The sequence below is a fragment of the Campylobacter gastrosuis genome (assembly GCF_030249845.1).
Lineage (GTDB): Bacteria > Campylobacterota > Campylobacteria > Campylobacterales > Campylobacteraceae > Campylobacter_A > Campylobacter_A gastrosuis.
Genome location: NZ_JANURM010000012.1, coordinates 1 through 53,800, shown reverse-complemented (window position 1 = coordinate 53,800; position 53,800 = coordinate 1). Strand labels below are relative to the sequence as shown.

The window sequence follows — 53,800 nt, the reverse complement described above, 5'->3', positions numbered from 1 at the left end:
AAAGCACGAATGAGCTTAAAAAATTTTATGAATTTATAAAAAAAGAGTTTGAAAGTGGCAAAAATACATTTGAAATTCTAAAATCTGTCGCTCAAAACAGAGTGGATAAAATGGCGTGAGCTAAGCTAATTTATTTTGGTGCGAATTTTGCATATCTAGCATATAAAATAATCACAATCTCTGATAAATCAAAAATTTTACCCTACCAAGCCGTGCGATACCTTAAAATTTAAATACGATTTATCTTTATCATAATCTCTTTTTTGCTATAATCACGCATTATTTTAAAGGAATTCTTATGGTCTTATTAAACAAAATCATCCAAGCCAAACGCACCATAAGCGGTTTTGTGGATAAAACTCCGTTTGCGTTTAGCTCAAAATTAAGCACGTTAAGTGGCGCTAAAATTTACCTAAAAGAAGAGAATTTACAGCGAACTGGCGCCTATAAAATCAGGGGTGCTTACAATAAAATCGCAAATTTAAGCGACGATGAGCGAAAAAAGGGCGTCGTGGCTGCAAGTGCGGGCAATCACGCGCAAGGCGTTGCGATTTCGGCTCGTGAGTTTGGCATTAAGGCTGTGATTGTGATGCCTGAATCCACTCCGCTTTTAAAGGTGGCAAACACTCGTGCTTTGGGGGCTGAGATTTTGTTAAAGGGCGATAATTTTGACGAGGCTTACGAATTTGCCCTAAAATACGCAAAAGAGCAGGGTATGAGCTTTATTCATCCATTTAACGATGAGTTTGTTATGGCTGGACAAGGCACGATAGGGCTTGAAATGCTAGATGAGGTCGCCGACCTTGATATCGTCGTTATCCCAGTTGGTGGCGGTGGGTTAGCTAGTGGAATTTCAAGCTGTGTAAAGCAGGTAAATCCAGATGTAAAGGTCATCTGCGTGGGTGCAAAGGGCGCGCCTGCGATGTTTGAGAGCTTTAAGGCAAAAAAGAGCATAAACTCAAAGTCGGTTCGCACGATTGCCGATGGTATCGCTGTTCGCGACGCTAGTGAAACCACCTTGGCAAATATTATTGAGTGCGTTGATGAGTTTGTGCAGGTTGATGATGAGGAGATTGCAAATGCGATTTTGTTCTTGCTTGAAAGCCAAAAAATAGTCGTTGAGGGTGCTGGCGCAGCTGGTGTGGCAGCTCTAATGCACGGCAAAATCAAGCACAAAAAGGACGCAAAAATCGGTATCGTGCTAAGTGGTGGCAACATTGACGTCCAAATGCTCTCAATCATCATTGAAAAAGGCCTAATCAAATCAGCGCGTAAAATGATAATCCAAGTTACGCTAATTGATAAACCAGGCGCGCTTTTAGCCCTTACGGACACGCTAAAAACGGCAAATGCAAACATCGTAAAGATTGATTATGACCGCTTTTCAACCGAGCTTGAATACGGCGACGCCAGTATCATCATCACGCTTGAAACCAAGGGCAAAGACCACCAAGAGCTTGTTGCCACGCTTTTAAACCAAAATGGATTTGAGTTTAAGCAGATTTTTTAAAAATTAATCTTAAATTCACATTTGTGTGTAAAAATGGGTTTTAAAAAAGGATAAATTATGAGTGATTTTTTGATTTTACTACTTGTTATTTTGCTAGTTGCGGCGGTTTTTGTCATTTTTCGCACGAAAAATGAGCTAAATAAACACAAAAAAGAGAGCGAAAATTTCAGCCACGTAAATCAGATAGAACAGCTAAAAAGTATCGGCGAACTCTCGGTTTTTCAGGTGTATAGCAAGGAGATCGTAACCAAAACCGATCACGCTTTTGGCAATTTTGGCAAGGAGTATTTAAGGTGGCTAGTAAGCGAGAAAAAACTCTCAATGATATTTGAGTTTGAGATAAATTTCATCTATGATTTAACGAGCAAAGAGCTTGAAATAACGCAAGTTGCAAACTCAAAATTTCACGTAAAAATGCCGCCTTGCAAGTATAAATTTTCAATTGCCGATATGAAATTTTATGATGAGAAAAACGGCAAATTTATCCCGTTTTTACTACCAGATGCACTAAATAGCTTCTTTGGCTCTGGCTTTCGTGAAGATGATAAAAATCGCTTGATAGCTGAGGCAAAAATGGAGGTTGAAAAGATGAGTTTAAGGCTCATTAAGGAGCTTGAAAGCAAAATTCACAAATCCGCTCGTGATACGCTTGAAGCCATTGCAAAGAGCTTTGGAGCGGATAAAGTCAGCTTTGAGTTTAACGATGACGAGAGCCTAAAAAACACGCAAATTGAGCTAAAAAATATAGCTTAGGTTACTTTTTAGAAACTATTTTTTTGTTTAATTACCTAAATTTATTTTAGGGGGTTAAGATGAAATTTCTATCATTTGTTGCCGTTTTTGCAATGGCTTTAAACGCTTCTAGCGTGGTACTTGATGGCAAAAATATCTTGCCAAAAGATATCATTAGCATATCAAACAACGCAAAGGTGCAAATTAGTGATGAGGCTTTAAATGTAGCTAAAAAATCTCACGAAGTGCTTTTAAACGCCGCAAAGGATGGACAGAAAATTTATGGTTTAACCGTTGGCGTTGGGCTTAATAAAGATAAAAAATTCATTGATGCAAAGGGTGATTTGGACGCAGAAGTCATCAAGGCTTCAACCGCCTTTAACATAGGCTTAATCCACGCACATTGCGGTGGTGTTGGCGAGGATATGCCTATAAAAACAGCTCGTGCGGTCTTAGCCACAAGGCTAAATAATCTTTTAAGCGGTGGGGCTGGTGTTTCGGTTGATGTTATAAATTTATACAAAGAATTCCTAAATCACGACATAATCCCCGCAATACCAAGCTTTGGCTCAATGGGCGAGGCGGATATTACCATTCTTGGGCACGTCGGACTTGCGATGATGGGCGAAGGATATGTCTATTTTAAGGGCAAAAAGATAAAAGCCGATGAAGCCCTAAAACAAGCCGGGCTAAAAAAGCTCACACCTTTTGGCAAGGACAGCCTTAGCATTTTAAGCTCAAACGCCTACTCCGCCGCACTTGCTAGCATTGCCTTAGAGGATTTAAGCCACGCACTTGAAATTTCAAAGCTGATTTTTGCATTAAGTTTAGAGGGCTTTAACGGCAATGTTGCCCCATTTAGCAAAATGGCTACAAATTTACGCCCATTTGCAGATTTTATAGCAACAGCAGATGAATTGCGAGAAATTTTAAAAGATAGCTACCTTTACGATAAAGATGATGAGAGAGCCTTGCAAGACCCGCTTAGTTACAGGGATGCCACTTACTTTTTTGCAGCGTTAAAATCCACTCGCGATACGATTTTAAACCTGCTAAAAATTCAGCTAAACTCATCAGATGATAATCCGGGCATTTCGTTTTTAGATACAAAAAGTGAGAATTTTCAAGAAGCAAAACTCTTTACAAAAGGCGGTGCTGTCGTGCCTACATCAAATTTTGAGCCACTTTTGTGGGTTGTTGAGTTTGAAAAGGCAAGTATCGTTTTAGCACACAACTCAAAGGCGAGTGCGTTAAGGACGATAAAGCTCTCAAACGATGGCTTTACAAGGCTAAGTAGATTTTTAGCCACACCAGATACAATTCACGCATTTGGTGCTATGCAAAAGCCATTTGTCGCACTTGCTGGGCAGAATGAATTTTTAGCAAATCCAGCTTCACTTGATTACACGCCAGTTGCTGGCGAGATTGAAGATGTCGCTACAAATGCGCCTTTTGTCGTGCAAAAATTTCAAAAACAGCTAGATAATTATTACGAAATTTTAGGTATGGAGCTACTTCACGCAGCCCAAGCCATAGATTTGCGTTTGCAAAAAAATCCAAATTTAAAGCTATCAAAAACGACAAAAAAACTTTACGATGATTGCCGAAAAATCGTGAAATTTTTAGACAAAGATAGACCTTTAAGCGATGATTTTAAAAACTCGGCTAAGTTTTTAAAAGAGTATAAATAGGGGCAAAAAATGGCAAGTAGAAGAGAATTCCTAGGCACATTAGCACTAATTGGTGCTTTACCGCTTTGTGCTAGTGAAGTAAAAAAATGGGATGATGAGTGCGATGTTTTGGTTGTTGGCTCTGGTTTTGCAGGTTCAGCAGCTGCTGTTCAGGCGATTGATGAGGGTGTAAAAACGATAATGATTGAGAAAATGCCAGTGCTTGGTGGCAACTCAGCCATAAATGGCGGTGCCTTTGCAGTGGTAAATTCTAGCTTTCAAAAGGAGCGTGGCATAGATGATAGCTACGAGCTTTATGTTAAGGATATTTTAAAGGCTGGACTTGGGCTAAATCAAATGGAGCTTGTTGAAGTGATCGCAAAAAATGGCAACGACGCCTACTAATGGACGCTAAAAAAGGGCGTTTATTACAGGGACGCACTCGGGCAGTTTGGCGGTCATAGCGTGCCTAGAACCATTTGGCCAGAGATTAATTCTGGCGGTAAAATCACAATCCCACTTCAAGAATACGCTATGAAAAATGGCGTATCTGTCCGCACTAGAACTATACTTGATGATTTTGTGCGTGATGAGAGTGGCAGGATAATTGGTGCTGTTGTTAGAGAAAATTACGATTTTGACTTTGATAAAAGCAAAGATGAGAGCGAAAATTTAAGCGGAGAGCGTAAATTTTATAAGGTAAATGGTGGCATTGTAATGGCAACTGGCGGTTTTGCTTATGATATAAAATTCCGACAAGAGCTTGATAAAACGCTAACGCCAGAGCTTGACTGCACAAACCATTACGGAGCGACTGCACAAGCATTAAAGGTAATGATGAAAAACGGCGCAAAGACCACGCATTTAGAGTGGATACAGCTTGGTCCTTGGGGTAGTCCTGATGAAAAGGGCTTTGGCATTGCACCCGTTTTTGCGATACCTGCGTTTAGCTATGGCATTATGGTTGATGCTAGAAGTGGTAAGCGATTTGTAAATGAACTAGCAGACCGCCGTATCCGCTCAGACGCCATTTTTGCCGTTAATAAAAACCCAGACGGCAGCCTAACTCATCCGGTTGTAATCTGCGATAGTATCGGTGCACAAGGCACTACAAAGGCAAATGTAATGCGTGGCGTGCATAAAAATGTGATTAAGGTTTTTGATACGATTAAGGAGCTTGCTAAATTTTATAATATCCCTTACGAGCCACTACAAAAAAGCGTTGATGACTACACGAGCTACGCACGAAGTGGCAAGGATTTAGAGTTTAACAAGCCGTTTTTTAAAATCAAAGGTGTCGTGCCGGATTTAACAAAACCACCATTTTACGCTTGGCGTGCTATCCCAAAGGTTCATCACACAATGGGTGGGGTTAAGATTGATGTTAATGCCAGAGTTTATGATTTAAACGATAATCCTATAATTGGGCTATTTGCGGCGGGCGAGGCTGTTGGTGGGCCTCACGGCGCTAGTAGATTAGGGAGTTGCGCGATACCTGATTGTTTGGTTTTTGGCAGGATTGCTGGTAAAAACGCTGCAAATTTAGCCAAAAAGGAGACAAAATGTTAAGAAATTTTATCATTTTAATGCTTTTTGTTTTAGCAATAAACGCAAACGAAGCGGATAAATTCTCAAAGAAAAACTATCCATTTATAGCCCACGAGAAATTTCACTTTGATTGCAAAAACTGCCACAAGCAAGATGAGCCAAAAGACTATAAACCGCTAAGCACAAACGAGTGCCTAAGCTGTCATAAAAGCTATGAAAAATTAGCACAGCAAAGCGGTCATCTAGGCTATGATGATAATATCCACGCAAGTCCTCACTACCCAAAAATGGACTGCAATCTTTGTCACAACACGCATAAAAAATCGCAAAATTACTGCGTAATGTGCCACTCGCAAGACTCAATGAAAAATTTATTTGTGCCATAAAGGAGATGAAATGAAAAAAATTTTACTTATCTTAGTCGTTTTCTTTGCCCTATTTTTTGGCACAAATGCGTTAATTCACGCAACAAGCGATGATAAATTCTGCACGTCTTGCCACGAGTGGATGGATACATTTGTAAGTACCTATCACAAGGACACGCACGGCGGAGCAAATAAAAACGGCGTAAAAGCAAGCTGTGTTAGTTGCCACCTGCCACACGATAGCTATATCAAATATGTTTTTACAAAGGCAAAAAATGGCGTTAGCGAAGTGGCTGTAATGCTTAGCTCTAACGCAAAAGATGCAAACTGGCAAGAAAACAGAAAAAATCGTGAAAATTTCGTCTATGATAGCGGATGTTTAAGCTGTCATCAAACAATCCTAGATGTAAATCAAACAAATAAAAACATAGATGATATGCACGCACTTTACGTGAAATTTAAAGATGATAAAACACAAAAGCTAAGCTGTGTCAGCTGCCATAAAAATGTCGGCCACAACGAACTTGGCAAGGTGCTTTATGAGATTAAAAACCCACCAGTTGGCAACTGGTAGCTAAAATGGCAAATGCAGGTCTTTAACGTTATGTTTTAGGCTTCATTTGCTTTTTTGACTAGACTATAACAAATTTTAAGCTATAATTTTTCAAAAAGTAGAAAAATGGTAGAAAATTTACAAAAAAATCGCACGTTTTTGCTCTTTTCTTTGATATTTTTAACCCTAATGCTAATTAACTACGCAATAAATCGCTCGTTTGTAAAAAACGCACTCATAAACGAACAGCTTTTAATGCTTAAAAATTCAAGCGACAAGGTGCAAAAATGGATAGAAAGCAAAAAATTAAGCCTAAATGCAGTAAGCGAATTAATCTTAAATTATAATCCAAAAGATGATGAAATTTTAATCAAAGATATTTTAACAAAGAGCGAAAATATCGCTGGTTTTAAGAGCGTTTATGCTGGTTATGAAAGTGGGATTATCATTTCAAGCAAGGAGTTTAAACGCCCAAAAAACTACCTGCCAAAAGAGCGTCCTTGGTATGAAAACACCATAAAAAACGGCGGGTTTTATATCACAAAACCTTACGTTGATAAGGGTTTAAACGTGCTTGTAATTTCAATTTGTAAAAGCGTTAAAAACGGCGTTTTATGCGGAATTTTATCCCTTGATGAGGTTAAAATTGAGCTAGAAAATAACAATCTATTTTTAGCAGACGATAGCGGTTTAAACGCACAAAATCCGCTTGAAACAGATGATGAAATTTTAAGCTTTAAACGGCTTGAAAACTCGCACCTAATCTTAGTCGCAAAGACCATAAAAAAGGACATTTACGCCAAAATCAACGAACAATTTATCATAAATTTTGCAATCTATCTTTTAAGCATAATTTTATTCTTAATCCTTGCATATTTTTACAACAAAAAAATCAACAAACAAAAAGCCGAGTTTGAAAAGGTAAAGCAAGAGTATGAAATTTTGCTATTTTCATCATCAAAAATGGCAGAGCTTGGGGCGATGATAGCGGCTATTTCGCACCAGTGGATACAGCCCTTAAACTCGCTTAGCATATTTTTAGGCAACTTAGTTCAGTTTAAAAAACTAGGACGCCTTAGCGATGAAATTTTTTATGAAAACACAAAAAGATCGCTTGAAAATATTGACTATATGGCAAATGTTATGCAGATGTTTAAGGAGTTTTACAAAAGCAAAAGTGAGCCAGAAATTTTTAACGTAAAACAGGCGATTTTAGATACGATTTTTATACTTTTTGCAAAAGATTATGACTTAAAAATTAAAATTTGCGTCAAAAAAGGCACAGACACAAACTGCCTAAATTACATAAACGAATTTAAGCAGATTATTGCTTGTTTAATCTCAAATTCAAAAGACGCCCTAGCCTTAAAAAAGAACGCAAAAATCGTCATTAGCATAAGTGAGCGTGATGATAAAATGGTAGTTAGCGTGATTGATAACGGCGTTGGCATTACAAACGAAGCTAAAATTTTCACGCCATTTTTTAGCGCTAAAAATAGCAGCGGACTTGGACTTTATATCTCAAAACTCATTGCAAATAAAAAGCTAAATGGCAATTTAATCCTTAAAAATTTACAAAATCCTACAATTTTTTCATTGGAGTTTTTAAAAGATGTTAGACATTAATGTTTTAAAAAAGCTTGAAAATATCTCGGTCTTAGTCGTTGAAGATGACGAAAACACAAGGGTGGCTATCGCCCAGTCGCTAAAATTTTACTGCAAGAAATTAGTTACAGCAAGTGATGGTTTAAGCGGATTTGATGAGTATTTTAAAGATGACTTTGATATCGTAATAACCGACATAAACCTGCCAAATTTAAACGGACTTAGTATGCTTGATGAGATAAAAAAGATAGCCCCACACCTAATCTCAATCGTGATAACTTCATATGACACAAACGAAAATATCCTAGCGTCAATTAAGCTTGGAGCGTATCACTATCTTAGAAAACCAATTAAAATAGAGGATTTACAAACCACGATTATTATGGCGACAAAGCACCTTTTTGATGAAAAAATCCGCTTTAAAAACGGCTATGAATACGACTTTAAAGAGAGAATTTTGTATAAAAATGCTAACATTATCCCCCTTACAAAAATTGAAGCAAGGCTGTTTTATCTCTTAGTTAGCAACCTTGATAAGGTGATAAATTATGAGATGATAGAGAGCTACGTTTGGGGGAGTAAGAGTATGAGTAGTGAGGCGTTAAGAATGATAGTAAATAAAATCAGGCTAAAAACCGACAGGGCAATTATTGAAAATTTCTCTGGTGTTGGCTATAAAATCACAAAGGGATAAAATGCTTTTTGAAAAATTAGTAAAACAAAATGAAAATTTATGGCTAGATTACGTTAATCACGAGTTTGTAAAGCAACTAGAAAGTGGCACACTTGGGCGTGAAAATTTCATCTTTTACCTAAAACAAGACTACATTTATCTAATAAACTACGCCAAAGCCTACGCAAGATTAGCCATAAACGCCAAAACGCCAGCCGAGCTTAGATTTGCACTAAAATGCCAAAACGAGCTAATACAAGGCGAGCTTTTGCTTCATCAAAGCATATTAGAGCTTGGCATTGACACGGCAAAATTTAGCGCATTTGATGAAAGCGTCGTAAATATCGCTTATAGCCGTTATTTAATGAGCGTTGGCGAGAGTGGCGATTTTCTTGATATGCTTGTAGCTCTATCAGCTTGCGCGGTGGGATACGCCGTGATTGGTAAAAATATTAGGCGTAATTTAGGGCAAATCCCAGCAAATCACCCGTATAAAGAGTGGATTGATACCTATTCAAGTAGCGAGTTTTTAAAAGAAGCCGATGAGTTTGTGGCGTTTTTAAACAGCTATGAAAACGTCGTAAATGAGCCAAAATTTCAAAGATTAAGCGAAATTTTTGCAAACGTTACACGGCTTGAAATTTGCTTTTGGCAGCACGGACTTAAAATGGAGCTACAATGATAGATAAAATTTGTGAGATTTTAGACGTAAAATTCCCAAAAAATGGTAAATTTCAGTGCGATTTTGACTGGTTTTATTTTTACAGGATTAGTAAAAAGACCGAGTTTAGCCACACATTTTACGAGCCGTCATTTTGCGTGATTTTAAAAGGGCAAAAGGTGGTTGAGATTAAGGGCGAGATGTTAAGTTATGATTGCAACCGCTATTTAATCGCACCAATGCATTTAAGCGCAAGGGTGGCAATCACGCAAAGCCCCTACGCGTCGCTTAAAATCGCATTTAGCGTTGATGAAATTTTGGGTCTTATTAAAGAGATCGGCGTTAGCGATTTTAAGGATACAAAGGATTTGGGGCTGTTTCTTGGCGACATTGATGATGTTTTGCTTGATGCGATTTTTAGGCTTGTAAGCATTGAAAACGGCGATAAATTTAGAGCAAATTTAATCAAAAAAGAGATTTTATACCTGCTTTTAAGTGGTGCTGGGGGCGATTTTTTACGCTCATACACGCAAAGCGGGAGCGTAAAAAACGTGATTTTAAGGGCGATAAACGAGATAAAAGCAAACTACAAAGACCGCATAAATATGGACGATTTGGCGCGAAAGCTTGGCATTTCAATCTCATCTTTTTACTCAAATTTCAAAGATGTCGCTGGGGTTAGCCCACTTGCATTTACCAAGCGTTTAAGACTTGAAGAGGCTAAAAATATCCTTTTAAACAGCGATTTTGACGCTCACAGCGTGGCTTTAATGGTAGGCTATGAAAGTCCAACGCAGTTTAGCCGTGAATACGCCAAAATGTATGGCTTACCGCCCATAGCTCACACGAAATTTCTAAAATCGCAAGGGTTTTAGGCGTAAATCACCTTGTAATGCTCGCTTTTTGGCGCGTTTGACTCTGGCGTTTCATCGCTTTTGCCAAGCACGATAGAGCAAAGTGGCGAGTAGTCATCTGGAATTTTTGCTAGTTTTTTAAGCTCTGGCTCATTTAAAAGCGTAACTACGACCGAGTTTATCAAGCACGAGCTAAGCCCAAGCGAAGTCGCGCGAAGTTGCATATTTTGCATAATTGACCCAGCCGCCCAGTAGGTGTTTGCGTGGATGTTTGCCAGTGTAGCCCCAACGCACTCTGGTGGCACGCTCGTGGCTAGTTTGCCTGAGATTATGATATAAACTGGCGCGTCATAAAGCGTGGTTTTAGCACTCATACCCATATTTTCAAGCAAGGGCGCAAATCTTTTTAAAGCCGCTTCATCAAGCGTTTTAAACAAATTTTTATCCGTAATCACGCTAAAAATGGCGTCTTTTGTGGTAAAGACGGCTGGGGCTAAAAACCCAGCCTCCAAAACCGCCTCTATCTGCTCTTTGTTTGGCGTTTCATCGTTAAATTTACGCACACATCTTCGTTTTTGCATAGCTTCTAAAATTTGCATTTTTTCTCCTTATTTTAATAAACTTTGAATGCACTCTTTGATTTTAGCAAAGTCGGCTGTCGGCTCAAAACGAGCGACAACTTCGCCGTTTTTATCCACTAAAAATTTCGTGAAATTCCATTTTACGCCGTCGCCTTCTAAAATTTCAGGGAAGTTGTTTTTTAACACTTCTGTTAGCTTTTGGCTTAACTGATGAGCATCATCAAAGCCCTTAAAGCCTTGCTTTGAAGTTAGAAATTTAAAAAGCTCGTGAGCGCTTTCTCCTCTAACGTCGCCCTTTTTAAATAGCTCAAATGTAACGCCAAAATTTAGCTGACAATTTTTTGCTATCATCTCATCATCGTCTGGCTCTTGATTTGCAAAGTTATCGCTAGGAAAGCCAAGCACACAAAGCCCTTTGTCCTTAAACTCTTTATTTAAGGATTCAAGCTCTGTGTATTGGTCGGTAAATCCGCACTTGCTAGCCGTGTTTGCAATAAGCATTACCTTGCCCTGATACTCGCTTAAAGACTTGGTTTTGCCGCCGTTTGTGGTTACGTTTATGTCGTAAATTTTCATAATTTCTCCTTTGATTTAAAAGCGAAATTATAAAATTAAAATGTGTTTTTAATGTGTCCTTTTTAAAGATACGATGACTTTTAAGCCGTTTTTGGCATTTGTGATTTTTATCTCACCGCCTAAAAGCTCTAAAATTCGCTTTACGATTGATAGTCCAAGTCCGTTACCCTTTGTTTTGTGAGACTCTTCGCATTGATAGAATTTATCAAAAACCCTACCGATTTTACTCTCATCAATCCCGCCTCCGTTATCTTTTATGAAGACTAAAATTTCATCATTAAGGCTAGTTAAATAGATAAAAATTTTGCCTTTTGAGTATTTTAGGGCGTTATCTATGAGATTTAGCCAGACTTGCATAAGTAGTAATGCATTGGTATTTAGGCTTATTTGCGTTAATTTTAGCGTGATTTTGTGAGCGCTGTATTTTTGCATTAAAAGCGACACGGCTTTTCTTATCTGCTCATCAAGCCTAATTTTGTCGTTTTTGCTGATTATGTTTTGATTTTCAAGGCGAGAGAGCATTAGCATATTTTCGCAAAGCTCGTTTAGAGCGTGAGTTTGAGCGTGTATGAGATTTAGAAATTTTTGGCTATCTTTTGGATTTTCAAGCAAAATTTCGCAATACCCGCTTATTATGCTAAGTGGCGTTTTTAGCTCGTGAGATACGTTTGAGATGAAGTCTTTTTGCATAAAATTCATATTTTCAAGCTCGTAAGCCATTTTATTTATGCTAAACGCAAGCTCGTCAAGCTCGTGAAGGTATAAAAAATCTCCGCTAAATTTATCTCGTTTTCTCTCTACTCTCACACTAAAATCGCCGTTTGCTATCTTTGCGGTGGCGTCTTTGAAATTTGTAACGTATCTTAAAAAATGCGCCGAGATGAAGTAAAACAAAATCCCGCCAAAAATCATAACCAAAATACAAACCATTAAAATGCCAAAACTAAGGCTAAAATCGCTCCCAAACGCCCAAAACACCGATATTACAATGAGCGATAAAACCACACTAATAAGGCAAAACGTGCCAATAAATGCAAGGGCGGTGTAGGATTTTAGGCTGATTAGATAGCGTTTCATAAAATTTTAGCCTTGTAGCCTAGCGTTCTTATCGTTACTATCTCAAAGTCATCGGCGTGTTTGACTTTGGCTCTGATTTTTTTGATGTGAGTATCTACCACTCGCTCGTCGCTTTGGCTATCAAAGCCCCAAATTTCTTGCATTATCTCAAAGCGAGTAAAAATCTTGCCCTCGTTTTTAAGCAGTAAAAACAGCGTATAAAACTCCTTTGGCGTTAGCGTAACCTCGCTATTTTGTATGCTTAGCCTTAAATTATCATAATCAAGTTTGGTGCTTTTTAGCGTGATTTGCCTTGAATTTGCGATTTTTGCGCGTCTAAGCAGGGCGTTTATGCGTAAAATCATCTCTTTAAAGTTAAGCGGCTTACTCATATAATCATCAGCACCGCTTAAAAAACCAGTCTGCATATCGCTAAATTCGCTCTTTGCCGTTATCATTAGTATCGGCAGATTCTCATCAATCATCTTTACCTGTTTTGCCAAATCGTGTCCGTTAATACCGGGCATCATAATGTCGGTAATTAAGAGATTTATGCGTTTTGTTTGTAAAATTTCAATCGCCTCTTGCGCGTTAAACACGCCTTTTGCGTTAAATCCCTCGTTTTTTAGCTTTAAGCAAATTAGCTCGTTTAAGCTCTCATCATCTTCTGCGACTAAAATCATCTTTTAAAGTCCAGTCCGCCCTTGTTTTTAAGATAAACTAGCGAAATTTTTGTTTCGTTTTTATCGGTTATTAAATCGCCCATTTTGCCAAGCAAACTGCCATTTTTGCTAATCTCAAACACCAGCCACCTGTTTGGCTCGTTCGCTAAGGTTGCGGCGTAAATTAGCTCTGCGTCGCTATTTTTAAGCTCGGTTAGAAATTTAGAGCTATCTTTTAGGCTAAAAGTCGTTAAAAACGCCTTGGTTTGCTCATCTAAAACGACCTTTTTATCGCTTAAAAACTGCGTATTTAGGGCGATTTTCTTTTTGTGAGCGGTTAGGATTTTTGGCGAAGCGTCAATAAAATTTTTATACTGCTTTGAGGCTAGGTGCGTTTTGTAAGATGCTTCATCGGCGTAAATTTCAAACATATAAGCAAACTCATCGCTTTTAGCTAGACACATACTAAGAGTGCCTAATTCAGTGCTAACCGAGGCGTTTATGTTATCATTTGCGATTTTATCAAACAGCATTTCATCGCTAACCCCAAGCTCAAAAACATTAAAAATAGGCTGTGCATAAAGTGAAGTCATAACCGCTAAACCTAGTAAAAATTTTCTCATTTTACTGCACTTTTTACAAAATCATCGCTAATCATCTTTGGGCTAAACTCCCTAATCTCATACGTGGCTAAGTCCGGATAATAGCTATCTTGCTTTAAAATTTCATCAAGCTCTTCACGGCTGTTTGTAACCGCAAAAATCACACCGCTAGGCTTGTTCGTGTCGGTGTAAGGTCCAAGCATTAGGAATTTTTTCTCATCAAAAAACCGCTTAAACCACGATGAGTGTTCGCTAAAAAGCTCATCGTGTCGCTCCTTTGAAATGCCGTCTTTTACGCTTATATTAATGATATACATTTACGCTCCTTTTATTGCGTTTGCTAGATTGTTAGCGTGATTTTTAGCCGCCTCTTTTTGCCTGTTTAGCTCGGTTTCATCGGCGTTTATGTAGCTTATGCCAGTAAGAAATAGCGGGACTTTTAGCTCTAATTTACACAAACTCGCAAGGCTTTCAAACGGCGCTATTAGTTCAGATAGCGAGTGCTTCATTAACCCATTTTGGCTGTAAAGTTCGCTGGGCGCGCCAGTCGTGATTGAGATGATTAGCTTTTTACCGCCGATTTTTGCATTAGAGCCGTGAGCAAATCCGTGCAAAAAGACCTCATCAAGCCACTTTTTCATAAGACTTGGCATACTATACCAGTAAAACGGCATTTGCCACACCATTATATCGGCGTCTAAAATCGCCTCTTGCTCGGCTTTTATATCAAACTCGCCGTTTTTGTGTAGCTCATCAAGTTTTCTAATCTTTGCGTTTGGCAAAATTTTAGAGATATTATCTAAAATAGTAGCGTTTGCGACCGAGTTTTTAAGGTCTGGATGACCTGAAATAATGAGAACATTTTTCATCTTTTATCCCTTTAAAGCAAAATTTTCACAAGATTTTAGCATAATTTTTAAATTTGTAGAATTAGGCAAGGATTTTGGAGAATCAGGCTACCGCAAATTTTTAAAAGCGGTTAAAATTACAGCACGAAATTTATAAAAGGATACAAAATGAATAAGACACGTAGAGATTTTGTAAAAAACTCAGCGATTTTAGGCGCTACGCTTTCTACTTTTGGAGTGAGTGCAGTTTTTGGAGCGAGTGATAAAAATGGCGGTTTTGACCCAAAAAACGCAAACGTTAAGTGCAAGGGCTGGGCTGCCTTTGATAGTAGCGGGGTTTTTAAGCCGTGGGAGTTTGAACGCCGTCCTGTTGGCGATGATGATATTTTAATTGACATTAAATACGCAAGTATTTGCCATAGCGATATTCACACGATTAAGGGCGACTGGGGAGAGCAGATTTATCCGCAAATACCAGGACACGAGATAGTTGGGCTTGTTAGTCAAGTTGGCAAAAATGTTAAAAATTTCAAGGTCGGCGATAGGGTCGGCGTTGGTTGTATGGTGGATAATAAAAATATCGCGCTTTTACAAAAAGACGCTACCACCGGCGGACTTGGCGAGCAGTATTCAAACGATACGATTTTTACATACGGATTTAGCGATAAAAGAGAGTCAACAGGCATAACTCAGGGCGGATACAGCGATAAAATTGTCATTAACGCTCACTTTGCCGTGCATATCCCACAAAATTTAGACTTCAAGCTAGCCGCTCCGCTTTTGTGTGCTGGGGTTACGACGTTTAGTCCGCTAATGAAGTATAAAATCAAAAAGGGCGATAAGGTCGGCGTTAGCGGTATTGGCGGACTTGGACATATGGCTGTTAAACTTGCCGTTAAAATGGGGGCAGAAGTTACTGCATTTACCACGAGCGAGAGTAAAAAGGCTGATATTTTAAGCTGGGGCGCAAAAGAGGTCGTGGTCGTAAGTGAGCCAAGCAGGGATTTAGCGAGATTTAAAGGAGTACTTGATTATCACATTAGCACGATACCAGTGCAGTTTGACGTCGCTCCTTATGTTAGTAGCGTTAAGCCGTTTGGGACTTTTACGCTAGTTGGTATGGGCGAAAATTTTAGCATTACTCAAAGCAACCTAGCGCTTTCAGCAAGTAGGGTAAATTTTACCAGCTCGTTAATTGGCGATATGAAAGAGACGCAAGATGTAATAAACTTTTGTGCGGATAATAAAATTTATCCAAACGTTGAGATTATAAACGCAAGTGATATCACAAACGCCTATAAAAAGGTGCAAAATAAAGAGGCGAGATACCGCTATGTGATTGATAGCGCAAGTATTTAGTAAAGGATTTTTATGAGAAATTTAGGCAGTTTAAAAGTAAGTCCGCTTGGGCTTGGGTGTATGGGTATGAGCTTTGGCTATGGTAAGCCAAAAGATGAAAATGAGATGATAAATCTAATCCATAAGGCTTATGATTTAGGCATTAATTTTTTTTGACACGGCTGAGGTTTATGGACCTTTTATCAATGAAATTTTAGTCGGCAAAGCTGTAAAGAGTTTTAGATCGGCGAAGATAAGTGGGGCGCTGGACTAAATACTCACGGCGAACATATCGCAATCACTGGCATAAAAGATAATAAAAGCGTAACTTGGCTTGAAAAGCTAAGCGACGCTGAGTATGAAAATTTTATAAAAAAGGCGAATTTATAATGTTTCGCATAATTTTTGCGTTGATTTTGGTGCTAAATTTAAAGGCAGATGAGATGAAAATCGTATTTATAACGCAAAGTGGCAAGGTTTTAGCCACGCTAAATGATAGCAGGGTAGCAAGGGATTTTTACTCTCTTTTGCCATTAAAAATTGAGCTTAAAGACTACGCTGGGGCTGAAAAATACGCTAGGTTAGTAAGACCGCTTGAAGTAGCCAGCGAGCCAAGCACGGACGGCAAAATGGGCGATATTTCGTATTTTGCGCCGTGGGGGAATTTTGTGATTTATTACAAAAATCAGCCGTTTTATGAGGGCATTATCCGCTTGGGCAGATTTGATGGCGATTTTAGCGCGGTCATAAACTCAAAAAATGTAGAGATAAAGGCAGTAAAATGATAAAATTTAACGGCGTAATTAAGCCAAACACGGAGCTTTTTAGTCAAGAACTGGCTAAAACAAACATAGAAATTTTTAAATTTGTAGAATTAGGCAAGGATTTTGTAGAATCAGGCTACCGCCTTTTGTGTAAAAATGGTTACAATTAAGCATAAATTTTAGGGGATAAGATGAATGCAAACGACACGATTTTAGTCTATTTCTCAGCGACAAATCGCACTAAAAATGTAGCAAATATCATCGCACAAAAGCTTGGCGTAAAAAGCGTGAGTTTAGAGCCAAAAGAGCCTTACACGGCGGCGGATTTGGATTATAACAACCCCAAAGCAAGGGTTTATGTAGAGCTTCAAACTCGCCCAAATGTAGCGCTTAAAAACGCTGTCCTTAGCGACTGGCAGAGCTATAAAAACGTGATAATTGGCTATCCGATTTGGTGGTATGATTACGCTTGGGCGATGAATGAGTTTTTAACCAGCAACGATTTTACTGGCAAAAATATCGCCGTTTTTGCTACTTCGGCTAGTTCTGGACTTGGCGCTAGCGCTGAAAATCTAGCCAAAAAGGCAAAAGGTGCAAAGCTAATTGCCAAAAAGGGCTTTGAGATGATAAATGAAAAGCAAATTTACACTTGGCTTGATAGTGTAAAAGAGTAAAATATTAAAAATAAAAAGTTAAAATCACAAATTTTAAAAGGATAAATATGAGAAATTTTAGTTTTGTTAATCCGACAAGGATTGAGTTTGGCAGGGGCAAGGAGCATAAAATTGGCGATTTTATGAGCGAATTTGGTGTTAAAAAGACGATTTTGCTTTATGGCAGCGAGCGTATTAAAAACAGCGGACTTTACGATATCGTCGTTAATAATTTAAAGCAAAACGGCATTGAGTTTGTCGCGCTTGGCGGTATTAAATCAAACCCAGTTTTAAGCAAGGTAAAAGAAGCCATAAATTTAGCACGTGAGTTTGGTGCTGATAGCGTTTTAGCCGTTGGCGGCGGCTCTGTTTTAGATAGCGCAAAAGCCGTTGCGGCAGGGGTTTGCTACGAGGGCGACGTGTGGGATTTATTTACTGGCAAAAAGCCAGTTAGGGCGCTTAAAATTTTTGATATCATCACGCTTGCCGCAACTGGTAGCGAGATGAATAACGGTGCTGTCGTTACAAATGAAGCGACCTTGCAAAAATACTCAATTAGCGGTAAGTGCCTGTATCCAGCCGTTTCTGTTATCAACCCAGAGCTTCAAGCAAGCGTGAGCCGTGATTATTTGGTCTATTCAGCCGCTGATATCATCGCTCACAGCATTGAGGGCTATTTTACGGCGACTTATCACCCTGAGCTTGTTAGAATGCAGATTGAAGCAAACATCAAAATCGTGATGAAAACGACTGAAATTTTGCTAGAAAATCCAAATGATTATGACGCTAGGGCGGAGTTTGCTTGGGCTGCGACTATGGCGTTAAATGGCTTTACATATCTTGGCGTGGAGGGATTTGGCTATCCAAATCATATGCTTGAACACGCGATGAGCGCGATCACTGACTGCGCTCACGGAGCTGGGCTAAGCGTGGTGATACCGGCTTGGAGCAAGTGGTATAAGGATAAAAACCCGGACGCCTTTAAGCGTTTTGCACGTGAAATTTTTGGGCTAAATTCAGCTGATGAGGGCATAAATGCGCTTAAAGCGTGGTTTGATAAGGTAGGCACTCCAACTAGCCTAAAACAGCTAGATATTGATGATGAAATTTTAGCTAAAATCATTGATAACGCCGTAATGACCGCAAAAGCGTGGGGTATGGATAAGCTTTATACAAAAGAAAATATCGCTGAAATTTTCGCCCTTGCAAAATAAATTTTTAATGCTGGTTTTATCAGCGCTAATGGCGTTCGCCTCGGTGTCGGTGGATATTTATCTGCCCGCACTGCCAGTTATCTCAAAGGATTTAGGCGGCGACGCTGAGCTTAGTATCACTGGATTTTTGATTGGATTTAGCCTAGCACAGCTATTTTGGGGTCCAGTAAGCGATAAAATCGGCCGCAAAAAGCCACTAATCATTGGCGTTAGTCTTTTTATCATCGGCTCATTTTTTTGTGCGCTATCTACTAGCATTTATGAAATGCTCTTTTGGCGCGTGTTTCAGGCATTTGGAGCTTCTACGGCTCCGATGATTGCTCGTGCTATGATTAGGGATATGTTTGATAAGACAAGGGCGGCTGGGACGCTCTCGACGCTAGTTGTGATTATGGCTGTTGCTCCCATTATCGCGCCATTTATTGGCTCGTTTATTGCTCGGATTTCATCGTGGCATTTTATATTTTACCTGCTTAGCATTTTTGGAGTTTTTGTGCTTTTAGCCCTATTTTTCGTGCCTGAAACGCTAAAACAAAGAAGCGATGAGAGCTTGATTAGAGCCTTTAAAAACTACAAAATTTTACTTTTTAACGCCCATTTTATGCGTTATGCATCGGCTTTGATGTTTTACTACACCGCAATTTACACCTTTATCACGGCTTCGGCGTTTGTTTATATTGAGTATTTTGGCGTTAAAACGCAAGATTACGGCTACTTTTTTAGCGTAAATATCATTGGCGTTATGGCACTTAGCTTTTTTAATAGGAATTTGGTTAAAAAATTTAGCCTTGATACGCTTTTAAAACTAGCGATTTTTGTTTCACTAATCAGTGCTATTTTGCTATTTTTATTTGAAATTTCAGGGCTTTTAAGCCTTTATTTAATGGCAGTTTTTATCTTTTTCGTATTTAGCTCAAACGGCATAATCGCCACCACCGCAACCGCCGCCGCGCTTGATAGGGTCGCTTCAAATATGGTTGGCTCAGCATCAGCACTTGTCGGTGCTATGCAGTATGGTAGCGGGATTTTAGCTTCAATTTTATACGCATTTTTAAAAGACGGCACACCATTTATAATGTGCGCGATGATTGCATTTTTTACATTTTTAAGTGCCTTTGCGATTTTTGTAAGGATAAAATTTCTAAACTAACTAAAATTTTACTGCTCACTACCGCCAATTGATTGTTTGCTTTATTTACAATAAAAAGGATTTACAAATGTCATCTATTTTTGATACACTTGGAGTCAATAATGATTTATTTAATCCAAAGCTAATAAAAAACAAGAAGCCATACTTAGTGACACGGACAATATGGCAATATCACTTTATGCAAAGCGATTGAGTGTGGAAGATACAAAAAGCTTTTCAAAATAGACTATTAAATATTATAAATGTCATTTATAAATTTAATACTATGCTTTTTATGGATATTGCTGTGTGAAAGACTAGAATATAAAAACATAGCAACTTATCTTATGCTTGACATTAGAGTAAATGACACAAAAGAGGTTTTTTGGAATTTATATAAAAGATAGCAAAAAAATTCTATTTATTTCTTGGATATTTTAATAAAATTAAAAATCGTGAAGAAAATAATATACTTATCATCTACACCGACAATCTAAGTGTCTATAAATCGCTATTTTTAGCCATTAATAAATGGAATAATTCTAATGTCGCCATTATATACACTAACTTATCTGATAATCTTATCTGCTTGGTTTGCTTGGCGACCATTTAAAGTGGTCTTTGATAATAATTTTATCATTTGAGCTTTCAAATTTGATGATTAAAATTTTACTCTGTTTTTTTGAAATTTGATATTTTACTTTGTGGTATCATCAGTAAATTTTTAATTTATCTTGCCATCTTTTAGCAATTTTGCCTTTGCATAAATCAACAAATTTAACTAACCCAATGAAACTTTGGGCGTAACATTTAAACTAAATTTGTCTAAAAAAATAAAATCTTTTGTATCAGACTTTAATACCTTTTAAATATGGCTTATTTTTTAAATTTACAAACCAAGCTTCTTTTGATTTTATGAATTTTATAATAATTTATAAATTTCTATAAAGAGTTAAATTTGTTTAATTGTGCAATAAATCACTAAAAATTTATCAAACATTTATTTTTAATTAACTTTACTTTTATAAAATCGTGCGAATTTTGCATAAAAGGATATAAAATGAGAAAATTTTTATTTACTGGATTTGTTTTAGCAAGTGCTTTGTTTGCGGCTGTAAATATCAACACAGCTACAAAAGAGGAGCTAATGAGTGTTAAGGGTATTGGCGAAACGAAGGCAAATGCAATAATTGAATATCGTAAAACAAACGAATTTAAAAGCCTTGATGAGCTAAAAAACGTAAAAGGCATCGGCAATGCAAATTTTGAAAAAATCAAAAATGAACTTTCAATAAGTGGTAAAACCGAAATAAAAACCGCTACAAAAAAGGCAAAAAAAGCCGATAAAAATGCTACGAAATAATGCAAGAATTTTTAAAAGATGAGGGTTGGCGTGAGATTTTAAAAGATGAGCTTAAAAGCCCTTATTTTGCAAATATAACTAAAATTTTACAAAACGAAACAGCTACGATTTATCCACCAAAAGAGCTGATTTTTCACGCATTTAATCTAACGCCGTTTGATAACGTAAAGGTCGTGATTTTAGGGCAAGATCCATATCATCAGCCAAATCAAGCAATGGGGCTTAGTTTTTCTGTGCCAAAGGGCGAAAAAATCCCGCCAAGTTTGGCAAATATTTTTAAAGAATTACACAACGATTTAGGCATAAAACCCCCGAAATTTGGGGATTTAAGCGAGTGGGCAAGGCAGGGCGTGTTTTTACTAAACGCAACGCTTAGCGTGCAAAAAGCCAAGCCAAATTCTCACGCAAAAATCGGCTGGCAAATTTTTAGCGATGCGGTCACAAAAGTCCTTGATAAAAGGCGTGAAAATCTCGTTTTTATGCTCTGGGGCAACTACGCAAAGGCAAAATCGCCACTCATTGACGCAAAAAAGCACCTAATCCTAAGTGCCGCTCACCCTAGCCCGCTAGCACGTGGGGCGTTTTTTGGCTGTTCGCACTTCTCTTTGGCAAACAAATATTTAACAAAACACGGCAAAACCCCAATTATTTGGGATTTAGCTTAAAATTTTAAAGGCGTTGGGTTTTTAAAACCTGCATTATCGCCATAAAATCGCTGTCTTTTCGGTGAGTTGAGATGATTTGCACAATTTTTAAAAGGCTATTTGTAATGCCCTTTACGATGTCGGTGTCATTCATCAGCGAGGTTGCCATTTTGTTTGAAATTTTCTTCTCGTGAAGCAAAATATCTGGCGCAAACTGAATGGCATCATACTCCTTATAAAGCTGTCTAATCTCCTTAATCGCCACATTATCGTCAATCTCAAAGACCCGAATTTGCTCAATTATACGAAGCAAATGCAAAATTTTCGTGCGAAGCTTGTCATATTCTGCCCTGATATACTCGTTTGATGAGCTCATAAATTTATAGATATTTGGCTGGACATTTTTGACATCTTTTAGCGTTTCAGCTAGAAGCAAGGCGGCACGGCGAATATCCATAAACTTCACCATGTCCTCCTTTTTTGCGTTGGCACTTGCGTTGATTAGGTAGTTTATGATTTGGCTGTAAATTTCTTTAAAGCGGTTGTTGTAAATCTCATCAAAATCTATCTCAATTGGCGTTTTTCGCATTTTAATAATCTCATCTGATGGCATATCAAGCGTTATGTCGTTTTTGCTAATGCTGATTGATTTTGCGATGATTGAAGCGGTGTTTGCGTAAAGATGAGCCATCTCTTTTGTAAGCACGACAAAGGCGGAGTCGCTAAATTGAAGCGATTCTTCATCAAGAAATTTTGCCGTTATTACTTTTGAGCGAACCTGCTTTGATTTTACAAATTTATCCAAAAAAATCACGACGCTATTTGTTAGCGGATAAAACACGCCAACGCCAATTATGTTAAAAATCGTGTGAAACAGAGCTAGTTTCATTGAGTAATCATCAGTCCTAATGTGTAAAAAATGTGCTACAAAATCGGTAAATGGGACAATAAATTTTATAAACAAAAGTGTGAGAATTGCCGAAACTACGTTAAATAAAACGTGTCCAAACATCAGCTTTTTGCCGTCTATATTTGCATTTATTGAGCCAATAACAGCGACCACGGTGCTACCGACATTTGAGCCAATAGCGATAGCAACGGCGTTTTCGTAGCTCATCTGCCCCACGCTTAGAGCCGTTATCGTTAGTGTCAGCGTCGCCGTTGAGCTTTGCATTAAAATCGTAACCACAATGCCAACAAGCGTGTAAAGCAAAAGTCCGCTAACGCCGTCCATAGCGTATTTTGCAAGGTCAATCGTATCTTTTATATCATCAAATCCGGACTTCATATAGTGAATTCCAAGAAACAAAAGCCCAATGCTAAATACGAAATAACCGCAACTTTTAATGCCCTTTTGTTTATTAAAAAACATAATTACGCCAATAATCACAAGTGGCATAGCGTAGTAGATGATTTGCGTTTTAAGTCCGATGCCAGCGACTAGCCAAGCGGTTGAAACCGTGCCGATATTTGCACCATAAATAATGGCAAGTCCAGCACCAAGCGTGATAAGTCCAGCACTTAAAAACGAAATGGCAATGACACTAACTAGACCGCTGGAATTCATAATAAAAGTGGTGATAAGCCCAAATAAAAAGCTCTTAAACCTGCTACTTGTCGCCTTTTTAAGAAAGCTCTCAATGCCAGAAAAGCCCGAAAAACTCAGCTCCAAAACCGAAATGCCATACAAAAATATGCAAATTCCAAAAGCGATAATCATAAAGCTCTCGCTAATAAACATAAGTATGCAAATCGCCAGCAAAAACGCCCCGAGCAACGCCACGCTCTTGTGTTTTTTAAACTCTTGTATGTAGTTCAATGTTCGCTCTTTTGTTAAAATTTAGCCCACATTATAGCAAAGTTTGTTTAAAATTAATTTTGTAAGTGTTTAAATAAAAATTATTTGTTTAAATGAGTCATTTTTTCGTTTAAAAAATCGCAGACACTTTGGCTAAAATCAACACCATTCTTACTAGCTATAACAGCCAACCACCAAACGCACTCGCCGATTTTATGGGCTAAATCGCCCTCATCATCGCTAGACCAACGCTCTTGTTTGCTCATCACATACCTACCAACTAGCGACGCATCTGTTAAAAACCCCAAAACATCCTCTTGTGGCGACCACTTTTTGGCGTGGTATAAAATTTCTAATTCGTGATAAAGCTCTCTAATTTTTAGCGATTTGTCGCTAACTTCATCTAATGTCATCTTTATCCTTTTATCTAAAATTCGCACAAATTATAGCAAATTTTGGGGTGTTACATTTTTTGTGTTTTGTAATTTTGTTTAAAATTTTAAAAACGCTAGAACATAAAAAATAAAAACTAGCGGATGCCGACTTTTAATCGGCAGGTGTTCGCATATTAAGGGATTTGTTGTTTTAGAAGAATTAAACCTGCAAAAGCACAGCAGCGAAAGAGCGTCGCCATTGGGAGCAAACGAAAATCAAAACAATGTTACGACATTATTTTGATTGTTTGCGAGTTATGGCAAATGGATAAGTGCGACCCTACTTCGCTTTTGCTCGTTTTAAAAGCCAAACGCAAAATAAGCCCCCTTCTCCCTTAAAGAAAAACAAGCGACACTTTTTAAATTTCAAGCAAAGTTCTACTTCAAACCACAAAAATTCTCAAAAAACAGCATAATTTTTAGATTAAAATTTCAAAAATATAAAACGTAAAAAGCCGACTTATCGGCAGTTAAAACCTGCAAAAACACAGCAACGATAGAGAATTATCGCTTTTGGTAAATGGCGAAAATTTTGTGAAAAATACAAATTTCAAAAAACACTAGAACGCAACAAGACCAAAACTAGCGAACGCCGACTTTTAATCGGCAGGTGTTCGCACGATAGAGCGTTGTCGGGGTTGTGGGTTGTTAAGGGAGAAGGGGGTGACTTCGCAATTCAAGCCCCCTTCTCCCTTAAAGAAAAACAAGCGACAGCCTGAATAAAATGCGAAGTTCTACTGCAAACCAAGCCAAAATTTACTTTTTTAAGCAATAAAATTTTATTTGCGAGTTATAGCAAAAGCGACCATATTTCGCTCGTGCCAAAAATCAAACAAAATACAAAATCCCAAAACCACATAAATTTTTAAAAAATCAAAACTAAAAATGCAAGCAGGTTAATTTTCACGTTTTTATTTTTTAAAAATTAATGAATATTTAATAAAAATAAAATAAGCACAAGAATCACAAGCACAAAAATAAGCTTTGAAATTTGTGCTAACCTGTAATGCCTTAAAGCCTTTTTAAACAGCAAATTATCAACGCTAAGAGCCCTTAAAGTGGCGTTTATTTCATCGTTTGTGCTGTTTTTATCGCATAAAATAATGAGCGAACAGCCCTGTTTTTTCATAAAATTTGGGTCTAAAAACGCTACAAATTTATCCCCAGCACGCCTGATTTCTTGCTTTCTACGGCACATAATGCCGTGAGCGTTAATGGTGCTAATTATCTCGTGTATGGCGTTTTGCTCGTCATCGCCATTTAAAATTTGAGCATTTTTAGCAGTTATGCTCGTGCCATCTCTTTTTTTAAAAGTTGCTAAAATCATTGTAAAACCTTGTGTTTTATTGCTGTTTTAAAAACATTTACACCATTATATTTCAAAAAAAAAAAAAAACAACTTAAAGTTAATGAAAAGTATAAAATTAGTTAAAATTTTATCTTGTAGGTTATGATTTTGCAAATTTATAGATTAAAATTTAGTAGCGATTTATTGATTTTATTAAAACTTGGTTTAAAAACTATTATAGTTTTTAAACCGCTAACTTTAAAATTTCAAAACACAAAATCACTTTAAAATTCTAGGCAGTGTTATGCCCTCTTGTGCTTGATATTTGCCCTTTTTGTCGGCGTAAGTCACTTCACACGGCTCATCGCCTTGTAAAAACAACACCTGCGCTATACCCTCGTTTGCGTAAATTTTAGCTGGAAGTGGAGTTGTATTTGAAATCTCAATCGTGATATGCCCCTTAAATCCCGGCTCAAACGGCGTTACATTTACGATTATACCGCACCTTGCATAAGTGCTTTTGCCAAGACAAATGGCTAAAACGTCATCTGGCATATTAAAATACTCAATCGTCCTAGCTAACGCAAACGAATTTGGTGGCACGATACAGACATCGCCCTTAAAATCCACGACATTTTTCTCATCAAAATTCTTTGGATCAACCACGGTGCCACCGATATTTGTAAAAATTTTAAACTCATCGCCCACGCGAATATCATACCCATAGCTACTAACGCCATAGCTTACAACGCCCCTGCCGACCTGCTCTTCTGCAAAAGGCACGATCATATCGGCTTCTAGGCTCATTTTTCTTATCCATTTATCGCTTTTTAGTCCCATTTTTATCCTTTTAAAATTTTCATAACAATATCAAATTTTAGCTTTATATTTGATATTTTTTGCTAAAATCACTAGTTTAAATCACGCATAGGAGTTTGTATGAAAAAAGAAGATATAAAGCAGTTAATAGAGCTTTTTGAAACAAAAGATATAAATAGAATCCGCATAAAAGAGGGCGATTTTGAGTTAGAGCTTGAAAAATATGCCGATTGTTGTGATGTCCCAGCCCCTACCCCAGCCCCAGTAGCCACACCAGCCCCAGCCCCACAAGCTATAAATGTTCAGGTTGTTAATGAAAAACCAGCCACAACAGCTAAAAATACGCTAAATTCGCCAATGGTTGGCACATTTTACTCAGCTCCAAGCCCGGGCGCTGCTTCGTTTGTAAAAGTCGGTCAAAAGGTTAGAAAGGGCGAGGTTATCGGCATTATTGAAGCGATGAAGATAATGAATGACATTGAGGCTGAGTTTGACTGCCAAATTAGCGAAATTTTAGTCGCTGACGGACAGCCAGTTGAGTTTGGTATGGCGTTGTTTGCTGTGGAGAAAATTTAATGGAAATTAAAAGAATATTAATCGCAAACAGGGGCGAGATCGCGCTTCGTGCTTTGCGGACGATAAAGGAGATGGGCAAAGAGGCGATAGTTGTCTATTCAACAGCCGATAGGGACGCACTTTACGTAAAATACGCCGACGCTGCCATTTGCATTGGCAATCCTCGTTCAAGTGATAGCTACCTAAACATACCAGCGATCATCTCGGCGGCTGAAATTAGCGAAGCAGACGCGATTTTCCCAGGATACGGCTTTTTAAGTGAGAATCAAAATTTTGTTGAAATCTGCTCTCATCACAAGATAAAATTCATTGGCCCAAGTGTTGAGGCAATGGCGATAATGAGCGATAAAAGCAAGGCAAAGCAGGTAATGCAAAGAGCTGGTGTGCCAGTAATCCCGGGCTCTGACGGCGCTATAAAAGATATAAAATTTGCAAAAGAGCTTGCAAAACAGATAGGCTATCCAGTTATTTTAAAAGCAGCCGCTGGTGGTGGTGGTCGCGGTATGCGTGTGGTTGAGCGTGAAGAGGATTTAGAAAAGGCGTTTTGGTCGGCTGAGAGCGAGGCTGTTACGGCATTTGGCGACGGGACAATGTATATGGAGAAGTATATTTTAAATCCACGCCACATTGAAGTTCAAGTCATCGGCGATAGCCACGGCAACGTCTTGCACGTTGGAGAGCGCGACTGCTCAATGCAACGCCGCCACCAAAAGCTAATAGAAGAAAGTCCAGCGATTTTGCTTGATGAAAACACGAGAAAACGCCTACACGAAACAGCCGTAAAAGCGGCAAAAGCGATAGGTTACGAGGGCGCTGGGACGTTTGAGTTTTTAGTGGATAAGCACCTAAATTTTTACTTTATTGAGATGAACACACGCCTTCAAGTAGAGCATTGTGTTAGCGAAATGGTAAGCGGACTTGATTTAATTGAGCTAATGATACGCGTAGCACAGGGCGAAAAGCTACCTAGTCAGGAGAGCATAAAGCTTCACGGACACGCCATAGAGTGCCGTATCACAGCCGAGGATCCAAACAGCTTCGTGCCAAATCCGGGCGAGATAACAAAATACGTCTGTCCGGGCGGGCGAAACGTGAGAATGGATAGCCACGTTTATCAAGGCTACAGCGTCCCGCCGTTTTATGATAGTATGATAGGCAAACTCATCGTTTGGGACGAAACACGCGAAAAAGCCATACACAAAATGCGTGTCGCGCTAGAACAGCTAGTAATCGGCGGTATCAAAACCACGCGCGATTTTCACATACAGATGATGAAAAACAAAGACTTCATCTCAAACAACTACGATACAAACTATCTATCAAAACACTGATTTTAGGGGCTTTTGCCCCTTTTTATTTTATATAACTAAAAATAAATTTATACTCTTTTAGCTTTCTTTCTTGCTCGTTTAAAAAACTTTCAATATTGCTTTTATCTACTATCACACCAAAATCTTTTGGCTCTTGACTAAAATTTTTTGTTAGCTTTTTAGCTACAATTTGACTTACACTTGGCATAAAATGACTTACCTCTTTATAATTTTGCGGTCTTAAATCGGTAGTTACGCTATTTATATCCATAAAAGCATAAACTTCGCCAAAAATTTCAACCAAACTCCTAAACCACTCTTTATAACGCTCAAACTGATTAGCCTTTATCATCTCAGTAACAAAAAGCTCAGCTGCAATGGGTGGCGTATAAACTATAAATTTTGAAGTTTTATTCTCATTTTTAAGAGATTTTAACAGATTAAAATACTCATCGTTAAAATTCCAACGCTTAGTAAAATCTAAAAAATAGCCCTCAATATTGGATTTATTATACTCCTTAAACAGCTCATCACTTTGCTCTACTGCAAATTTATTTAGCTCTCTATCATAAAAATCAGTATTTTTAATAGGCAATACAGAGTTAAACGCATTTTTTATACTAAGAAGCATTTGAAGTTTATAAATTTTATCCTTTACGTTTTTTAGCACCTGTGTTGGGTCATCATACGCAAACTTCCCTTGATTAAAAGCTGAGCGAAAGTCGGCATTTAAAACTATAAATTTTGGCGTCCCATTTAGCTCTTTAAAAAAGTCAATATATGGCTTATATTCACTTGCGTCCATACCAGAAAGACAATAATTAAAAATTTTCATACCGCTAAAAAAGTCTGACTGCATATATAAGCATCTGCTAGTCCCTATTAAAACAGCATCGTATTTTTTAGTGTGATTTAGCAAAAAATTACTCTTTTGCACTCTTTCGTTAAAAACTTTTGTCTTTTCGTTAAAGCGATTTTTATTTGTTGTTAAAAACAGCATATCTATCGTAAAATTCAGACAAAACACACGAAGAACAAAGATAAAACCAACGCATAAAAATATAAAAATCCATCTTTTAAATTTCATATCTGCTCCTAAAAATTAAAATATAAAAACTCACTAGCGCCACTAAAACTGCAAATGGCAACAAAAAACAAAATCGCACAAAAAATAGCGGTTTTATAACTCATACTAAAACTAAGTGTTTTTTCGTTTGAATTTCTCATAAAAACGCAGATAAAAAGCAAAAATGAAAAAGTTGGAATAATAAAAATAAGTTCATTTGATATAACATTTAGATTTGAAAACACATTGCCAAATTTTATGCCAAATTCACCCAAAAATGATAAAAATCGCTCTAATTTTCTAGGCAAATTTATACCATTTAATCCGCACATACCTCCTAAAATATTAAGTGCATTTTCAAAACTAGAAGCCCTAAAAAAGACCCAAGTAACATTTATAAATACAAAAGTAATAGCCCAAGCAGTAAATTTATGAAGTTTGTATCCAAGCCTTTGCCAAAGTCTATGAACAACAATGGCAATTCCGTGTAAAGCACCCCAAATTACAAAAGTCCAAGCAGCACCGTGCCAAATGCCACCCAGCAAGAAAGTTAAGAATAAATTAGCGAGTGTCCGCCCCCCCCCCCCCCGCACGATTTCCGCCAAGCGGAATATAAACATAATCACGCAAAAATCTACTAAGCGTCATATGCCACCTACGCCAAAAATCTTGAATATTTGTAGCCTTGTATGGCGAGTTGAAATTTTGTGGTAAAAGTATGTTAAACATAAGCCCAAGACCTATTGCCATATCGGCATATCCACTAAAATCAAAATAAAGCTCAAATGTATAAGATAAAGCAGTAAGCCACGCCTCAAAGAAATTTAAAGCCAATGTGCTAGAAAATCCAGCATTTGCCCAAACCGCCAAACTATCAGCAATTACGACTTTTTTAAAAAGTCCAATTGAAAATATAAAAATTCCAGCCGCAACATTAAAATAATCTATCTTATAATTTTTCTTATCTGCAAACTGAGGTATCATCTCTTTGTGATGAACAATCGGTCCAGCTATGAGCTGTGGGAAAAACGTAACAAAAAGTGCGTAATTTAGCACGTTTTGCTCTTTTATCTCGCCCTTATAGCTATCTACTAAAAATGCAATTTGCTGAAAGGTAAAAAATGAAATCGCAAGTGGCAAAACTAAATTTAAAGGGCTAATATTTGCGCTAAACACGAAGTTAAAATTCTCAATAAAAAAGTCAGAATACTTAAAATATCCAAGCATTGCAATATTTGACATAATGCCAAAAATGAGCAACGATTTTTTATTTTTAACGGCATTAAATTTCAAACTAACTGCGTAATTAAACGCCATTGAACCTAAAATCAAAGGCAGATAAAGCACGTTAAAAACACTATAAAACACAAGCGAACAGCCAACCAAAAAACACTTTGAAAGCACGTGTTTGCCAAATTTATTTAGCAAAAAATAGCCAAAAAATGCAACTGGCAAAAATAAAAATATAAATTCGTATGAGTTAAATAGCATATTTATACCTTAAATTAAAATTTCACTACTTCGTGGGCTGATTTGTAAATTTTGATGAGTGATAAACTCGCCTTTTAGGTATTTCTCACGTCCAGCACGCGCTATCATCGCTGCATTATCAGCACAAAAGCTAAGCGGTGCTAAGAGCAGTTTTGAGCCGTGTTTATCGCAAAGTGTGCTAATTTGCGAGCGTAAATTTAGATTTGCACTCGCACCGCCAACAACGCCAAAATTTGCAAATTTTCGCTCATCAAAAATGCGTTTTAGCTTATCCATAATGTGTGCACAAGCTGCGTTTTCAAAGGCGTAACAAATATCAGCCACATCATCATCGCTAAAATCGCCAAGCCCTTCTACGACAAGCCTAACGGCGTTTTTAAGCCCAGAAAAGCTATATTCAAGCCTTTTATCGCCAAGAAGTGGGATTGGCAGTTTAAAGCGGTCTTTACGTTTTGATTTTAGGGCGAACTCCTGCACCACAGCACCGCCCGGATAGCCTAAATTTAGCATTTTAGCGACCTTATCAAAGCTCTCGCCAAAGCTATCATCGCTCGTTTTTGCCAAAATTTTCACGCTCTTATCGTTTGAAATTTCAAGCACCATTGTATGTCCGCCAGAAACTAGCAAAACCCCAAGTGGCAAGGTAATCTCGCTATCTAAAAATAGCGAATAAATATGCCCAGCTAGGTGATTTACAGCGATTAACGGCACATTTAAAGCCACGCTTAAACTCTTAGCCATTGCCACACCGCCGACCAAACTCACGCTAAGTCCGGGCTCATTTGTTACAGCAACTGCTCTAATCTCCCCAAAATACGGCTTAACTTCATTTAAAAGCTCTGGCAGAGCCTTTGTGTGAAGCCTAGCTGCAAGCTCTGGCACCACACCGCCAAAGCTAGAATGCTCTGCATCTTGCGAGATTTTTTTGTGATAGATTAGCCTTAAATTTTTAATATCATAAAGTGCTACCGAGCTATCATCACAGCTACTTTCAATGGCTAAAATCATAAAAATTCAACCAAAAACATACCTGCAAATTTATTGCTTGGCGTCTCGTAAAGCTCAACCCTGTAAATTTTGCCAGATTTATCCACCGAGTAGCGACTCATCATATTTTTTTTGTAGATATTCTCCTCGCTCTCATCAAGCCCAGAGCCGTATCCGATGACATTTGCTCTTATGCCGTTTTTTCGCTCAATGTTAAAAAAGTGTTTAACCTGAATTTTATCGCCACTTTTGATTTTTATCTGTCTGCCATCAACAAAAACATTGATAAAATCAACCTGTTTTGCGTAGTCAAAGTATTGTGGCACCAGCCTTGTAACAAAGCGGTTGCCGTATTGCACCTTATAGCCGTTGCTGTCTTTTATCACGGCTACAAGCGGATTTGATGAGCTATAAAGTGGCTGGCTGCCCTTTTTTAGCGGTATGTAGTTTAGATTTGGCCTCATATCCATTAAATTTAGCACAAACATATCATCAAAAAAGCTAAGTCGTATCTCTTTTTCTATCGCTTTTTTTACATTTTTGACGTTTAGCTCAAAGGGGCGAGTAAATTTAATGCCGACAATTCGCATATACTCCTCAATCGCCACCAGATGATAAAATGTCCGCTCCTCGGCGTTTAAATTTTTACTAGCTTCGTTTGCAAATGCCGATTTATTTTGCGTTACAGCATAGTAAGTTAGCGATTTTAACATCTCTAAATCGCCCTCGGCAGTCTTTGTGTTTTTTACGTGATAAGTGTGTGAGCTGTTTAAAATTTTCGTATTTAGCGTGTCTTTGATTTTACTTGCAATGCCGATTAAATCCGGATATTTCGCGCCTTCAAGCCTAGCTTGGTCAATTATGCAGGTGCTACCCCATTTTTTGGGATTTATGTCGGCATTTACGTATGTATCGCTGTAAAATCCGCTACCATCGTGTAAATTTAGCACCAAAGATACATTTTTATCACTGATGATTTTTTTGATATTTATCACGGCTTTATAATCTGGGTCGTTTACATCAACGTGTGCGAATTTGCGGTTCATATCGCCCTTTGTGCCGCGCGCTCTTTGGATTATGCTTGGAAAATTTAAGTTTGGCACGACCCAAAGGCTACCTTGCGTGATATTATAATCAGTAGCCACGATACTAGCGGCTAAAAATCCGCCCGGCTCATCGCCTTGAATACCGCCTATTAAAAGCATTGTGTTATCGCTTGGTGTGCCCTTTTTGATAAAGGCAAAATCAAGGTTATTTGCGTTTAAACTCGCAATAAAAATCATAAAAAAAGCTACAAAAAATCTCAAATTTCTCTCCATAAATTTTAATATCCGTCGTAATGTTTGACATCTGGCAGGGCTAAATTTAGCACAATGCCAACAATAGCACCAAGTCCGATGCCTGAAAATCTAACAAATTCTAAATCAATAATCATACCGCCGATCGCAAAGACAAAGATTAACGCAACAATAATCATATTTTTTGGATTTGCCATATCAACTTCGTGTTTAACTAGCATTTGCATACCGACACTTGCGATAATGCCAAATAAAAGTAGCATAATCCCACCAATAACTGGCGCTGGTATCGTGCCTAAAAATGCGCCAAGCTTACCGATAAACGCAAGCACGATAGCGGTTATTGCTGTCCAAGTCATAATGGCTGGGTTGTAAGCCTTTGTGATACTAACCGCACCAGTAACCTCTGAATAAGTCGTGTTTGGCGGGCCACCAAAAAGCCCAGCAAGGCTTGTCGCCACGCCGTCGCCAAGAAGTGTGCTTTTAAGCCCCGGATTTTTTAAGAAATTCTCTTTTGTAACGTTTGAGATAGTTAGCATATCGCCGATATGCTCAATTGCTGGGGCAATGGCGATTGGTATCATAAATAAAATCGCAGCCATTTCAAATTTTGGTGCTACAAAATTTGGCAAGGCAAACCACTGGGCGTTATAAACACCGCTAAAATCCACCATACCCATAAAAAATGCCAAAACATAACCGCAAAAAATTCCAAATAAAATCGGTATTAACCTAAAAATTCCACGCCCAATCATCATCACAATAATGGTGCAAATTAGCGACACAAACGCCACTATCATCGCCTCTGTTTGCGTGTAGGCTTCGCTGCCCTTGCCCATTGCCATATTTACAGCAGCTGGGGATAAGATAAGTCCAATTGTCATAATCACTGGGCCAACGACCACTGGTGGGAGCAGTTTATGCAAAAATCCTTCGCCTTTTAGCCTGATTAAAAAGCTTAAAGCCACATAAAAAAGTCCAGCTGCCACGACCCCGCCCATAGTCGCTGCCACGCCCCACTGAGAGATTGAAAACTGCAAAGGTGCGATAAATGCAAACGAACTTGCTAAGAATATCGGAGGGACGTTTTTGCGAGTGATTATCTGAAAAGCAAGTGTGCCAAGCCCTGCTGTAAATAGAGCCACACTTGGGTCAAGTCCCGTTAAAATCGGCACTAAAACCAAAGCACCAAAGGCTACGAATAAAAATTGAACGCCTACAAGGCTATCTTTTAGGCTAAATTTATAGCCCTCATATTTTTGCACAAAGTCCCCTTATAATTTTAATAGTTTTTTTGCGAAATTTCTAGCCTCAACATCGGCTAAAAATAGCTCATCTGTGTTTGAAATTTTAATATCCCTAAATCGCTTAAACGCCGATAGCACCGCCTTTGAAATATCTAAAAACGCACACTCATTTTTTAAAAACGCAAAGACAGCGACCTCATTTACAGCGTTTATTATCACGCCTAAATCCGGGCTGTTTAAAAGCTCATCTTTGATTGAAAAAATCGGATATTTTTTTAAATTTATGGGATAAAATTTTAGCGGTTTTAAGCTAAGTAAATCCACGCTAGGCAAAACCTCATCAACCCTATCAAGCACGGCGTGAGCGATAGCTAGACGCATATTTGTCCCACAAATGTGAGCCGTAGTTGAGCCGTCAATAAACTCAATTAGAGCGTGAATCATAGAGCTTGGCTCAATGACCGCTTCAATATTGCTAACCCCATAAAGCCAGTAAGCTTCAAGCACCTCAAAAAGCTTATTTGCCATACTTGCACTATCAATCGTGATTTTACTGCCCATTTGCCAGTTTGGGTGTTTTAGGGCATCGCTTGGCGTGGCGTATTTTAGGGCTTTTAGCGGGGTTTTATAAAACGCACCGCCACTTGCTGTGATGATTAGTTTTTTAATTTTTGGGCTTTTTTTAAGCAAAAAATTTAGCCCAAAATGCTCGCTGTCAATGGCTAAAATTTTGCTCGTATCAAGAAATTTACCGCCAACAACAAGACTCTCTTTGTTTGCCAAAGCAAGGGTTTTGCCAAGCTTTTGAGCTAAAAAACTAGGCTTTAATCCAGCAAATCCAACCAGAGAATTTACGACCTTTTTAGACTTTGTAAGCGTTAGCATTTCAAGCAGTCCGTCCTCGCCGACAAAGACGCGCTCGTGCTTTACATCTTTTTTTAAATTTTTATCGCCGATACAGACAAATTTTGGGCGAAATTTTGCAATTTGCTCGTTTAAAAGCGAAATATTTGAAGCACAGCTTAACGCCTCAATATCTAAATTTTGCTTACTACAAAGCCCAAGCGTGTTTGTGCCAATTGATCCAGTTGAGCCTAATATTACCACGACATCGCCCAAAGTAGAGCTGGTGCGCCAAATAAATATCCATCAATCCTATCAAGCATACCGCCGTGTCCGGGCAGTAAATTCCCGCTGTCTTTTACATCTGCTTTTCGCTTTAAATAGCTCTCAAAAAGGTCGCCCCAAACGCCAAAAGCACAGATTAAAAAGCTAGTAATTACAACGTGAAAAATGCCGTCAATTATGTAATATCCGCACATTGAGCCAATTATCGTCCCTAAAAAAAGTCCGCCTAAAACGCCCTCTTTTGTCTTGTTTGGCGAGCTTTTTGAAAATGGGATTTTGCCATATTTTTTACCAACAAAATAAGCACCACTATCGCTTGCAACAACGGCTAAAATAAGCCAAACAAGGTAAGCTAAACCATACTCAGAATACACAGCCCAAATCATAAAAACAGGCACGGCTGGGTAGATAAATGGCAAGATGATGTTTAAATTTTCAGCCCTAACGTGAGCTAAAAACGAAACGATGATTAAAATGGCTAAAATAGCGATATAAACGGGATTTGTAAAAAATGCAAGCGAGTAAAACGCAAGTGCGATAAATGCTAAATTTTTACGATTTTCAAGCCCGTAAAGTGCGGCTGCTTCGTTAAATGCAAGAAATAAAACCACGCCAAGAATAAAGAAATTTAAAACGTAGCTGTTGATTAAAAATATAACTAAAATGGCTAGAAACATTGCGACGCCGGTAATGATACGTGTTTTCATAAAGCCCTCCATTAGATGAATTTTGCGATTTTAGCTAAAATTAGCTTATATTTGCCAAAAAATGGGCTAAATTTTAATGTCTAAATGATAAACCTCATCAACGTTTTGCTCATTTTGCTCATCATTTATCTGTTCATTTTGCTCATCATTTTTGGCATTTTTTTGCTCATTTTGCTCGTTTTTGTGCTTTTCGTGCTGGTGTTCTGGGTCTATTTTATAGGTCTCCTCAGCAGGTCTAAGCTCGGCAATTTCGTCTTTTATCTCTGTTGCCATTTGAAGTGCCATTGAGTTTTGCAAATCAAATCTAGCCTGATTATTTGCGTGAGTTTGTGAAACCACTGGTGCGTTTTGGTTTATGAAATTTACATTTGAAATAGGCGATATTGACATAACTCCCCCTTAAAATTTGTTAAGTATTATCGTCTTAAAATTAATATAATTTACATTTGCGCCGTTTATTATCTTTACATTTTCACGTTTTGTGTAGTCTATCTCGTATCTGCCCTGATTTACGTTGCTAAAATTTAGGCAGATTTTAGCGGCAAATTCTAAAATTTCATCATCAATTTTACTCTTATTTGTCTTTACGATTACGTGTGGGCTTGGCAAGTCCTTTAAATGAAACCAAATATCATCTTTTTTTGAATTTTTTAAGAGCCAAACATTGCCCTGTTCGTTTCTACCGATTGAAATTTTAAACTCTTTTATGTAGAAATTTTTAACATTCTGATTTTCTAAACCCTCACGCCTTTTTTGCTTTATTTTTGGGCTTAAAATTTCAAGCTCATTTGTGCTTTTTGCGTTTAATAAAAGTCTTTTTAAACTCTCATAAAAGCCGATTTTTTGGGCTAAATTCTCACGCTCAATGTTTATGTTATTTGCCTTTTGGGTTAGCTTTTTTGCCCTGTTAAAAAAGCCATTTGCGCAGTTTTTTGGCGTATCATCAAGGCTAAAATTTACAGCCTTATTTTCAAAATCAAAAAGGGTGAAATTTCGCTCAAATTCATTTAAATTGCTTAAATTTGCAAGTAAAATGCTTGCCTTTTGGCGTAAAATTTCGCTCTGTTTTCTTAGCTCATCTTCGTTTTTAAGGGCGTTAAAATTTTCGTTTAAAATCTCTAATTTTTTCTCAACCGATGCTAATTTTATCGCCTTTAAATTTGCTAAATTTTGAGCGTTTAAAATCTCAAACTCAGCCTTAAAAAACTCATCAAAATTTACAATCTCATCAACTTGTTTTTCTCTTATTTCAAACTCGCCAAGTGGCTTTAAAATTTCGCCAACTTGCACCTTTCTATCGTTAGTCGTGTGGCGAAGTGCTTCTAAAATCACGCCGTTTTCATCGGTGATTATTGCGTTTGTAAAGCGACCTGTAAATTCTAAAAAAAGCGTGGTTTTTACGCTTTTATAAGAGCCATTTAAAACACAATCAAAACGCAAAATTCTATTATTTTTAAGGCATTCACACGAGATTAAATTTGCGTTATTTAGGCGTTTTTTGCAGATATTATCAAACGGGGCGTTATACTCTTTTATCGCCTTAAAATCGTCAAATTTGTAAATTTTTGAGCCAGATTTTGCAAGGTCAAAAAAGAGCATTCGCCTATCAAAACAGATACAAAGTAGCATATCATTTAGCCGTTTTATGCTCGTGATTTTTTTAAAATTATTAAGGTAAGAAGCTATCTGTTTTAGGTGCTGATATTTCATAAGTCCCCCATTTTTTATCGCAATTATAGCAAAATTTTAAGGCTAAAATTTTGATAAATATAATCAATTATTTTAGCTGTATTTTATAAAATTTACAATACAATTACGATATTTTTTACAAAAGGTTTATGATGAAAAATAGAGTATTTTTTAGTTTTGTTGCGATTAGCTATGTGCTTTGCAATAGCGTATTTGCCGATGATATCAAGCTTGATGACGTTGAGGTTACACAGAGTTTTGATGATGGTTACAGAGCCGTTAGCAGTGATATTTCAAAGACTAGGACGCCGATTTTAGAGATACCGCAAACGATAAATGTTATCACTAATCAACAGATAAAAGATAAAAAACCAGAGAGCCTTGCTGAGAGCCTAGCAAATGTCAGTGGTGTAAGTTACGCAAATTCAGTTGGTGGAATTTTTGACTCAGTTCTTAAACGTGGTTTTGGCGGAAATAGAGATGGCTCAATTATGCGAAACGGCGTATCCGCAGGAGTTTTGCATAACTTTAACGCAACAGCACAAAGCGTAGAAGTGTTAAAAGGTCCAGCTAGTGTGCTTTATGGGATACAAGAACCTGGCGGAGTTATTAATATAACAACAAAAAAACCACTTTATGATTTTACTAACGAGTTATGGGCTGGATTTGGAAATCATAAATACTACAATGCTGGATTTGATTTTACAGGACCAATTTCAGATAGTGGCTTTGCATATCGCTTTATTTTTGATAACTCTTATAAGAAACATTGGCGTGAATTTGGTAAATATAAAAATTTTACAATCGCTCCAAGCATATCTTATCGTGGTGATGATTATCGCTTGGATTTAGCCTATACTCACACAAAATACACAGACCCGGTTGATAGGGGAATGTATCTATCTACAACAAATGGACAAATTTTGCCAATTGATAAAAAAATAAGACTTGATGAGCATTTTAATGAAACCAACGGCAAAGTTGATACATTTGATGTAGGATTTGAAAAACAAATAGGTCAAAACTGGCTTTTAAAGGCAAACTACGCATTTTCACGCTCAATGTATGACTACGGACAAATGCGTGTTATGAATGTAGATTTAACTACCGGCATTGCTGGAAGGCGTAATGAATTTTACTCAGATTTTGAACACCGCACACACGCTGGGAGTATAAATTTAAACGGAATAGTTGAAACTGGACCAATTAGCCACAATTTAATTATGGGTATTGATATAAGAGATAATTTAAGACGTCGTCCAAAAAATGCACGTGAAACCGGCACTCAATTTAATATAAATATATACAATCCAATCTATGGACAAGTTGGCATTGCAACACAACAAGGCAACGCAACATATAGCCAATATGAAAAAATTCGCACTATTGGCACATATTTACAAGATAATATGAACTTAACAGATGAGTTAATTTTTGTATCTGGTTTAAGATATGAATATTACGACCAATATGGTGGTAGGGGTCAAACAGATTTTAAAGTAGCAACAGACCAGCACGATGGAAAGCTACTTTATAATTTAGGACTTGTTTATCTTTTAACACCTGAATGGTCAGTTTATACAAGCTACTCTCAAAGCTTTAACCCACAAAGCTCAATCTCAGCCGAAGTAAGCTCATCTTTACCGCCAGAAGAAGGGGAGTCAGTTGAGCTAGGCACAAAATTTCAAAACAATAACATAACCGCAACAGCTGCAATATTTAACATTGATAAGAAAAATGTAAGTTACAGCACAACAATAAACGGCGTTAGCACACTGCTAATTGCAGGCAAACAACGCTCTCGTGGCTTTGAATTTGATTTAAGTGGGCGAGTAACAAACGGATTAAACGTTGGTTCAAGCTATACATACACAAAAGCAACCACAAAAGAGGATATAGATACACCTTGGCGTGCAGGCAAACAACTTGAAGCTACACCAAAGCATCAAGCATCACTCTTTGCAAATTACGACTTTTCGCACATTGGCTTAAAGGGATTTAGAGTTGGCGGTGGAGCTAGATACTTTGGGTCATGGCAAACTTATAATATGAACGGCAAAACAGGCACAATTGGCACACCATACAAGCTACCACACGCAGTAACCTATGATGCATTCATAAGCTATACGACTAAAATTTCAGGTTATGAAACAAATTTTGCCCTTAATGTTAAAAACCTAACCGATAAATTATACTTCACAACAGCAGCCTCAGGCACACAAGCTGAAAACGTAATACCAGTAATCCCGGGCTACGCACGCCAAATTATGCTAACAGCGTCTGTGAAATTTTAATTTTGGGGCAAACGCCCCATTTTAATGTATAATTTTGCAATGAAAATTTATAAAAATCTAATCATCGGTGGCGGTGCTAGCGGACTATTTTTAGCGACACTTTTAGATAAAAATGAGACGATTATCTTAGAGAAAAACTCAAAATTTGGAGCAAAAATCCTAGCAAGTGGTGGCGGTAGGTGCAACATAACAAACCAAAACATAAGCACGAAAAACTACTTAGGCGATGAGAATTTCGTGCGTGAAATTTTAGGCGTTTTAAGCTATGAAGAGGTGCTAAGAAATTTTAAAAATTTAGATTTTAGCAAAGAAAAAGACGCCCAGTTTTACTGCAAAAATGGCTCAAAGGCTGTTTTAAACGAGATTTTGCGTAAGGTAAAGTGCGAATTTAGGCTAAACTGCGAAGTAAAAACCGCACAAAAAGAGGGCGATTTGTTTAAAATTAGCACAAATTTAGGCGAATTTTTTGCTAGAAATTTAATCGTCGCAAGTGGCGGACTAAGCTATAAAGCACTTGGTGCAAGTGGCGTTGGCTACGAGATAGCAAGGCATTTTTCACACGATATCGCCACGCCTAGCCCTGCACTTGTCGGATTTAGCGTGCAAAAAGACGAGTTTTGGTTTAAAAACATAAGTGGCGTTTCAATAAACTGCAAAATCAAGGTCGCTGGGCGTGAATTTTGCGGCAATGTGCTTTTTACGCACAGGGGCATTTCAGGTCCAGCCGTGCTAAACGCATCGCTTTTTTGGCAAAAAGGTAAAATTTCAATCAACTTCGCGCCACATTTAAAGGCTAAAAATTTCACAAACACAAAAAAGCAAGTTAGCACGATTCTTGGGCTACCTAAGAGCTTTTGCAGGGAATTTTTAACGGCACTAAATCTAGCTGATAAGCCATTTGATGAGTTTAATGGCGATGAAAAAGAGCGATTTTTAAGGGTGTTTGATTATGAATTTGCCCCAGCTGGGAATTTTGGCTTTGAGAAGGCTGAGATTACAAAAGGCGGAGTAAAGACCGATAAAATCGGCACGAACTGCCAAAGCAAAATCGTGCCAAATCTATTTTTTATCGGCGAAGTTTTAGATGTCAGCGGTATGCTTGGCGGATATAATATCCACTTTGCCTTTGCTAGTGCAAAGTCCGCATTTTTGGGCTTACGCAACGTCCTTGTGTCCGTTTAAAAAGTAAGCCAAATCAGCCTTAGCGTCGCCACTAATTAGCCTAACGCCAAAATTTTCTACCAAGAAATTTACTATCTCTTCGTTAAAGAATTTAGGCAGAGTTGGTCCGACATTGATGTTTTTAACGCCAAGGCTAAACAGCGCAAGTAAGATAATCACAGCCTTTTGCTCCATCCACATTAGCACGATTGAAACTGGCAGGTCGTTAATGGCAATGCCAGTGGCTTCGCTTAGAGCAAGTGCGATTTTAACGGCGCCGTTAGAATCATTACACTGACCTAAATCAATATATCGTGGCAAATTTGTGCCAGGCACCACGCCAAAGTCAATGTCGTTAAAGCGAAATTTTCCACAGCTTGATGTTAAAATCACGCAGTCTTGCGGTAAATTTTCTGCTAACTCTCTGTAATACTCACGGCCTTTACCCGGCGCGTCGCAACCTGCTATGACAAAAAATCGGCGAATTTTGCCAGAGTTTATGGCGTCTAAAATTTGTGGGGCTAGTGTTAAAATCGTCTTATAATGTCCGCCAGTAGTTAGGCTTAAATCGCTATGCATACTCACATCGCCACAAGCTAACGCACACTCAATTAACGGCGTAAAATCATCATTTTCTATCATCGTTACGCCCTCAGTTCCTGCTATTTGATAGCCAAAAAGGCGGTCTTTATACTCACAGCTATTTCTAAGTGGCACAATGCAGTTTGTGCTCATTAAAATCGCTCCTTTAAATTCGTTAAAAAGCTTAGTTTGATCAAACCACGCCTTGCCGACATTGCCCTTTAAGTGGCTGTATTTTCTAAGCTCTGGATAGCCGTGAGCTGGGAGCATTTCTGAGTGCGTGTAGATATTTATGCCCTTGCCCTCGGTTTGCTCTAATAGCATTTTTAGGGCTTTTAGGTTGTGTCCGCTAACTAAAATCGCCCTGCCCTCAACCTTGTTTTGGCTCACTTTTACAGGGGTTGGCACACCAAAGGTTTTTGTGTGAGCTTCGCTTAAAATATCCATTACCTTAACACCAGCAGAGCCGACAGCTAGGAGCTGTTTTATGTGTTCGTTGAAGTTAAAATTTGAGTTTGTAAGCGTAAAATAAAGCGTATCAGCTATAACTCTATCAACCTCGCTCGTATCAGCGCCAAGCTCGTGTGCGTGGTGGCGATATGCGCTTAGACCTTTAAGTCCAAAGACCATCGTATCTTGAAGCCTTGCTAGTGTATCATCTTTACCGCAAGTGCCTTTGCTTTGCCCGTGAGCACCACAGCCGTCAGGCGCGCTCATCTCGCATTGATGACAAAACATCTTTAAATTTTCACTCATTTTTTCTCCTTGTTTAAAAATTTTCTCGCATTTTAGGCAAAATTTTTAGCCACGCCATTGACTAAAATCAACTGCTAAATGGAATAAATCTTGCTTAAAAGGCAAAATTTCAAAGGATAAAAATGAGCGATAAAAGCTATCTTTTTAGGCTTGACCCAGCAGCAAGCGCGGCTTATAATATGTATAAGGCTTCAAATAAAAATGGCGGTAGTTTTGAGGATTTTTTGCTTAAATACGACACAAATAAGGCAAATAAGGGCGATTTTAGTAGCATTTTAGGAGATAGCGAAAACGGCAAGATGATAAATGAGCTTTTGCGTTCAAGCTCGGTTAGCCCAGACGCCCTTTCAAACGCAATCTCTGAGCTAAAAGATGAAAAAGATGATTTATTAAGTGAAATTTTTAAGCAAAATCAAAACAGCTACGATTTATTAAACGCAAGGGCAAACGAAGCCGTGCAAAATGCGATAAACTCGGCAAATCTCACAAAAGAGCAAAAGCAAATTTTAGCTAAAAAATACGACGAGCTAACAAAAGGCTAGAACTATTTTCTAGCCTTTTTAACCGCATCTAAAAGTAGCTCAAATCCGCCTTTTGATGACTTCTCAACGCTTTGTAAATAACTTACGCCGTTTGAGTAATTTAGACCATTTTGACTAAAAATTTCTATGGCTTTATTTAACCCAGAATGCACATTTTCGTGCTCTCTTGCGATATCATTTAGTGCCTTTGTGTCGTTTGAGAGCAGTTTTGTTACGACCTGCGAAAACCACTTGCCAAATCGGCACGAATTGTGATCCATAATGTTTGCGTTAGTGCCGTAAAATGCCGCTTTGTAGGCTTCTAGCTTTAAATTTATGTGATCAATTTTGCCGTTGCTAACGCTAACTTCGTTTGTTACGTTTAAGGTTTTATTTACGATTTGATTTGTATTTTTATCCACGTTTGAGATGTTTTTGCTAAATTCATCTAGCGTTTGCATTACATTTGCCGAGAGCGTGGCGAAATTTTGGCTAATCTCGCTCATTGTCGTTGAGTTTTGTTTTAGCCCACTGATATTTACCTCCACCTCTTGTGTCGCCTTTTGTGTCCGCTCAGCTAGCTTTCTAACCTCATCAGCGACAACTGCAAAGCCCCTGCCGTGCTCACCAGCTCTGGCTGCTTCAATGGCAGCATTTAGCGCAAGTAGGTTTGTTTGGTCTGAAATATCTTTGATTAAATTTATAATCTCAGCGATAGACGCCACGCTTGAATTTAGCGACTGGGCGTCATTTTCTAGTGCAGTGCTGGTTTGTGATATGCTTTGTATCTGTGTTACGACGTCTGAGATTTGGCTATTTAGCGTGTGCGTGAGCGTTGATGTCGCTTTATTTATGCCGTTTATATCATCTAGCATTATTAAATTCTCCTCCATTGTGCCTTGGAGAAAATTTAAGCCGTCCTGATAGCTATCAAGCAGAAGTTTAGTAACCGCTTCTTTGTCCTTTTTGTGCGGATCTTCGCTCGTTTTTTTAGCGTTTTCTAGTGCTTCATTTTGGCTTTTTAGGGCTAAATTTTCATCTTTTAAACGGCTAATCTCCTGCTTTAAAATTTCTAGCTCTTTTGAGTTTGTTTTGTTTGAAAAAAACACTTTGCGTCCTTTGATTTTAGATTTTTGCCCAAATTTTAGCACAAAAACCGATAAACTAATGCTTTTTTTAATTTTTTTTACATATAATCAACAGATTTTAAATTCATAGGATATTTATGCTCTTAGAAAAACCGATTTTTTACTATAAATTAGTGTTACAAAAATACTCAAATAGCTACTTAGCCGAAGATAATTCACAAGTTATCATCGGCATTGACTGCGATTACATTGACGCAAATTCATCTGATTTAGATGATTTAAAGCGATATTTTAAAACAAACAAAAACGATTTAGCCCCATTTTCAGGGCTTTTTGGCGTTTTTGCTTACGAGGGCGTTAGCTATTTTGAAAAAATTGATGAGATAAAAAACGAACAATACAAATTCCCAAAATTTATTTATGCAAACGCCAAAGCCTACCTACATTTTGATAAAATGAGTAAAATTTACACATTTTACGGCGATGAAAAAAGCTACTATGATTTTTTAAAAGATGAAAATTTTAAAGATGAAAAAGATAGAAATTTTAGCTTTAAAATCCTTTCAAATTTAGATGAGCAAAAAGAGCATTTTAAACAAATAGTAGCTGTTGCAAAGGAGTATATCGCGCGTGGCGATATATTTCAAGTGGTGCTTTCAGAGCAGTTAAAAATCTCTACAAATTTAGACAGCTTATCATTTTATACTGAGCTTTCAAGGCTAAATCCAAGTCCATATATGTTTCATTTTGTTACACCTTATGGCGATGTCGTGGGTAGCTCACCAGAGCTTGTTTTTGAGATGAAAAACTCACAAATTTTTGTCGCACCAATAGCTGGCACACGCCCTCGTGGAGCTGACGCAAATGCCGATGAAGCCCTAAAAAACGAGCTTTTAAATGATATTAAAGAGCTAGCCGAGCATAAAATGCTAATTGACCTAGCAAGAAACGATATCGGCAAGGTTTCAAGGCCAAAAAGCGTGGTGGTAAAAGATGCAATGCACGTGCAATTTTACGAGAGCGTAATGCATATTGTAAGCAATGTTTATGGGATTAAACGTGATGAATTAGACGGATTTGACGTGCTTTCATCAATATTCCCAGCTGGCACACTTAGTGGCACACCAAAGATAAGAGCAATGCAAATTATTAGCGAACTTGAAACCTTTAAACGAAATATTTATGGCGGTGGGCTTGGCTTTTTGCACTTTAACGGAGATGTCCAAATGGCAATCCTAATCCGCTCGGCGATTTTTGTTACAAATGGTAACACAAACGACGTCTTCGTGCAGTCTGGTGCCGGTATAGTTTATGATAGCAACGAAGAGAGCGAATACAGCGAAATCTGCCACAAAAGAGCAAGTGTGATAAGGGCGATTGAGAATTTATGTCTAGGAGCAAAGGCGTGAAAAAGGCTATTTGCATAATGAGCGGTGGTATGGATAGCACGCTTTGTGCGACTTTGGCGATTAAGCAAGGCTATGAAGTCGTGGGGCTTCATTTTGACTATGACCAACGCACGATGAGCCGAGAAAAACGTGCTTTTAACGAAGTTTGCGATTTTTTAAATATCAAAAATCGCATAAGTTTAAATGTAAATTTTATCGCACAAATCGGCGCAAATGCACTGACCGATTTTAGCCTAAACGTCCCAAAAGATGGGCTAAAAGATGAGGTGCCAATCACCTACGTGCCGTTTAGAAACGGCATTTTTATCTCAATCGCTGCTGCACTTGCTGAAAAAGAGGGTGCAAACGCCCTATTTATCGGTGTCGTAGAAGATGATAGCTCGGGCTATCCAGACTGCAAAAGCGACTTTATCAAAGCGATAGAAAACGCCGTAAATTTAGGCACAAAAGATACAACAAAAATCGCAATAAAAATGCCACTTGTGGGGCTAAGCAAGGCTCAAATCGTAAAAAATTCCATTGAAAATGGCTCACCGCTACAACTTACGTGGAGTTGCTATGAGAGCGAAGAAAAGGCGTGCGGGCTGTGCGATAGTTGCAGATTAAGGCTAAAAGGCTTTAAAGAGGCTGGTGCTGTGGATTTGATTGAATATAAAAACTAATTTTTATTTTTAATGTAATGCTTGTTTTAAGAAAAACCCAAAAAATATCAATCCAGCACAACTTTCTAAATAATCACTAAATCAGACGCAAAAATAGCTGTAAAGTGAAGTTGCTTGTTATGTTATTAAATTCGTTTATTCTAAAATCAAAATTTGGCGATCTTGAGACGGATGTTTGTTTTAGGCACTTCTTAAATTTGTTTATGCTAAAATTTTATCTATATCGCTATCATCGCCACCATTGTTTTAGGCACTTCTTAAATTTGTTTATGCTAAAATTTAGAGCGTTTAAAAACTCATCAAGCGTTAGTTTTAGGCACTTCTTAGCTAAAATTGGAGCTAGACAATGAATAGAGTAACACTAGTTTTAGGCACTTCTTAAATTTGTTTATGCTAAAATCTTAGAGGCGTATTTATTTTTGGCATACCTGTTTTAGGCACTTCTTAAATTTGTTTATGCTAAAATTTTCTTTGGGATCGGAGAGAACTGCGTCATGTTTTAGGGACTTCTTAAATTTGTTTATGCTAAAATCAACATCTCGTGTGAGATGTCCGATTAAAAGTTTTAGGCACTTCTTAAATTTGTTTATGCTAAAATGGAGTAAAGAATGAAAAAATCAGGCATAAGGTTTTAGGCACTTCTTAAATTTGTTTATGCTAAAATTATCCTTTTGTCCGTTAAACGCACGTGAAAGTTTTAGGCACTTCTTAAATTTGTTTATGCTAAAATAAAATCGTAATCTTTAAAATTCGCACTCTCGTTTTAGGCACTTCTTAAATTTGTTTATGCTAAAATTGAGCGGTATATCTTAATCCACGCAGGAAAGTTTTAGGCACTTCTTAAATTTGTTTATGCTAAAATTCCGCCAAGCTATTAACAAACAAAGCATCAGTTTTAGGCACTTCTTAAATTTGTTTATGCTAAAATACCCTGATACATTTGGCGCTCAAACTCACTGTTTTAGGCACTTCTTAAATTTGTTTATGCTAAAATGCAAAATCGGACAACAAGCAACTGAACAAAGTTTTAGGCACTTCTTAAATTTGTTTATGCTAAAATACTTTTGGTGCTATTGCAGGCTCAAAAACAGTTTTAGGCACTTCTTAAATTTGTTTATGCTAAAATTGAATGTGAGGAACTCCATCCTTTTTATGTGTTTTAGGCACTTCTTAAATTTGTTTATGCTAAAATAGACCCTTAGCAAATGCCTATAAATTAAGCATTTAATGAGTATTTTTATGGTAAAATACTCATTAGAAAAACAAATTTAAGAAGTGCCTAAAATAAGCAGTTTTCGGTCTGCGTAGGGTTACAATCCCAAAAAACCGAGCTTAATGCAAATTTGTCTGTCTTAGCACACAAATTTGCATTAATTTAAAAATCATTCAAACACCTAAAATAGCGTAAGCTGTGTTGGTTTTGATTTAATCATCTGCTCATCATCCTTACCAAGCAAGGTTATCATATTATCAAACTGCTTTTCTGTAACGATAATGGCTCTAATATTACCACTTGGTGGCAAGATCCCCCTTAGCCTTTCTACGTGAGTTTTAGCACTTGTAATGCCACGCACAATACGCATATATACAGAAAACTGCACCATAAAAAATCCACGTTTTATGAGCTGTTTTCTAAACATATTTGCCTTTTTTACCTGCTCTTTTGTCTTTACTGGTATATCAAACATCACTAATATTCGCATAAACTGCTCCATTAAGCAAACTCCGGCAAATCCAAGCTATTTTCGCCATTTAGCAGTGCTTGTTTGTAGCTTTGCACACATAGTCTTGACGCCATAGGCAGAGTGTAGTTTTTAGAGTTAATTCTTACCTTTGTTTCTAAAATGCTGATTAAATTTTGTTTATCTTTACTGCTTAAAAATATATCCTTCTCATCACTAATCATAGATTTTACAATCCTGTCGCCATAGATACGAAATGGCTCCATTAAATCATCTGCTAGGTTAAATGAATTATAAACATTATCGTGCCAGATACCAAAATTTGGCAATAATCCACTGCTTACAATATCTCTAATCAAACACGCCCTAATCACGCCATAAACGTAATTTAAGGCGGAGTTTGTAAAGCATAAGTCATCTCTACTGAAATTTTTACCAAACAACGCCTTAAAGTAAATCATAGCAGCGTTTGCTTCGCAATTTTGAGTGTCATTTAGCCTTACTCGCTTTTGTAAGGCAGTTAAATTTTCAGCTGTTTTTGTATCAAATGTGCTTATAAATTTAGCCTGATTTGAAATTTTAGACTTTATGATTTTTTGCCATAAGATTGACTTTAAAGCGTCACTTTGATTAGCTTGAAATTTTATGATTTTATTAGTTTCAAAGTGTGTTAAAAATGGGGTAAAAATGCCGTTTATGATGTGGCTATCATCGCAGGTTAAAAGTATGATTTTTGTGCTTGCTAGTTTGCTAAGCAAAGCTTGACTAATCGTAATACAGGGGTTTTCTAAAATGATATAGGCTATATCACTTAGCGGCAAACAAACATCACTAAACCCATCTCTTTTAATGCAAAAATTTGAGTTTTTAAGCGATAGTTTTGCTGGGTTTGAGATAAGAATACTTCTAAAACTCTCATCAAACATCACTATACTTTTTAGATGTTTTTAGTCTTGCATTCTGCCTTTCTTCAAACCTAAACTCGCTTATTTTACCCAAAGGCGAAACGATTAGCTTTTCAAATTTTAGCAGGTTTTGTATGCCAACGCCTTTTTTGCTGGCTTCGTAAATATCGCTCTGTTTTGTTTTGTAAAAGAGTTTTTCATCGTCATTTAAATTATCTGTTTTTAAATCGTGCTTTTCTACTTTAATTGAGGCAGTAGATATATCAAAGCCCCTATAATAGCAAACCACGCCATCTTGCATATTTTTTTGTTTGATTTTTATTAAATCATTTTTAAAAAGAGAGAATTTAAACTCGTAATTTTCATCCATTAAAATCCACTCCTTGATATTACCTTTCTTATCCTTACCGGACACACAAGCCCTATTTGGTAAAACACCAAGTGCAAAGTCCATAGTATAAATAGGCACTCCGTAAAATTTCTTGCTATTTTTATGCATAAAAATATCTACCCTTGGCATTTCGCCATTATCTGCAAACCCCTGATTTATCTGCCTTATCTTGCCAAATTTAATGGCTCTTTCTAAACCTTTTTCATCTCCGTATTTAGCGTCCTTTAATATCTCATCTTTGCTTCTTATCGTCTCTTCGTGTAGTTCGCCAGTTACCTTTTTAACAGGCGATTTGCTAATAAAAATCTTATTATCTTTTATGAAATTTTCAATATCTTTTTTAAAATTAGCAAATGGTCTAAATTTTGCCTTTATTTGTTCTTTATTTATCTCATTGGCGTAATGTTTTGAGCTGCTTATCTCTTTTGTTTTTATAAAATCACTAAATGCCTTGACGATTCTAGGTGAGCAAGCACTAATGATACTAGCATCAATAAAGTGATGAATGTGGTTGGTTCTATCTTTATTGCCAAGTCCCCAGTAGTGCCTAAGCGTAGATGTCAGTGAGCCATTTACACATAAAATATGCTCTGTTTTATCATCATCAAATTTTAAAAAATTTAGATAATCCTTGGTGTAGTTTTTAACTAGCTTAGCGATATATCTTGTATCGTTTAAATTTCTTTGGATAAACTCACTCTCTTTTACATCAGCAAAGTCGGTTCTTGTTAGCTTTGTAAATTTAGCTTCATTTTTGGTGTTCTTTTTTAGCTGTTTTGCTCTTTGGGTTATGGCATCCCAAAGCTCTTTATTGCTACCAAAGGCTTCATAGGGCGTTTTATTTGCCTTTTCTTGATTGTGTTTTGTAAAGACTAAGACCTTGTTGCTTTGGCTATCATCAAAGCTTCTTGAATATGGCAATATATGATCAATCTCTACTAAATTCTCCTTTATATCATTTATAGAAATTTTTTTACCACTATAAATGCAGAACTCATCTTGTTCTTTCCATAATTTTATCTTTAAGATGTTTTGATCGGTTTTAAAATCTAATCCTATATCCTTGCAAATTTTTAACGCCTCTTCGTTTTTCTTTCTGTTGTTTTCTTGCTGTTTTTCTATCTTTTTTCTATCGCTAAAACTTCTATTTATATCTCTTGCTAGCTCAATGTGAATTTTATGCACCTTGCCGTGCTTTTTGATAATCTCATTTAGCACCTTTCTATATTCTTTAACCGCTCTTAGCACCACTGGGTTATTTACGTCATTTGCATAAGTCGTGCTAATAAAAGGCACTAAAAGGTCGCTTTTTTACGGGGTCGCCCACTCTTTTAAATTAGCCAAAGCACAAGCCTCATCATATCTAAATCCATCTTTCATAAGCGGTAAAATCTCTTTAATCACCTTAAAGCTTAGCTCAATAAAGCCACTATATTTTAAATCTAGCATACGATATAAAATTTCATCGCTAAACTCAAATCCGCTCTCATTTAGTCTTGTTTTTAGGCTATTTTTATCCTTTGAGAGTGTCATACAAAGAGCAATTTTATCAAACTCATCACTGCTAAAATCACTGCCAATTAATTTTTTTAATTGCACAAATTCATTTAGACTTATAAATTTGGTGTTTTCTGGTTTTTGGATTTTAAATTTGATGTTTTCATCAAGATTTATGATTTTACGAAATTTAGCATAGGTTAGCTCTTTAACCTTCATTGCTTCATCTATGGTGTTTATTACGATCTCTTTTATATTAAAATTTAAGCTCAAATTTTCGTTACAAAGCGCCTTTAACTCATTAATAATCCTACTAACAGCTATAAATTCTAGTGAGCTAAGGGCTGATTTTGGGGCTCTTTTTTCATCTTTAAAAATTTTACAATTTGCAACCTTATCGCTAAAATCTTTAAGTGGGCGTCTAAAAAATGTCGTTTTTAAGATTTCATCTTTAAAATTTGTAGAAAACTTAAAGCCAAGCCTCTCTTGTGTTTTAAGAATTAGTGCTAATTCATCTCTTGTCATCGTTTGTGAGAGAGAGTTTTTGTAGCTACCTTGCTTGTTTCTTACGCTCTCATAAAAGCCCTTTTTTATCTCTTTATTAAAATACTGCTTAAATAGCATCTCAGCACCGCTACGATAGTTTTTTATATTGGTTTCGTTATTGCTAATTGCTGTTAGATATTCACTTTTATCGCCACTCTTTTGTATATCTTTGTTGCTTATTGTATAAGCATAACCCCTATGCTTTGCTATGTGTAAAATCACACGCATAAGCTCATCTACGCTAAGCTTTTCATCTAGGGCTTTGACCCTAAGCTCCCACGGGCTTTTGTTGTGTTTAGATGTTTGATAGATTGGTGCTAGATTATTATCTTTTGATAAAAATAGATTTTTATCTTTTTTAAACTCATTACAAAGTAGCTCTTTTATGGCATTAATTCTAACTTTTCTCCTATTTATTTGTCTTCTTTTAGATCTTGCAATCCTTCTTGGTGCGGCTAGACTTGTGCCTTTTTCTTTATTTTCTGCTGCGTTAAAAATTCTAACTCCGCCGTCTATTAACCTATAATCGCTATCTTGTTCGCAAACACACCAGCCAATACTACCTATGCCAACATCAAAAGCCGCTACTCTCATAATATACCTTTGCTATTTTTTTGATGGTAACAAAAACAAATCGTTTAATAAAGGTTTTTTATCTGTTTATAATTGAAAAAATGTGATTTGTTACGGATTGAAACAAATTTGATTTGTAAGGCTTAGAAATTTTTGTTAAAAATAGAGTTTTTTAATATTAGTTAAATGCGAAATTTTAAAATTCTATTTATAGAATATCATAAATTTAGAGATTAGAATGATACTAAAAAGATTGTAAAAAATTAAATTTAAAAATGAAGTAATCCCTGAGATTAGACAAATCGTAAAAGAGACAACGGAGCAAGAAGCAAAAGAATATTTGAATTTTAATCCGATAGATAGTAAAAACAATGGGGCGTATAGCCAACACGCTATGAACCGCCCCAACGATGATATTATAAAAATAGATAACTTAAAAACTAATAAGGAAATAACGCAAGATAGGTTATTAAAAGAGATAGACCAAACGAAGCTAAATAACGAACAAAAGGCGGTTTTTGATGTTTTTACAGGCAAAAAAGACAGCGTTATTTTACAAGGTAAGGATTTAAGCGACCTTTACGCCTTAGAGAGTGGGAGCCGTAACGCTGGAGCAATAAAAATAATAGTAAAACACGCTGGGGAGAGTAAAACTGGTGGGCTAAGCAATGATGAGCTTTTAAATTTAATGGAGGTTGTCAGAAAAGGCAAAATAAAAGATGATAGCTTTAAGCAATTTGAAAATCGCATAAGATACGCATATGAGCTAAACGGAGAGATAAATTTGCGTTTAGTGGTAGATGAATACAACGACGGAAAAAAGATTTTTGATTATTACAGCGACAGAAATTTTATTGACTACAAGAAAAAAGAGAGCGACAGGTCGGCGCGCCTTAGCCGACACTCTGATACTAGTCAGACAATGGCTACCGCAAAAGCGGGGTCTGTCGTTGATGATGAAATTATACCACAAACCACAACAAAAGAGCTAAGCGATGATGAAAATTTAAAAGAACAGCTCCTTTATAACATTAAAAACGATTACGATTTAGAGCGGTTTTTAAGCGATAGAGAGGGCATTTTAGCCAAAGACGCAAGATACGGCAGAAATAGAATAAGCGACGCCCAGATTAGAAGCTTTAACAACGGCGACGGCTGGGAGCGTGAGTTTATCCCAGCTGGATATGAGAAAAACTACAAAGCCGATTTTTTAACCACCCAAAAAGACGTCGCACAAATAAAAAAAGGCACGGCGAGTTTAGAGCAACTACAAAGGCTAAAAGATGATTTAGAAGCTAGCGAATATTTAGGCTATGATTACAAGCTTTTTAATCCTTTTGATGATGAAGTAACGCAAAATTTAGCCAAAGCAGCAGATGAAGCGATACCGAAAAAAGGGCGAGATATGCCGATAACTCAAAATAACGATGAAATCATACCGCAAGAGATAATAAAAAACATAGCGAGCAACCACGATATAGCCTTAAAGCTAGACCCAAAAGCCGATATTATAAATGCGGTAAAAGACTTTTCTAAGCCGATAAAAACGCCACTTTTTGAAAGTAAAATTTCGCTTGATAAAATGCTTAATCACTTATCGCAAAAAAGCGATTTTGATAAACGCATAGAGTATTTAAACCTAGTAAAACCAACACTTGAAAATCCGCTTTTTATCACAAAAGAGAACGAGAGATACCGCTTTGTAAAAACTTTTATGGATAGCAAGGATAAAATTTTAAAATTTCTTAGCGTAATTGAGAATGAAAACGGCGAGTTTATAGGCATAACAGCGACACCGATAAAAAATACGGATTTAAAAAACCTGCTAAAAGGGGATATAGTTTGGGGTGGGGACACGCTCGCTAACCTAAACGCCCCACAAACAGCCAAAGGGTTAGTCGCTGATGAGAGTATTATACCACAAACCGCAACAAAAGAGCTAAGCGATGATGAAAATTTAAAAAATTGGCATAAAGACAGCCACGAGATAACAAAGAACAAAGACGGCACGCCAAAGGTGTTTTATCACGGAAGCTCGGCGAAAAATATAACCGAATTTAAAGATGAATTTGACAAGAGCGGTTATGGGTTTTGGTTTGCGGATAAAGAATATGCTAAAAATCACAGCACAGGCGGTTTTTATGAAGTATATTTAAATATCAAAAAGCCACTAGATTTACGTGAGAAAAATGCGAATTATCCTTTTGAGATTGAAAATGAGATACTCAAAAGGGGACTAGGGCTAGAACCATATCAAAAAAATACAAGACAGACAAAAGAATTTCTCAAACAAA

General features: G+C 37.3%; 49 protein-coding genes, 5 pseudogenes and 1 CRISPR repeat array. Of the genes and pseudogenes, 27 read left to right on the top strand and 27 right to left on the bottom strand.

The window, feature by feature from the left end; genetic code table 11:
* Positions 1-298: 298 nt before the first annotated feature.
* From ilvA to NYG85_RS08620, 10 genes and pseudogenes are all read left to right on the top strand, one after another.
* The gene (gene ilvA, locus NYG85_RS08665; protein WP_284938097.1) at positions 299-1,510 is read left to right on the top strand and encodes a threonine ammonia-lyase; all 1,212 of its coding nucleotides are present in this window, start codon (positions 299-301) and stop codon (positions 1,508-1,510) included.
* Between the two features lie 57 nt (positions 1,511-1,567).
* The gene (locus NYG85_RS08660) at positions 1,568-2,263 is read left to right on the top strand and encodes a DUF4230 domain-containing protein (protein WP_284938096.1); all 696 of its coding nucleotides are present in this window, start codon (positions 1,568-1,570) and stop codon (positions 2,261-2,263) included.
* A 59-nt stretch (positions 2,264-2,322) separates the two neighbouring features.
* Complete coding sequence (locus NYG85_RS08655) at positions 2,323-3,933, top strand: HAL/PAL/TAL family ammonia-lyase (protein ID WP_284938095.1); 1,611 nt, start codon at positions 2,323-2,325, stop codon at positions 3,931-3,933.
* 9 nt (positions 3,934-3,942) lie between these two features.
* A pseudogene (locus tag NYG85_RS08650) lies at positions 3,943-5,481 on the top strand (flavocytochrome c).
* Positions 5,475-5,846, top strand: coding sequence for a cytochrome c3 family protein (locus NYG85_RS08645; protein WP_284938094.1), 372 nt, complete (start codon positions 5,475-5,477; stop codon positions 5,844-5,846). The pseudogene NYG85_RS08650 and the gene NYG85_RS08645 overlap by 7 nt, the downstream one beginning before the upstream one ends.
* A gap of 10 nt (positions 5,847-5,856) precedes the next feature.
* Positions 5,857-6,399 (top strand): cytochrome c3 family protein, encoded by a 543-nt coding sequence (locus tag NYG85_RS08640; RefSeq protein ID WP_284938093.1) that lies wholly within the window; start codon positions 5,857-5,859, stop codon positions 6,397-6,399.
* Between the two features lie 105 nt (positions 6,400-6,504).
* Entirely contained in the window at positions 6,505-8,004 is a 1,500-nt protein-coding gene (locus tag NYG85_RS08635; protein WP_284938091.1) for an ATP-binding protein, read from the top strand.
* Complete coding sequence (locus NYG85_RS08630) at positions 7,991-8,677, top strand: response regulator transcription factor (protein ID WP_284938090.1); 687 nt, start codon at positions 7,991-7,993, stop codon at positions 8,675-8,677. The genes NYG85_RS08635 and NYG85_RS08630 overlap by 14 nt, the downstream gene beginning before the upstream one ends.
* Before the next feature lies 1 nt (position 8,678).
* Complete coding sequence (tenA, locus tag NYG85_RS08625) at positions 8,679-9,338, top strand: thiaminase II (protein ID WP_284938089.1); 660 nt, start codon at positions 8,679-8,681, stop codon at positions 9,336-9,338.
* Complete coding sequence (locus tag NYG85_RS08620) at positions 9,335-10,192, top strand: AraC family transcriptional regulator (RefSeq protein ID WP_284938088.1); 858 nt, start codon at positions 9,335-9,337, stop codon at positions 10,190-10,192. Before tenA ends, NYG85_RS08620 begins: the two co-directional genes overlap by 4 nt.
* Here the strand turns inward: NYG85_RS08620 and NYG85_RS08615 are convergent.
* From NYG85_RS08615 to NYG85_RS08585, 7 genes are read right to left on the bottom strand one after another with little or no spacing between them, the layout of a single operon-like run.
* A complete protein-coding gene (locus NYG85_RS08615; protein WP_284938087.1) occupies positions 10,189-10,770 on the bottom strand; it encodes a nitroreductase family protein in 582 nt (193 codons plus the stop codon). The genes NYG85_RS08620 and NYG85_RS08615 overlap by 4 nt on opposite strands.
* A gap of 9 nt (positions 10,771-10,779) precedes the next feature.
* Positions 10,780-11,328, bottom strand: coding sequence for a glutathione peroxidase (locus tag NYG85_RS08610; RefSeq protein ID WP_284938086.1), 549 nt, complete (start codon positions 11,326-11,328; stop codon positions 10,780-10,782).
* Positions 11,329-11,376: 48 nt separating this feature from the next.
* On the bottom strand, positions 11,377-12,405 hold the full coding sequence (locus NYG85_RS08605; protein WP_284938085.1) for a HAMP domain-containing sensor histidine kinase: 1,029 nt from the start codon (positions 12,403-12,405) through the stop codon (positions 11,377-11,379).
* Positions 12,402-13,067, bottom strand: a complete 666-nt coding sequence (locus NYG85_RS08600; protein WP_284938084.1) for a response regulator transcription factor — start codon at positions 13,065-13,067, stop codon at positions 12,402-12,404. Before NYG85_RS08600 ends, NYG85_RS08605 begins: the two co-directional genes overlap by 4 nt.
* The gene (locus NYG85_RS08595) at positions 13,064-13,669 is read right to left on the bottom strand and encodes a putative quinol monooxygenase (RefSeq protein ID WP_284938083.1); all 606 of its coding nucleotides are present in this window, start codon (positions 13,667-13,669) and stop codon (positions 13,064-13,066) included. Before NYG85_RS08595 ends, NYG85_RS08600 begins: the two co-directional genes overlap by 4 nt.
* A complete protein-coding gene (locus tag NYG85_RS08590) occupies positions 13,666-13,965 on the bottom strand; it encodes a YciI family protein (RefSeq protein ID WP_284938082.1) in 300 nt (99 codons plus the stop codon). Before NYG85_RS08590 ends, NYG85_RS08595 begins: the two co-directional genes overlap by 4 nt.
* A complete protein-coding gene (locus NYG85_RS08585) occupies positions 13,966-14,517 on the bottom strand; it encodes an NAD(P)H-dependent oxidoreductase (RefSeq protein ID WP_284938081.1) in 552 nt (183 codons plus the stop codon). It abuts the gene before it with no gap.
* A gap of 147 nt (positions 14,518-14,664) precedes the next feature.
* Between NYG85_RS08585 and NYG85_RS08580 the strand changes: the two genes are divergently transcribed.
* The 9 genes and pseudogenes from NYG85_RS08580 (at position 14,665) to ung (ending at position 21,622) form a co-directional block, all read left to right on the top strand.
* Positions 14,665-15,855 carry an NAD(P)-dependent alcohol dehydrogenase gene (locus NYG85_RS08580; RefSeq protein WP_284938079.1) on the top strand — a complete coding sequence of 397 codons (1,191 nt, stop codon included), beginning with the start codon at positions 14,665-14,667 and terminating at the stop codon, positions 15,853-15,855.
* Positions 15,856-15,861: 6 nt separating this feature from the next.
* Positions 15,862-16,078 (top strand): annotated as a pseudogene (locus NYG85_RS08575) (aldo/keto reductase); the annotation flags it as partial.
* A gap of 145 nt (positions 16,079-16,223) precedes the next feature.
* A complete protein-coding gene (locus NYG85_RS08570; protein ID WP_284938078.1) occupies positions 16,224-16,619 on the top strand; it encodes a cyclophilin-like fold protein in 396 nt (131 codons plus the stop codon).
* Positions 16,616-16,768 (top strand): hypothetical protein, encoded by a 153-nt coding sequence (locus tag NYG85_RS08565; protein ID WP_284938077.1) that lies wholly within the window; start codon positions 16,616-16,618, stop codon positions 16,766-16,768. Before NYG85_RS08570 ends, NYG85_RS08565 begins: the two co-directional genes overlap by 4 nt.
* A 21-nt stretch (positions 16,769-16,789) precedes the next feature.
* A complete protein-coding gene (locus NYG85_RS08560; protein ID WP_284938075.1) occupies positions 16,790-17,272 on the top strand; it encodes a flavodoxin in 483 nt (160 codons plus the stop codon).
* Between the two features lie 47 nt (positions 17,273-17,319).
* Positions 17,320-18,465 carry an iron-containing alcohol dehydrogenase gene (locus tag NYG85_RS08555; protein WP_284938074.1) on the top strand — a complete coding sequence of 382 codons (1,146 nt, stop codon included), beginning with the start codon at positions 17,320-17,322 and terminating at the stop codon, positions 18,463-18,465.
* Between the two features lie 7 nt (positions 18,466-18,472).
* Positions 18,473-19,615 carry a multidrug effflux MFS transporter gene (locus NYG85_RS08550; RefSeq protein WP_284938073.1) on the top strand — a complete coding sequence of 381 codons (1,143 nt, stop codon included), beginning with the start codon at positions 18,473-18,475 and terminating at the stop codon, positions 19,613-19,615.
* A gap of 1,039 nt (positions 19,616-20,654) precedes the next feature.
* Positions 20,655-20,957, top strand: coding sequence for a ComEA family DNA-binding protein (locus NYG85_RS08545; RefSeq protein WP_284938072.1), 303 nt, complete (start codon positions 20,655-20,657; stop codon positions 20,955-20,957).
* Complete coding sequence (gene ung / locus NYG85_RS08540) at positions 20,957-21,622, top strand: uracil-DNA glycosylase (protein WP_284938071.1); 666 nt, start codon at positions 20,957-20,959, stop codon at positions 21,620-21,622. Before NYG85_RS08545 ends, ung begins: the two co-directional genes overlap by 1 nt.
* A 4-nt stretch (positions 21,623-21,626) precedes the next feature.
* Here ung and NYG85_RS08535 read toward each other — a convergent pair whose 3' ends face one another.
* From NYG85_RS08535 to dcd, 4 genes are all read right to left on the bottom strand, one after another.
* Positions 21,627-23,420: a Na/Pi cotransporter family protein gene (locus tag NYG85_RS08535; RefSeq protein WP_284938070.1), complete on the bottom strand. Its 1,794-nt coding sequence runs from the start codon at positions 23,418-23,420 to the stop codon at positions 21,627-21,629.
* An 80-nt stretch (positions 23,421-23,500) separates the two neighbouring features.
* On the bottom strand, positions 23,501-23,812 hold the full coding sequence (locus NYG85_RS08530; protein WP_284938069.1) for a nucleoside triphosphate pyrophosphohydrolase family protein: 312 nt from the start codon (positions 23,810-23,812) through the stop codon (positions 23,501-23,503).
* 946 nt (positions 23,813-24,758) lie between these two features.
* Positions 24,759-25,160 (bottom strand): hypothetical protein, encoded by a 402-nt coding sequence (locus NYG85_RS08525; RefSeq protein WP_284938068.1) that lies wholly within the window; start codon positions 25,158-25,160, stop codon positions 24,759-24,761.
* A gap of 240 nt (positions 25,161-25,400) precedes the next feature.
* Positions 25,401-25,961 carry a dCTP deaminase gene (gene dcd / locus NYG85_RS08520; RefSeq protein ID WP_034969045.1) on the bottom strand — a complete coding sequence of 187 codons (561 nt, stop codon included), beginning with the start codon at positions 25,959-25,961 and terminating at the stop codon, positions 25,401-25,403.
* Between the two features lie 99 nt (positions 25,962-26,060).
* On the opposite strand from dcd, the gene accB reads away from it, so the two are divergent.
* A complete protein-coding gene (gene accB / locus NYG85_RS08515) occupies positions 26,061-26,516 on the top strand; it encodes an acetyl-CoA carboxylase biotin carboxyl carrier protein (protein ID WP_284938066.1) in 456 nt (151 codons plus the stop codon).
* Complete coding sequence (locus NYG85_RS08510; protein WP_284938064.1) at positions 26,516-27,847, top strand: acetyl-CoA carboxylase biotin carboxylase subunit; 1,332 nt, start codon at positions 26,516-26,518, stop codon at positions 27,845-27,847. Before accB ends, NYG85_RS08510 begins: the two co-directional genes overlap by 1 nt.
* A 22-nt stretch (positions 27,848-27,869) precedes the next feature.
* On the opposite strand, the gene NYG85_RS08505 is transcribed toward NYG85_RS08510, so the two are convergent.
* The 9 genes and pseudogenes from NYG85_RS08505 to NYG85_RS08465 all read right to left on the bottom strand — a co-directional run bounded on the left by NYG85_RS08505 (position 27,870) and on the right by NYG85_RS08465 (position 37,460).
* The gene (locus tag NYG85_RS08505) at positions 27,870-28,913 is read right to left on the bottom strand and encodes a hypothetical protein (RefSeq protein WP_284938063.1); all 1,044 of its coding nucleotides are present in this window, start codon (positions 28,911-28,913) and stop codon (positions 27,870-27,872) included.
* 8 nt (positions 28,914-28,921) lie between these two features.
* Positions 28,922-30,383 (bottom strand): annotated as a pseudogene (locus tag NYG85_RS08500) (MBOAT family O-acyltransferase).
* 9 nt (positions 30,384-30,392) lie between these two features.
* Positions 30,393-31,391 (bottom strand): tRNA (adenosine(37)-N6)-threonylcarbamoyltransferase complex transferase subunit TsaD, encoded by a 999-nt coding sequence (gene tsaD, locus NYG85_RS08495; RefSeq protein ID WP_284938062.1) that lies wholly within the window; start codon positions 31,389-31,391, stop codon positions 30,393-30,395.
* Positions 31,388-32,677, bottom strand: coding sequence for a M99 family carboxypeptidase catalytic domain-containing protein (locus NYG85_RS08490; RefSeq protein ID WP_284938061.1), 1,290 nt, complete (start codon positions 32,675-32,677; stop codon positions 31,388-31,390). The genes tsaD and NYG85_RS08490 overlap by 4 nt, the downstream gene beginning before the upstream one ends.
* A 17-nt stretch (positions 32,678-32,694) precedes the next feature.
* Positions 32,695-33,933 (bottom strand): uracil-xanthine permease family protein, encoded by a 1,239-nt coding sequence (locus NYG85_RS08485; protein WP_284938060.1) that lies wholly within the window; start codon positions 33,931-33,933, stop codon positions 32,695-32,697.
* 9 nt (positions 33,934-33,942) lie between these two features.
* On the bottom strand, positions 33,943-35,022 hold the full coding sequence (gene dxr, locus NYG85_RS08480; RefSeq protein WP_284938058.1) for a 1-deoxy-D-xylulose-5-phosphate reductoisomerase: 1,080 nt from the start codon (positions 35,020-35,022) through the stop codon (positions 33,943-33,945).
* Complete coding sequence (locus NYG85_RS08475; protein WP_284938057.1) at positions 35,016-35,750, bottom strand: phosphatidate cytidylyltransferase; 735 nt, start codon at positions 35,748-35,750, stop codon at positions 35,016-35,018. Before NYG85_RS08475 ends, dxr begins: the two co-directional genes overlap by 7 nt.
* Positions 35,751-35,816: 66 nt before the next feature.
* Complete coding sequence (locus tag NYG85_RS08470; protein WP_284938055.1) at positions 35,817-36,140, bottom strand: hypothetical protein; 324 nt, start codon at positions 36,138-36,140, stop codon at positions 35,817-35,819.
* A gap of 9 nt (positions 36,141-36,149) precedes the next feature.
* Positions 36,150-37,460 carry an NFACT RNA binding domain-containing protein gene (locus NYG85_RS08465; protein ID WP_284938054.1) on the bottom strand — a complete coding sequence of 437 codons (1,311 nt, stop codon included), beginning with the start codon at positions 37,458-37,460 and terminating at the stop codon, positions 36,150-36,152.
* Between the two features lie 131 nt (positions 37,461-37,591).
* Between NYG85_RS08465 and NYG85_RS08460 the strand changes: the two genes are divergently transcribed.
* Both NYG85_RS08460 and NYG85_RS08455 read left to right on the top strand, forming a co-directional pair.
* Complete coding sequence (locus tag NYG85_RS08460; protein WP_284938053.1) at positions 37,592-39,733, top strand: TonB-dependent siderophore receptor; 2,142 nt, start codon at positions 37,592-37,594, stop codon at positions 39,731-39,733.
* A 24-nt stretch (positions 39,734-39,757) separates the two neighbouring features.
* The gene (locus tag NYG85_RS08455) at positions 39,758-40,915 is read left to right on the top strand and encodes a BaiN/RdsA family NAD(P)/FAD-dependent oxidoreductase (RefSeq protein ID WP_284938052.1); all 1,158 of its coding nucleotides are present in this window, start codon (positions 39,758-39,760) and stop codon (positions 40,913-40,915) included.
* Here the strand turns inward: NYG85_RS08455 and hcp are convergent.
* Positions 40,889-42,232, bottom strand: a complete 1,344-nt coding sequence (gene hcp / locus NYG85_RS08450; RefSeq protein WP_284938050.1) for a hydroxylamine reductase — start codon at positions 42,230-42,232, stop codon at positions 40,889-40,891. The genes NYG85_RS08455 and hcp overlap by 27 nt on opposite strands.
* Positions 42,233-42,354: 122 nt before the next feature.
* Here hcp and NYG85_RS08445 point away from each other — a divergent pair, with 122 nt between their 5' ends.
* Positions 42,355-42,774: a hypothetical protein gene (locus NYG85_RS08445; protein ID WP_284938049.1), complete on the top strand. Its 420-nt coding sequence runs from the start codon at positions 42,355-42,357 to the stop codon at positions 42,772-42,774.
* Between the two features lie 2 nt (positions 42,775-42,776).
* On the opposite strand, the gene NYG85_RS12180 is transcribed toward NYG85_RS08445, so the two are convergent.
* Both NYG85_RS12180 and NYG85_RS12175 read right to left on the bottom strand, forming a co-directional pair.
* A complete protein-coding gene (locus NYG85_RS12180) occupies positions 42,777-43,091 on the bottom strand; it encodes a CZB domain-containing protein (protein ID WP_432264857.1) in 315 nt (104 codons plus the stop codon).
* A gap of 54 nt (positions 43,092-43,145) precedes the next feature.
* Positions 43,146-43,628, bottom strand: a pseudogene (locus tag NYG85_RS12175) (methyl-accepting chemotaxis protein); the annotation flags it as partial.
* 350 nt (positions 43,629-43,978) lie between these two features.
* On the opposite strand from NYG85_RS12175, the gene NYG85_RS08435 reads away from it, so the two are divergent.
* Together NYG85_RS08435 and queC are read left to right on the top strand one after the other, a co-directional pair.
* Positions 43,979-45,250 carry an anthranilate synthase component I family protein gene (locus tag NYG85_RS08435; RefSeq protein ID WP_284938047.1) on the top strand — a complete coding sequence of 424 codons (1,272 nt, stop codon included), beginning with the start codon at positions 43,979-43,981 and terminating at the stop codon, positions 45,248-45,250.
* On the top strand, positions 45,229-45,912 hold the full coding sequence (gene queC, locus NYG85_RS08430; RefSeq protein WP_284938046.1) for a 7-cyano-7-deazaguanine synthase QueC: 684 nt from the start codon (positions 45,229-45,231) through the stop codon (positions 45,910-45,912). The genes NYG85_RS08435 and queC overlap by 22 nt, the downstream gene beginning before the upstream one ends.
* Before the next feature lie 177 nt (positions 45,913-46,089).
* A CRISPR array of direct repeats spans positions 46,090-47,104; the repeat unit is 36 nt; unit sequence GTTTTAGGCACTTCTTAAATTTGTTTATGCTAAAAT.
* A gap of 202 nt (positions 47,105-47,306) precedes the next feature.
* Here queC and cas2 read toward each other — a convergent pair.
* The 4 genes and pseudogenes from cas2 to cas9 form a co-directional block, all read right to left on the bottom strand.
* On the bottom strand, positions 47,307-47,615 hold the full coding sequence (gene cas2, locus NYG85_RS08425; RefSeq protein ID WP_284938045.1) for a CRISPR-associated endonuclease Cas2: 309 nt from the start codon (positions 47,613-47,615) through the stop codon (positions 47,307-47,309).
* An 11-nt stretch (positions 47,616-47,626) separates the two neighbouring features.
* Positions 47,627-48,520, bottom strand: a complete 894-nt coding sequence (gene cas1 / locus NYG85_RS08420) for a type II CRISPR-associated endonuclease Cas1 (RefSeq protein WP_284938044.1) — start codon at positions 48,518-48,520, stop codon at positions 47,627-47,629.
* Positions 48,513-48,869 carry a hypothetical protein gene (locus NYG85_RS12170; RefSeq protein WP_432264856.1) on the bottom strand — a complete coding sequence of 119 codons (357 nt, stop codon included), beginning with the start codon at positions 48,867-48,869 and terminating at the stop codon, positions 48,513-48,515. The genes cas1 and NYG85_RS12170 overlap by 8 nt, the downstream gene beginning before the upstream one ends.
* A 174-nt stretch (positions 48,870-49,043) precedes the next feature.
* Positions 49,044-51,527 (bottom strand): annotated as a pseudogene (cas9, locus tag NYG85_RS08415) (type II CRISPR RNA-guided endonuclease Cas9); the annotation flags it as partial.
* Between the two features lie 319 nt (positions 51,528-51,846).
* Between cas9 and NYG85_RS08410 the strand changes: the two are divergent.
* On the top strand, positions 51,847-53,800 hold a 1,954-nt coding region (locus NYG85_RS08410; protein ID WP_284938043.1), incomplete at its 3' end, for an ADP-ribosyltransferase-containing protein.

Excerpts from the sequence above, each read along its gene's own strand:
- NYG85_RS08505 (WP_284938063.1), bottom strand. The coding sequence starts at position 28,913 with ATGAAATTTAAAAGATGGATTTTTATATTTTTATGCGTTGGTTTTATC.
- NYG85_RS08460 (WP_284938053.1), top strand. The coding sequence starts at position 37,592 with ATGAAAAATAGAGTATTTTTTAGTTTTGTTGCGATTAGCTATGTGCTT.
- cas1 (WP_284938044.1), bottom strand. The coding sequence starts at position 48,520 with ATGTTTGATGAGAGTTTTAGAAGTATTCTTATCTCAAACCCAGCAAAA.
- NYG85_RS08655 (WP_284938095.1), top strand. The coding sequence starts at position 2,323 with ATGAAATTTCTATCATTTGTTGCCGTTTTTGCAATGGCTTTAAACGCT.
- NYG85_RS08565 (WP_284938077.1), top strand. The coding sequence starts at position 16,616 with ATGATAAAATTTAACGGCGTAATTAAGCCAAACACGGAGCTTTTTAGT.
- accB (WP_284938066.1), top strand. The coding sequence starts at position 26,061 with ATGAAAAAAGAAGATATAAAGCAGTTAATAGAGCTTTTTGAAACAAAA.
- NYG85_RS08475 (WP_284938057.1), bottom strand. The coding sequence starts at position 35,750 with ATGAAAACACGTATCATTACCGGCGTCGCAATGTTTCTAGCCATTTTA.
- NYG85_RS08445 (WP_284938049.1), top strand. The coding sequence starts at position 42,355 with ATGAGCGATAAAAGCTATCTTTTTAGGCTTGACCCAGCAGCAAGCGCG.
- NYG85_RS08560 (WP_284938075.1), top strand. The coding sequence starts at position 16,790 with ATGAATGCAAACGACACGATTTTAGTCTATTTCTCAGCGACAAATCGC.
- NYG85_RS08640 (WP_284938093.1), top strand. The coding sequence starts at position 5,857 with ATGAAAAAAATTTTACTTATCTTAGTCGTTTTCTTTGCCCTATTTTTT.
- queC (WP_284938046.1), top strand. The coding sequence starts at position 45,229 with ATGTCTAGGAGCAAAGGCGTGAAAAAGGCTATTTGCATAATGAGCGGT.
- NYG85_RS08615 (WP_284938087.1), bottom strand. The coding sequence starts at position 10,770 with ATGCAAATTTTAGAAGCTATGCAAAAACGAAGATGTGTGCGTAAATTT.
- ilvA (WP_284938097.1), top strand. The coding sequence starts at position 299 with ATGGTCTTATTAAACAAAATCATCCAAGCCAAACGCACCATAAGCGGT.
- hcp (WP_284938050.1), bottom strand. The coding sequence starts at position 42,232 with ATGAGTGAAAATTTAAAGATGTTTTGTCATCAATGCGAGATGAGCGCG.
- NYG85_RS08455 (WP_284938052.1), top strand. The coding sequence starts at position 39,758 with ATGTATAATTTTGCAATGAAAATTTATAAAAATCTAATCATCGGTGGC.
- NYG85_RS08635 (WP_284938091.1), top strand. The coding sequence starts at position 6,505 with ATGGTAGAAAATTTACAAAAAAATCGCACGTTTTTGCTCTTTTCTTTG.
- tsaD (WP_284938062.1), bottom strand. The coding sequence starts at position 31,391 with ATGATTTTAGCCATTGAAAGTAGCTGTGATGATAGCTCGGTAGCACTT.
- NYG85_RS08570 (WP_284938078.1), top strand. The coding sequence starts at position 16,224 with ATGTTTCGCATAATTTTTGCGTTGATTTTGGTGCTAAATTTAAAGGCA.
- NYG85_RS08595 (WP_284938083.1), bottom strand. The coding sequence starts at position 13,669 with ATGAGAAAATTTTTACTAGGTTTAGCGGTTATGACTTCACTTTATGCA.
- NYG85_RS08465 (WP_284938054.1), bottom strand. The coding sequence starts at position 37,460 with ATGAAATATCAGCACCTAAAACAGATAGCTTCTTACCTTAATAATTTT.
- ung (WP_284938071.1), top strand. The coding sequence starts at position 20,957 with ATGCAAGAATTTTTAAAAGATGAGGGTTGGCGTGAGATTTTAAAAGAT.
- NYG85_RS08435 (WP_284938047.1), top strand. The coding sequence starts at position 43,979 with ATGCTCTTAGAAAAACCGATTTTTTACTATAAATTAGTGTTACAAAAA.
- NYG85_RS08610 (WP_284938086.1), bottom strand. The coding sequence starts at position 11,328 with ATGAAAATTTACGACATAAACGTAACCACAAACGGCGGCAAAACCAAG.
- NYG85_RS08605 (WP_284938085.1), bottom strand. The coding sequence starts at position 12,405 with ATGAAACGCTATCTAATCAGCCTAAAATCCTACACCGCCCTTGCATTT.
- NYG85_RS12170 (WP_432264856.1), bottom strand. The coding sequence starts at position 48,869 with ATGGATGAAAATTACGAGTTTAAATTCTCTCTTTTTAAAAATGATTTA.
- NYG85_RS08590 (WP_284938082.1), bottom strand. The coding sequence starts at position 13,965 with ATGTATATCATTAATATAAGCGTAAAAGACGGCATTTCAAAGGAGCGA.
- NYG85_RS08580 (WP_284938079.1), top strand. The coding sequence starts at position 14,665 with ATGAATAAGACACGTAGAGATTTTGTAAAAAACTCAGCGATTTTAGGC.
- NYG85_RS08545 (WP_284938072.1), top strand. The coding sequence starts at position 20,655 with ATGAGAAAATTTTTATTTACTGGATTTGTTTTAGCAAGTGCTTTGTTT.
- NYG85_RS08555 (WP_284938074.1), top strand. The coding sequence starts at position 17,320 with ATGAGAAATTTTAGTTTTGTTAATCCGACAAGGATTGAGTTTGGCAGG.
- NYG85_RS08600 (WP_284938084.1), bottom strand. The coding sequence starts at position 13,067 with ATGATTTTAGTCGCAGAAGATGATGAGAGCTTAAACGAGCTAATTTGC.
- cas2 (WP_284938045.1), bottom strand. The coding sequence starts at position 47,615 with ATGCGAATATTAGTGATGTTTGATATACCAGTAAAGACAAAAGAGCAG.
- dcd (WP_034969045.1), bottom strand. The coding sequence starts at position 25,961 with ATGGGACTAAAAAGCGATAAATGGATAAGAAAAATGAGCCTAGAAGCC.
- tenA (WP_284938089.1), top strand. The coding sequence starts at position 8,679 with ATGCTTTTTGAAAAATTAGTAAAACAAAATGAAAATTTATGGCTAGAT.
- NYG85_RS08620 (WP_284938088.1), top strand. The coding sequence starts at position 9,335 with ATGATAGATAAAATTTGTGAGATTTTAGACGTAAAATTCCCAAAAAAT.
- NYG85_RS08530 (WP_284938069.1), bottom strand. The coding sequence starts at position 23,812 with ATGACATTAGATGAAGTTAGCGACAAATCGCTAAAAATTAGAGAGCTT.
- NYG85_RS08660 (WP_284938096.1), top strand. The coding sequence starts at position 1,568 with ATGAGTGATTTTTTGATTTTACTACTTGTTATTTTGCTAGTTGCGGCG.
- NYG85_RS08630 (WP_284938090.1), top strand. The coding sequence starts at position 7,991 with ATGTTAGACATTAATGTTTTAAAAAAGCTTGAAAATATCTCGGTCTTA.
- NYG85_RS08510 (WP_284938064.1), top strand. The coding sequence starts at position 26,516 with ATGGAAATTAAAAGAATATTAATCGCAAACAGGGGCGAGATCGCGCTT.
- NYG85_RS08525 (WP_284938068.1), bottom strand. The coding sequence starts at position 25,160 with ATGATTTTAGCAACTTTTAAAAAAAGAGATGGCACGAGCATAACTGCT.
- NYG85_RS08470 (WP_284938055.1), bottom strand. The coding sequence starts at position 36,140 with ATGTCAATATCGCCTATTTCAAATGTAAATTTCATAAACCAAAACGCA.
- NYG85_RS08585 (WP_284938081.1), bottom strand. The coding sequence starts at position 14,517 with ATGAAAAATGTTCTCATTATTTCAGGTCATCCAGACCTTAAAAACTCG.
- NYG85_RS08645 (WP_284938094.1), top strand. The coding sequence starts at position 5,475 with ATGTTAAGAAATTTTATCATTTTAATGCTTTTTGTTTTAGCAATAAAC.
- NYG85_RS08550 (WP_284938073.1), top strand. The coding sequence starts at position 18,473 with ATGCTGGTTTTATCAGCGCTAATGGCGTTCGCCTCGGTGTCGGTGGAT.